The following is a 55,696-nucleotide window of genomic DNA, read 5'->3' as shown; positions in this document are numbered from 1 at the left end:
GTCGGTGAACTTCGTTCCGTCAACGGTCACGGTGATGCGCATACGGCCTCCCTGCCGGGTGGTGCTCAGCTCGGGTCACGTGAGCGGGCTCACAGCATGTGAGCCTGCCCCCGTGAGGGCGCCGGGACAAGTCCACGGACGCCAAAGTGGACCTGGGGGCAAAAACGCGCGGTGTGATCCTCGTTCAATTGTTCGAGTACGATCGTTCGCATGGCTTAGGATTTTGCGGTGTCCTCCCCTTCCGTCGCTGGTCAGCGCACTGAACAGGACGCCGAGCACCGCCGCGGCGTGGCCTTCGGCGTCACCGCGTACGGACTGTGGGGCCTCTTCCCGCTCTACTGGTCGCTGCTCGCGTCGGCGGGTGCGCTGGAGACGCTCGCGCACCGGATGATCTGGTCGCTGGTGGTCGTCGTCGGCGTGCTGGCGTGGACGCGGCGGTTCGGGTCGTTCCGCGCGGTGCTGCACGACCGGCGACAGTTCCTGCTGCTCGCCGCGGCGGCCGTGTTGATCTCCGCGAACTGGGGCGCCTACATCTGGGGCGTCACCAACGGGCACGTCGTGGAGACCGCGCTGGGGTACTTCATCGGCCCGCTCGTGTCGGTGCTGCTCGGCGTGGTGCTGCTCAAGGAGAAGCTGCGGAAGGCGCAGTGGACCGCGGTCGGGCTCGGCTTGGTGGCGGTCGTCGTGCTGGCCATCGGCTACGGCGAGGTGCCGTGGATCGCGCTGGTGCTCGCGTTCAGCTTCGCCACGTACGGCCTGGTCAAGAAGCTCGCAAACGTTGGCGCGGTCGAGTCGATGGCCGTCGAGACGAGCGTGACGCTGCTGCCCGCGCTGGCGTACGTGGTGTTCCTGGGGTACTCCGGGGGCGGCACGTTCACGTCGCTGGGCGTCGGCCACACGCTGCTGCTGGTCGGCGGCGGCTTCGTGACGATGGTGCCGCTGCTGGCGTTCGCCGCGGCGGCCGTGCGGATCCCGCTCTCGGTGATCGGCCTGCTGCAGTACATGACGCCGAGCATGCAGTTCGCGTTCGGCGTGCTCGTGTTCCACGAGTACATGCCGCTGGAGCGCTGGCTCGGCTTCGGGATCGTGTGGCTGGCGCTGGTCGTGCTGACCTTCGACGGGTTGCGCCGCCGCTCGCGCGCTATCGAGCCGGAGCCGGTGCCCTGAGCCCGTCCTCGATCTTCGCGGAGAGCGAGCCCAGTGCCGTCCTGCCGTGGCGGCCCCTCGGGAACCTGCGGGTGACCTCGCGGACCGTGGTGTCCGCGTGGCCGAGGGCCCAGCGGACCTCCTCGTCGGCGTCCTCACCTGCCAGCGCACGGGCCCGGGCCGCGTACAGCGGAGGGCCCACGATGTGCTTGACCTGGTGCGGGGTCGCGATCGGGTGGATGTACGGGATCGCGACCGCGGCGGCCGCGGCACGGGCGACGGCGTAGGCGACCGGGTCGTCGGTCTCCTTGGCGGCGGCGAGGGCGGCCCAGGCCAGTGGGCGCAGCGGGCCACGGTGCCGCTCGCCGTTCGCGAAGGCGCGGGTGCCGTCGAGCGCGGCCCGTGGGCGCGGGTCGTCCGGCACGCGCCGCTCGAACAGCGGGAGCACCCGCTGCGCGCAGTCGGCCGCCCAGGTGACGAGCGCGCGGCGGTCGTCGTCGGTCAGCGGCACCGAATCCATGAGTCTCAACCGTATCGTTGAACTACGCGGTTGAGACTTTCCCCGGAGTTGTCGCGCGAAGTCTCAACCAGCGTGGAGAACCGGGACGGGCAGGCGGACGTCCGCGTCGGTGATCACGCCCGCCACCGCGGTCCACGGCAGCACCTCGAACGGCGACGCCGCCCCGATCTTCTCCTCGCTGGCGAGCACGTACGTGTCCGCCGCGCGGCGGGACAGCAGGCGCTTCATGGCGGCCTCGTCCGCGTCGGCCGTGGTGAGGCCCGCCTCGGGGTGGACGCCGGTGACGCCGAGCAGGAACAGGTCGGCCTGCACGCGTTCCGCCGCCTCCGCGGCCGCCGCGCCGGACGTGACCGCCGAGTGCTTGAACAGGCGGCCGCCGATGAGGAACACCTCGACCGTCGGGTGCTCGACCAGCGCGGCGGCGACCGTCGGGCTGTGCGTGACGACGGTGGCGGCCAGGTCGGGAGGCAGCGCCCTGGTGACCGCGAGCGCGGTGGTGCCGCCGTCGAGGATCACGGTCGAGCCGGGCCGGACCAGCTCCGCCGCGCGCCGCGCCACCCGCGCCTTGCTGTCGAGGCTGACGGCCGTGCGGGTCGCGTAGTCGGCGACCGCGGGCGACACCGGCAGCGCGCCGCCGTACACCCGCTGGCACAACCCGGCCGCGGCCAGTTCGCGCAGGTCCCGCCGCACGCTGTCCTCGGAAAGGCCCAGCTCGGCGGCCAGTTCCTTCGCGATCACCTTGCCGTCCGTGCGGAGCCGGGCCAGCAGCAGGTCACGCCTCTCAGCGGCAAGCATGCACGTTCCTCCTTGTTCTTGCCGATTGTTGCACGTTATGGTCGGGTCATGCTCATTCTGATCGCAGGCCCCTACCGCTCCGGCACCGGTGACGACCCCGCCCTGATGGCGGCGAACCTCGCGAAGCTGGAGGCGGCTGCGTGGCCGTTGTTCCAGGCAGGGCACGTGCCGATGATCGGCGAGTGGGTGGCGCTGCCGGTCCTGCGCGGCGCGGGCGGCACGAGCGTCACCGACCCGGTGGCGGCGGAGATCATGTACCCGACCGCGGCACGCCTGCTCCGGCACTGCGACGCCGTGCTGCGGCTGCCCGGCGAGTCGACGGGCGCGGACCAGGACGTGGCGATCGCGCGGGAGCGGGGACTTCCGGTGTACCACCGGATCGAGGACGTGCCGGGCGCTACCGTGCCGGCATGAACGAGTTCGTTGGGAGCTGGGAACTGGTCGCGGCCGCCGAGGAGGAGTTCCCCGAGACCCAGTACGACGACGGAGACCTGGTCATCGGCGACGTCCGGCTGCCGCTCGACGAGTTCAACCGCCGCTGGCTCGCGGGCGAGGTGTTCACGCGGGAGCCGCCGCTCGCACCGCACACCGGCCTCACCCTGGCGATCGCGGAGGACGGCACGTTCACCGAGACCGGCGCCGCGGACATCTCGTGGTTCGACGACGAGGGTGTGCTGGAACCGTCGGCCCGCCCGTTCGACGGCACCCTCGCGACCTCGCCCGCGGGCACGTTCCTGCTGGGTGAGGAGGGTCTGCAGGCGGCGGTCTTCGCGGACGCGAAGGACCTGCGCCTGCGCATCGACGACGGCGACACCGGCATCACCGACCTGATCACCACCGGCGGCAACGGCCTGCTGCGAGTCATGTCGGTGATCACCGACGAGATGTCCCCGTGCCGCGTCCGCCTGGCGTACCGCCGCACCTGATCCTGTGGACAACTCGCCCGCGGCGAACCGGAACTGTCGGTGGTCGCGGGTGGCGTGGTTCGAGGGGGCCGGAGGCCGGCCGCCCGCGGTCGAACAGGCGTCACGGCTCCCGGTGGATGCGCCCCGACACCTCCGTCAGCCGCTTGCCCGCGCCGCCCCACCGCAGCGAGATGATCTCCGCCGCGATCGACACCGCGGTCTCCTCCGGGGTGCGGGCGCCCAGGTCGAGGCCGATCGGCGACGCCAGCCGCGCCAGCTCGTCCTCGGTCAGGCCCGCGTCCCGCAGTCGCTGCATGCGGTCGTCGTGGGTGCGGCGGGAGCCCATCGCGCCGATGTAGCCCGCCTCGCAACGCAGCGCGACCTCCAGCACCGGCACGTCGAACTTCGGGTCGTGGGTCAGCACCGCGACCACCGTGCGCTGGTCGATCCGCCCCGCCTCGACCTCCGCGGCCAGGTACCGGTGCGGCCAGTTCACGACCACCTCGTCGGCGTCCGGGAACCGGCTCTTCGTCGCGAAGATCGGCCGCGCGTCGCACACGGTCACGCGGTAGCCCAGGTACGAGCCGAGCCGCGCCATGGCGGTCGCGAAGTCGATGGCGCCGAACACCAGCATGCGCGGCGGCGGCTCGAACGAGCTGACGAACACCGACATGCCCTCACCGCGGCGCTGGCCCTCCGCGCCGTAGTGCAGCGTGCCGGTCCGGCCGGTGCCGAGCATGCCGCGCGCGTCGTCCGCGATGGCCGCCTCCGCCCGCGCCGACCCGAGGTCACCCGCGGTCCGGTTCGGCCACACGACCAGGTGACGCCCGATCCGGGACGGGTCCGGGTGCGCCACGATCGTCGCGAGCGCCACCGGCTCCTCGGTCTGGATCGACTTGGCGAGCTCCGCGAACTCCGGGAAGTCGGCGGCGGAGATCGACTCGACGTAGATGTCGATGATCCCGCCGCAGGTCAGGCCCACCGCGAACGCGTCGTCGTCGCTCACGCCGTAGCGCTGCAGCACCGGCGTGCCGTCCTCGAGCACCTGCGTGCCCAGCTCGTACACGGCGCCCTCGACGCACCCGCCGGACACGCTGCCCGACACCGTCCCGTCCTGCGCGACGAGCATCGCGGCGCCGGGCGCGCGGGGCGCCGAGGAGAACGTCGCGACGACGGTGCCGAGCGCGACCTTCTCCCCCGCCGAGTAGCGGCGCAACAGTTCGTCAAGCACGTCACGCACGGCGTACCTCCACAAGTAATTCCTCGAGCGTGGCAAGGCTGTGTCCGGCCAGCAGCCGGTCGAGGTGCGGCATGGCGACCGCGATGCCGGACTGGACGGGCGCGTACCCGTCCCGGCCGGCGTGCGGGTTGACCCACAGCACCTTGTGCGCGAGCCGCCGCAGGCGTGCGAGCTGCTCGCCGAGCAGGGCCGCGTCGCCGCGTTCCCAGCCGTCGGAGAACACCACGACCACCGCGCGCCGCGCGAGTCCCCGCTGCCCCCAGCGATCGAGAAACACCCGGACGGTCTCACCCAGCCGGGTACCGCCCGCGAAGTCCGGCACCGCCCGTGACGCCGCCGCGAGCGCCTCCCTCGGGTCCCGCTTGCGCAGCTGCCGCGACAACCGGGTCAGCCGCGTGCCGACCGTGAACACCTCGGTGGTCGTGGGCGCGGCCCGGACCACGGCGTGTGCGAACCGCATCAACGCGTCGGCGTAGGGGGTCATGGACCCGGAGATGTCGAGCAGGAGGACCACCCGGCGGGGCCGCCGGGTCCGGTCCTTGTAGGCCAGCCGGACGGTCTCCCCGCCCGCGGCGCGCATGGCGCGGAGGATGCGCGCGGAGTCGAGCCGCCCCCGGCGGTGGGGCCGCAGCCGCATGGACCGGCGCAGTGGCGGGGCGAGGTGGAGGGTGGCCATCAGCTCCCGCAGGTGCTCCCGCTCCACGGCGGTCAGCTCCGAGATGTCCCTGTGCCGCAACACTTCCGCGTCACTGGCGGCGACCTTCAGCTCCTCGGTCGCCCGCTCCTCCTCGCCGTTGGCGGAGGGAGCCTCGGTGAGCGCGGCCATGGTCACGACTTTCGGTTTCGGCGCTCCCCTGCGGCGGGCGCGAGGTTCGTCGGCGGTGAACCAGGCGGCGAAGGCCTCGTCGTAGCGCGGCAGGTCGTCCGGCTCGGCGCAGAGCGTCAACCGCCCGGCCCAGTACAGCTGCCCCGGATCCGCGATGTCGAGCTCGCCGACGGCCCCGAGGTAGGCCTGCACGCGCTGCGCGTCGGCGGGCAACCCGGCCACCCGGAGGGCGGCGGCGAAACCGACCAGTCCGGTGAGGGGGTCCGCGGTGTCCACACAGCCATTGTGTACCCGCGCGTCAGCGACGTGGCCGCATGATGAGCGCCGCCACATAGTACTCGCAGGTCAGGTCGCCGCGGTTGGCGTAGGAGTGGACCGCGTCGGCGGGGAAGTAGAGCGAGTCGCCCACGGCCAGCACGTACTCGCGCCCACCGGCTCCCAGGTGGAGGGTCCCCTCGGTGACGACGACGAACTCGTGCGACCCCGGCGCGTAGGCGGGGAAGTCCCCCGCGTCGGTGCGCGGCGGCAGCGTCGTGCGGATCCACTCGAAGTTCACCCCCGGCACGACCGGGGTGAGGATCGTCCGCCGCCAGCCGTCTTCGTCGACGGTGTCCTGCGCAGCGGCGCGCCGCAGGACGACCCGGTCGGTCTCCAGCTCGGACACCAGTGCCGACAGCCGGAGGTCGAGGCCCTCGGCGATCCGGTCGAGCACGACGACGGTAGGGGTCTTCTCGCCCCGTTCGACGGCCGACAACATGCTCACGCTGACGCCGGTGACCTGCGACAACTCCTGGAGGCTCAGCCCGGCCCCGGTCCGCTTGGCGTTGATCAGCCGGCCCAGCTGTTCCTCTATAATGCGCGCCATGTCCACTATAGTGCGCGACGCGGTCCCGGCGGACGCACCCGGGGTGGCCGCGGTGTTCGAGCCGTACGTGCGCGACTCGGTGGTCACGTTCGAGACGGACCCGCCGTCCGTCGCCGCCTGGGAATCCCGGCTCGCCGCGGACCTGCCGTTCGTGGTGCTGACGGTCGACGGGGTCGTCAAGGGCTACGCGTACGCGTCCCCGTGGCGCCCGAAACCGGCGTACCGGCACACGGTGGAGACCACGGTGTACCTGTCGGCGGACGCGACGGGCCAGGGCCACGGCCGCACGCTGATGGCGAGGTTGTTAAAGCGCTGCAAGGAAAACGGCTACCGGCAGGCGGTCGCGGTGGTGGTCGCGGCTCCGGACGAGTCGTCCCTGCGCCTGCACGAAGCCCTCGGCTACGAGGAGGCGGGCAGGCTGACGAAGGTCGGCTGGAAGCAGGGCCAGTGGCTGGACACCCTGCTGCTGCAACGAGAACTCTGACTCCACGCGGCGGCCGCACGCACCCGGCGGCGGTGCCGGCGTAGGTGCACGGCGGCCGGGCGGATGCGGCCGCCGCGTGGACTGCCTGGCGCCGACCGCGATACACGGGCGACGCCAGGGTGGGTCCCCCACCGCGACCGTGGCCAGGTAGCAGGCCGGGCGCGGGGAACCGGTGAGTGGTTTACGGGCGGCCGTCCACATCGGACTGTGGAGCCGGAGGGGACGGCCGCCACAGCCGCCGCGCGGGTGAACACCGCGACCGGTCCACCGCGCAGGCGACTGCTTGTCGGATCAGGCGACGCTACCGCTCGCTCCCCCTGCGTTCGGTACTCATCAGCCCTCCTCCGGTGTGGCATGCCGAGAACAACTATCGCCCAGGACAACGAGAAACGCGACCGAATATTCCGGCGGCGCGGTGTCCGGGACGACCGCTTTCGCGCGGTCACCCAGCCAAGATCGCTTCCAGCCCGACCGCGACCACCCGCTGCGTGTCCTCGCGGTACTTCAACACCGCCCCCAGGGTCGCGGCAGCGGAAGCGGCGTCCAGTTCCGACCGCCCCAACGCGGTCAACGCGGAAGCCCAGTCCAACGACTCCGCGACGCCGGGCGGCTTCAGCAACTCCATCTCCCGCAACCGCCGCACCGCCGAGGCCACCTGCGTGGCCAGCCGTTCCGGCAACTCCGGCAACCGCCGCCGCAGAATGGCGACCTCGCGCCCCAGGGACGGATGCTCCAGCCAGTGGTACAGACACCGCCGCTTCAGCGCGTCGTGGACTTCCCGGGTGCGGTTGGAAGTCAGGATCACCAGCGGCGGCACCGAAGCCCGCACCTCGCCGAGCTCGGGCACGGTCACCGCGTTCTCGCCGAGGATCTCGAGCAGGAAAGCCTCGAACTCGTCGTCGGCGCGGTCGACCTCGTCGACGAGCAGCACGCACGGCGACTCCTCCAGCGCACGCAGCAACGGCCGCGCGAGGAGGAAACGCCGTGAGTAGAGGGACTTCTCCGCCAGCTCGGAATCCAGCGCACCGCCCGAAGCGGCCTCCAGCGCCCGCAGGTGCAGCAGCTGCCGGGGAAAGTCCCAGTCGTACAGGGCCTGCGTGAAGTCGATCCCCTCGTGGCACTGCAGTTTGATCAACGGCACCGACAGCGCCTGCGACAGCGCCACCGCGAGCGAGGTCTTGCCGGTGCCGGGATCGCCCTCGCAGAACAGCGGGCGGCCGAGGCGCTGGGCGAGGAAGGCAGCGGTCGCGATGCCCTCGTCCGGCAGGTAGCCGACCGACTCGAGGGCCGCCGACAGCTCATCAGGGGAAGTCACCACGTCCCGAGCGTACTGCGCCGGTAGGCACCAATCCGGCCGCGAGCAGGCAGTCACCGCAGGTAGAACAGCCGCCATCGTCAGCCTGATTTCGGCCTCCCCGACAAAAGGCCAGGGTGCGATCAGGGTCGATCCCTGATGGCGGCGCCCGCCGGAGGCGCCACTGTGGAGTCATGAACACGACGACTGTGAAGCTCCGCCGCAGCCGCTCCGACCGCATGGTCGCCGGGGTGTGCGGGGGGATCGCCAAGATGTTCGGCATGGACGCGGCGCTGGTCCGGATCCTGCTGGTCGCCGCGACGCTGCTCGGGTTCGGCACCGGCGCGATCCTGTACCTGGTCGCCTGGGCGGTCGTGCCGGAGGAATAATCGGCGGGCGTGGACCAGAAGCGGACGTTCTCCCGGCCCGGCACCGCCCGGGCGCTCGTCCTGCTCGCCTCCGCGCTCGCTCTGGCCGGGGCCGTCCTCGTCTTCCTGCTCGCGCTCGCGTTCGGGTCCGCGCTGCGGGACCTGACCGGCGCCGTACTGGTCGCGACCGCCATTTTCGGCGGGTTCGTGCTGGTCAGCGCGGTTGTCGCCAACCTGCTCGCCATCCGCGCGAAGTCGACCCGGGGTATTGTCGGCGTCGGCTGCGGCACCTTGCTGGCCGGTGTGGTCATCGGGCTCGGGGTGTTGCTGTTAGTGATCTCGCAATCTGCTTGAACCACCCGAATGGTCGGTATCTACATCACGTACCGACGCTCTTGAACGTAAGACCCCACACGGGGTGACTTCGGGCAAGACGGATTGGCACCATAAGCGGGTGCCACGAGCAGAGCGACCCTCGAAGCGGGGTGGGAAGCGGTGACGGAACTGCAGACCGCAAGCATGGTCAAGCCTTGGGCTGAGCTCGAGGGCCGGGACCGGCACGCGGCATGCATGCTGGCAGCACGGGACGGTGACAAGGAGGCGTTCGACGCCCTGGTCGCCGACCTCGCGCCGTTGGTGTGGCACGTCGCCCGCGGCAGCGGTCTCGACCGCACGACCGCGGAGGACGTGGTGCAGACGGTGTGGCTCGCGTTGCTGCGGCACCTGCACCGGTTGACCGAACCCCGCGCGCTCGCGGGCTGGCTGATCACCACCACCCGCCGTGAGGCCAACCGGATACAACACCGCGCTGGCGGAACGGTGGAACTGTCCCAGGAGATGGCCGAGCGCACACCGACGACCGATCCGTCTCCCGAACACGAAGTGCTCCGCACGGAGCGCGACCACCAGCTGTGGTCCGCGTTCCACAAGCTTTCGCAGCGCTGCCAGGAGCTGCTGCGGCTGACCGTGATCGCGGGCCGGGCGGAGTACCGCGCGGTCGCGGAGGCCCTGCACATGCCGCACGGGAGTATCGGACCGACACGAGGGCGCTGCCTGAACAACCTGCGCTCGCTGTACGACGGGGACAGTGGATCATGAGAACGAACCACACTGACGACGACCTGATGGCCGAGGTGGCGCGGCTCGTGAACGAGCTGGACCCGCTACCGCCCGGCCTGGTCGAGAGAACCCAGTTCGCCGTGGCGCTCGACGACATCGACCGCCACGTCGAACTCGAGGTCGCACAGTGGGCCGACAACCGGCCGCTCGCCGGTGTCCGCGGCGGCATGCCCGGCACCATCACGTTCTTCGTCGGCGACCTGACCGTCATGGTCAACGTCACCCGAACCGGTGAACGGCAGCGCATCGACGGCTGGCTCGTGCCCGCCGGGGCCCACGGCGTCGAGGTCCGCGTCGCCGACCACGGCTCCGCCGTCACCACCGCGGACGAGGGCGGGCGCTTCGTGCTGACCGAGGTGCCGAGGGGCACCACCCAGCTACTTGTACGCATGAATGCCGAGCAGTCACGCACCGTGGTCACACCCACTGTCGATTTGTAACCCGAATAGCCCCCAACTCCCCCGAACGGCAGATATTCTGCTGTATCTCACTGTGAATGTTCGCCTCTTATGTAGGTGAATACGCAGCATTCCGACGAGAGGGGAGATCAGGAATGACGGAGACCACGATCACCAAGGATCCGACCAACCCGCAGCCGCCCTGTGCCGAGTGCGGCTCGACGGCCCACACCACCGGCCACCACGAGGGCAATGCGGAACCGATGGGCCACCACGAGGGCAACAGCATCCCGACGGGATCGCCGGCCTGACGATCAACTGCCCCGACATCGCGCACGGGGTGACACGTGTGGTGCCATTGGTGATGTGTCACAACGCCTGAGCAAGGGCGGGACCGCCGCGGACAGCACCACATCCGGCAACGGCGTCGCCGCCGCAGCCGACCTCAGGGGGAAAGCCGTCGAGGTCGCTGCGGCGGGACGACCCGCCGAAGCGGTCAAACTGCTGCAGCTCGCGCTGCAGGCGCTCCCGGTGGACGACACCGACGTCCACGCGGTCACGATGCGCATCCGCGTGCTCGTCAGCCTCGGCTACACGGAAGCGGAAGCCGGGTCGGTGCCGGGGGGCCTCGCGCACCTCGGCACCGCCAACGCACTCGCGAGCGGCCTGTCCGGCGGGCCGCGGCGCGCGGGCATGCTGGGGCTCGTCGACAGCCAGCGCGCGCTCGTGCTGCACCGCACCGGCCGCACCGCCGAGGCGCTGGAACTGTTCGACCGCGCGATCCCCCTGCTCGAGGGCGCGCTCACCGACTCCGACCTCGACCCCGAGGTACTGGCCCGCGTGATCATGAACCGCGGCCTCACCCACATCGCCGACGGCAAACCCGGCCCCGCCGAGGCCGACATGCACCGCGTGATCGCGCTCGCCGACGAGCACGGCCTGTCCCGCCTCCGCGCGAAGGCGCAGGGCAACCTCGGCGACATCGCCCAGCTCACCGGCGACGTCCCGGTGGCGCTCGACCACTACCAGAACGCGGAACGGGCGTTTCGCGACCTCGCGCCCGGCCTGGTGCCACGCACCCAGATCGACCTCGCCAGGGCGCTGCTCACCGCGGGGCTCGCCGAGGACGCGGCGCGGTACCTCGACGAGGCCCTGCCGAGCCTGCGGGAGCAGAAGGTCAGCCAGGACCTCGCAGAGGCGGAGATCGCCAGGGCGGCGGCCGCGCTGCTGGAGGGCGACCTGACGATGGCGAAGAAGCTCGCGGAGTCCGCGCGCAGGCGGTTCGTCAAGCGCGGCAGCGAGTCGTGGGCGGAGGTCGCCGCGCTCACGAAGGTGCGCGCCGAGGTCACCGCCGCGCTGTCGGACGGCTCCGGCAGGCCGGCCGCCGCGGCCCCCACCCGGCTCGCGGAACGGTTGTCGGCGGTCGGGCTGACCGACGAGGCCGCGCTGGCCAGGATGCTCGCGGTGCGGCTGTTGCTGCGCCGCGGCCAGGTCGACGCCGCCGCGCAGCTGCTCGACGAGGTGCCGCAGCCCAGCCGGATCGAGCCGATCGACCACAAGGTGATGCGCAGGCTCTGCCGTGCGGAGGTCGCGCTCGCCCACGGGCAGAAGCGGACCGCCCTCGCCCAGGCCAAGGCCGGGTTCGACGAGCTGGGCGCGGTCCGCGACCGGATGGGCGGGCTCGACCTGGTGTGCGGCACCGCCGTGCACGGCATCGAGCTGGGCAGGCTCGCGGTCGGCCTGGTGCTCGACGACGCCCGCTCGGACGCCGACGCCCGCCGGGTCCTCTCCTGGCAGGAACGCACCCGCGCGCAGGTGTACCGCTACGAACCGCTGCCCGCGATCGACGACCCCGAGCTGGCCAGCCGGGTCACCGAGCTGCGGACCGTACTGCGGACCGTGCAGCAGGCCCGCCTCGAACGCCGCGCGGTCACGCACCTCGAACGCCGCTCGGCCGCACTGCAGCGTGAGGTCAGCCGCCTCGGCTGGCACACCTCCCACTGGGGACGGCCGCGGCCCGTCGCCGCCCCGGCCGAGATCATCGAGCGGCTTGGCGACCGGGCGTTGATCAGCTTCGCGGGCCCCGACCGCGACCTGGCCGCCGTGATCGTCTCCGGTGGACGGACCAAGCTCGTCCGCCTCGGGCCGAAAGAGGCCGTGCTGGAGATCGCCCGCCAGCTGCACGCGGACCTCGACGCACTGGCGCCCGACGAGCTGATCGAGCCGCTCCGCCAGGCCGTGTCCCAGTCCGCGCTGCGGCGCATCACCACGCTCGACGACCTGTTGTTCGGCGAGCACGGGATCCCGGCGGACCTGCTCGGCGACCGGGAGCTGGTCGTCGTGCCGTTCGGGGGGCTGTACTCGGTGCCGTGGGAGTCGCTGCCCTCGCTGCGGGGGCGGGCAGTGTCGGTGGCGCCGTCGGCGACCGCGTGGATCAGCGCGGACGAGGTCGTGCCCGCCGACGGACCGGTCGTGCTGGTACGCGGGCCGGACCTGCCGACGTCGGCGACCGAGCTGGACCAGCTGCGGGAGGTGTACCCGGAGGCGATCGTCCTGGACGGCGCGGAGGCGACGACCGCCGCGGTGCTGTCCGCGATGGACGGTGCGAAGCTCGTCCACATCGCCGCGCACGGCACGCACGAGGCCGCCAACGCGATGTTCTCCCGCCTGGAGCTGCACGACGGCGGGCTGCTCGCGCACGAGGTGGCGCGGCTGCGGCGGCCGCCGGCGCACATCGTGCTCGGCGCGTGCGAGCTGGCGCTGTCGCACATCCGGCCGGGGGACGAGCCGCTCGGGTTCGCCGGCGCGATGCTCGCGAGCGGGTCGCGGACCGTGGTCGCGGCCGTGAACCGGGTCGGGCACCGGTCTGCCGCGCTGACGATGACCGACTACCACCGCCGCCTCACCAACCAGCCGGACCTCGCCGCCGACCTCGCGGACACCATGACCGACTACCACCGGCGGGTCGCGTCGGGCGTCAGCCCCGCCCGCGCGCTCGCGGAGGCGACCGCCGCCGACCCCCTCCGGCGGCCGTTTATCCTGCTGGGCGCGGGTTAGGCATTGCACGAAGATCGTTGACCACTGACCATGGGTCATCGGCTTGCGAGGGGGGCGAACGGTGATCCTGGCTATCGACTGGTCGGACTCGCGGTTCCTCACGCACCTGATCTCCGTGCCGCTGTTCACCGGCGTCATCGGGTACGTCACCAACTGGACCGGCGTGATCATGCTGTTCCAGCCGATGCGGTTCCACGGCATCCGGTGGCCGGGGCTGCGGTTCCTGTACCCCTACCTGCCGAGGCGCGTGCAGGTCATCCCCGCGATCACGCACGACGGCCGGTTCGGCTGGCAGGGCATCATCCCGTCGCGGGTGTCCAAGATGGCCTCGATCTCCGTCGACAAGGCACTGCTCAAAGTGGGCAGCATCGGCGACTTCTACCGCGAGTTCGAACCGGACAAGATCGCCGACCACATCGCGGCGACCGCGCGCGAGGAGATCCGCGGCGTGGTCGAACGGATCATGGAACGCGAGCACCCGCGGCTGTGGCACGACCTGCCGCCGGTGATCAAGTCGGCGGTGCACGCCAGGATCCAGCGGCGGCTGCCGGTGATCGTGCGCGGCCTCACCGACCAGCTCGGCGAGCACATCGAGCAGCTCATCGACGCGAAGCTGCTGGTGATCCGGCACTTCGAGGAGCACCCGGAGCTGATGAACGACATGCTCCGCGAGGTGGGCCGCAAGGAGCTGCGGTTCATGCAGAACTTCGGGTTCTACTTCGGTTTCCCGGCAGGCATCGGGCTGGTGTTCCTGCTGGAGGCGCTGCCGTACTGGTGGGTGCTGCCGCTCGGCGGCGCGGTGATCGGCTGGGTCGCCAACTGGATCGGCATCAAGATGATCTTCGAGCCGGTGTTCCCGAGACGCGTCGGCCCGTTCCGGTTCCACGGGCTGTTCCTGCGGCGGCAGCCGGAGGTGAGCGATGTGATGGCCAAGATCATCTCCGACGACGTCATCAACATGAAGAACATCGGCGACGAACTGCTGTTCGGCCCGCGCTCGGACCGCACGCGGCAGATGCTGGAGACCTCGCTGCGGCCCGCGGTGGACGACGCGATCGGGTTCGCGCGGTCGGCGGTGCGGGTCGGCATCGGCACCGAGCGGTACGACCGGATCCGCGACGCGGTGGCGCACGAGGCCGTGGAGTTCGCGTCGGTCTTCGGCGACACGGAGTTCGGCAGGCAGCAGGCGGGCAAGATCAGGGCGTTCGTCGCGCGGCAGATGCGGCAGCTGCGGTATGACGAGTTCAACGAACTGCTGCGGTCGGCCATCAAACAGGACGAGTGGCTGTTGTTCGTGCACGGCGGAGTGCTCGGCGTCGGCGCCGGGCTCATCCATCTGGCGATCTTCGGGGTGTGAGATGGCTTCTTCATGGGGACTGCTGCGGATAGCCGCGAACGCGGGACTGTCCACCGCGCAGTGGGTCGTGCAGACTTCCGTCCACACGGGACAGCGGGTGGTGCGCGGGCTGGCGGCCGGTGAGCCACCGGTGAAGATCGCACAGGACCTCGGCGCGGAGCTGCGTGCCGCGGCGCAGTCGGTGCTGGGCGTGCAGCCCGCGCCGGACGAACACGACGCCTCCACGGCCGAGTTGCGGGCGCGAGGGGCGGAGTTGCTGCGCCGGTCATCGGACGTGCACTTCGTGGAGGACACCCATCCCGCGTACGAACGAATCCTGGGCGAGCTCACCCCGGACGAGGCGCGCATGCTGCGCTTCCTCTTCCGCGAGGGCCCGCAGCCGATGGTCGACGTGCGGACCAACCGTCCACTGGGGATCGGCTCGGAACTGATCGAGGCCGGGTTGTCGATGGTCGGGCGGCTGGCCGGCGTTCGGCGCCTCGACCGGACGAACGCCTACTTGAACAACCTGTTCCGGTTGGGGTTGGTCTGGTATTCGCGGGAAGAGGTCGAACCGGAGCGGTACCAGGTGGTGGAGGTCCAGCCAGAGGTTCAGGAGGCCATCGCCCGGGCCGGTCGTGCCGGGAAGACCATTCGACGCAGCATTCACCTGACCCCGTTCGGTGAGGACTTCTGCCGCACCTGTCTGCCCATGGACTGAGCGTTCGTTTCTCGCCGGGTTGGGAAATGCCGAAGGGCCCTGAGCGCTTTCGCGCCCAGGGCCCTTCGGAACAGCTGGCTACCTACCGTGGCTGGATCAGAAGTCCATGCCGCCGGTGGGGTCGCCGCCGCCCGCGGGGGCCGCGGACTTCTCCGGCTTGTCCGCGACGACAGCCTCGGTCGTCAGGAACAGCGCGGCGATCGACGCGGCGTTCTGCAGCGCCGAGCGGGTGACCTTGGTCGGGTCCGGCACGCCGGCCGCGAGCAGGTCCTCGTACTCGCCCGTGGCGGCGTTCAGGCCGTGGCCCTGCGGCAGGCCCTTGACCTTCTCCACCACGACGCCACCCTCGTGGCCCGCGTTCACAGCGATCTGCTTCAGCGGGGCCTCGACGGCCACCTTGACGATGTTGGCACCGGTCGCCTCGTCGCCCGTGAGCTTGAGGCCCGCGAAGGCCTCCTCGGCGGCCTGGAGCAGCGCGACGCCGCCACCGGCGACGATGCCCTCCTCGACGGCAGCCTTGGCGTTGCGCACCGCGTCCTCGATGCGGTGCTTGCGCTCCTTCAGCTCGACCTCGGTCGCGGCGCCGGCCTTGATCACCGCAACACCGCCGGCCAGCTTGGCCAGGCGCTCCTGCAGCTTCTCGCGGTCGTAGTCCGAGTCCGAGTTCGCGATGTCGTTGCGGATCTGGTTGACGCGGCCCTGGATCTGCTCGGCGTCACCCGCACCCTCGACGATCGTGGTCTCGTCCTTGGTCACGACGACCTTGCGGGCACGGCCCAGCAGCGAGATGTCGGCGTTCTCCAGCTTGAGGCCCACGTCCTCGGAGATGACCTGGCCACCGGTCAGGGTGGCGATGTCCTGCAGGATCGCCTTGCGGCGGTCGCCGAAGCCCGGAGCCTTGACGGCGACGGACTTGAAGGTGCCGCGGATCTTGTTGACCACCAGGGTCGCCAGGGCCTCGCCCTCGACGTCCTCGGCGATGATCAGCAGCGGCTTCGACGCCTGCATGACCTTCTCCAGCACCGGGAGCAGGTCCTTGACGGCGGAGATCTTCGAGCCGAACAGCAGGATGTACGGGTCCTCGAGGGTCGCCTCCTGGCGCTCCGGGTCGGTCACGAAGTAACCGGCCAGGTAACCCTTGTCGAAGCGCATGCCCTCGGTGAGCTCCAGCTCCATACCGAGTGCGTTGCTCTCCTCGACGGTGACGACGCCTTCCTTGCCGACCTTGTCCAGCGCCTCGGCGATGAGCTCGCCGATCGTGGTGTCAGCGGCGGAGATCGACGCGGTCGCGGCGATCTGCTCCTTGGTCTCGACCTCGCGCGACATCTTGTGCAGCTGCTCGGTGATGGCCTCGACGGCCTGCTCGATGCCGCGCTTCAGCGACAGCGGGTCGGCGCCCGCCGCGACGTTGCGCAGGCCCTCGCGCACAAGCGCCTGGGCGAGCACGGTCGCGGTCGTGGTGCCGTCACCGGCGACGTCGTCGGTCTTCTTGGCGACCTCCTTGACGAGCTCGGCCCCGATCTTCTCCCACGGGTCCTCGAGCTCGATCTCCTTGGCGATGGAGACACCATCGTTGGTGATGGTGGGCGCGCCCCACTTCTTCTCGAGCACGACGTTGCGGCCACGGGGGCCGAGCGTCACCTTGACGGCGTCGGCGAGGATGTTCAGGCCCCGCTCGAGACCGCGGCGCGCCTCCTCGTCGAAAGCGATCAACTTGGCCATTGCGGTGTAAGTCCTCCGTTTGGAAGTTCACGTCCGTGGCCAGGCTCGGTGCCCGCGACGGACGACCGGAGACTCCCGGCCTCACCGTCCCGACCTCGTTTTGGCACTCGGAAGTACAGAGTGCCAACTCCGTGTTTAGCACTCTCCCCGCCCGAGTGCAAGAAGACCAGGTCAGCGACCGGACGTCTCGGCGGAGCCGGAGTCCTCGGATTCGGAGTCGCTGTCGGAGTCGTTCGAGGAGTCGCCGTCGCCCACCTTGATGGACGGGACGCTCTTCTTCGTGGTCGTGGTCTCCTGCTGGTCGCCGGGACCCGACGGCTGGTCGCCGGAGTTGAAGAAGAGGATGGCCGCCACGATCAGGCCGATCGCGACGATCCCGACGAGCACGGGCGCGATCCACCGGTTGCCGCCCGAGGAGTCCGACGACGTGAACGCCGTGCTCGCGGCGGCCGGTGCCGGCGGGCGCAGCCGCACCGGGTCGGCCGACGACATGGCAGGCCGCTGGTACCCGCCGGGCGGGGTGGTCTGTGGTTGCTGCGGCCGGTAGGGCGTGGTCTGCTGCGGGCGCTGCTGTTGCTGGGCAGGCGCGGGCCGCTGGCCGGGTCCCTGCCCGGGCCCCTGTCCCTGGCCGGGTCCCTGCCCGTGTCCCACCGGCACGGCGGGCGGGCGGCGCACCGGCTGCGACAGGGCCCGCCGGGCGGCGGCGATCAGCTCGCGGCAGGTGGCGTACCGGTCCGCCGGCCGCTTCGCCATGCCGCGGCGGATCACCTCGTCGATACCGGCGGGCAGCGACGGCACCACCTCGGTGAGCGACGGCGGTTCGCGGTTCAGGTGGCCCTGGATGACCTCGGGCACCGCGCCCTGGAACGGCGGCCGCCCGGACAGGCACGCGAACAGCACACAGGCCAGCGAGTAGGCGTCGGTGCGCGCGTCCACCGGCTCGCCGCGCAGGTGCTCCGGCGCGGCGTAGGTGGGTGAGCCGAGGAAGTCGCCGCCACGCGTGCGGTGGCCGGTGGCGCCGCGGCGGGTCAGGCCGAAGTCCGCGACGTAGATGTGCTCGGCGGCCGACTCGCGGCTCGTGACGAGCACGTTGGCGGGCTTGACGTCCAGGTGGACCAGACCACGCTCGTGCAGGTTGTCCAGCGCCTCGGCGACCTGCGACAGCAGCGCGACCGCGCGGTCCGGCTCGAGCCGCTCGTTCTTGATCAACGACGCGAGGTCGGACCCGTCGACGAGCCGCATGGCGATGTAGAGCAGGCCGTCGACCTCACCGAAGTCGTACAGCGGCACCACGTTCGCGTGGTCGATGGCCGAGGTGTTGCGTGCCTCGTCGACGAACCGCTCCCGGAACTCCGGGTCCTCGGTGAGGTGTTCCGCGATGACCTTGAGCGCGACCTTCCGGCCGAGGCGGATGTCCGTGGCGCGGTACATCACGCTCATGCCGCCCTTGCCGAGCACACCGTCGATCCGGTAGTGCCCCAGGCGACGCCCGGTGAGGTCCTCCGCCACCACTCATCCATTCATTCGTCGTCGGGTGGAAGCCTAACGTCCGGCGTGTGAGGCCCGCGCAGGGTTGGGCGTATCCGTCATCGACCGTTGCCGGGTGCCCCCAGCACCGCGCCCATCGCCCGCGGGTTGCGGGTCTGAATCAGCAACTGACCAGGCCCGGCGAAGTCCAGCAGCAGACCCTCCCCGGTCCGCACGGCCTGCGGCATCGACTGGCTCACCGCGCGCAGCCGCGACTGGGTCAGCTCGGAGTACGCGAGCAGGTAGGCGGGGTCGACCGTGATCAACTCGCCCTGGTCGAGGGTCACCACGTCGAGGGTGCCGCACGCCGACAGCACCAGCGCGCCGACGCCGGACACGTGCTCGACGAACCCCGTCTCCGCCCCGAACAGGTTGCGGAACCCGCTCCACTGCGGGTCGGTGCGCACGGTCGACGGCGCGGCGAGCCAGCAGCCGCGCGACACGCACCAGCCGTTCACGCCGTCCAGCTCGAGGGTGTACACGTCGCCGGGCAGCGCGGGCGCGACGTCCACCCAGCCGCCCTCGGCAGGCGCGGTGAACACGGCCCTCGCCGATCTGCTGCGCGACCCGCCCCGCGCCCGGACGTCCACGACGACGCCGTAGCTCGTCGCGATCATCGAGGCGTAGTCGGCCTGGACCGCCTCACCTGGCGCCAGCAACAGCCTGGCGACGCCGAACGCCGGGGTGTGCCGCGTGCGGACCTGCACCGTGCCCTCCGTGATCGTGAACCGGTCGGGGTGCAGTCTGGCACGCACGTTCTGTCAGCGGGCAGGATGCGGGGCGTGGCCAACACTCCGCTCTCCGCTCCGATCTCCGTGGCCGACTACCGCGCACGGGTCGCCGCGCTGATCCCGCCAACGCCGGTGACCCTGCGTCCCGTGCTGGACTGCGTCGGCCTGGTGCTCGCAGAGGACCTGCCGTCGCCGGTGTCGCTGCCGCCGTTCGACAACTCCGCCATGGACGGCTACGCGGTCCGCGCCGAGGACGTGGCGGACGCGGAGCGGCACGCCGCGGTCGCGCTGCCCGTACCGGTCGACATCCCGGCGGGCCGGACCGACATCGTGCCGCTGCTGCCGCACACCGCGCACCGGATCATGACCGGCGCGCCGGTCCCGCCCGGCGCGGACGCGGTGGTCAGGGTCGAGGACACCGACGGCGGCGAGCAGCGGGTGGCCGTGCGGGCACCCGTCGCGCCGGGCACGCACATCCGCCGGACCGGCGAGGACGTCACCGAGGGCGACACGGTCCTGCGCGCGGGCACGGTCCTCGGTGCGCCGCAGCTGGGGCTCGCGGCCGCGATCGGGCTGGCCGAGCTGCCGGTGCGCAGGCCGGTCCGCGTGCTGGTGCTGTCGACCGGTTCCGAGCTGGTCGCGCCGGGGAACCCGTTGCTGCACGGCCAGATCTACGAGTCGAACAGCCTGATGCTGGCCGCTGCCGTGCGGGAGATCGGCGGCGAGCCGATCGTGCTGCGGTTCGTGCCCGACGACGTCGAGGCGTTCCACGCGACCATCGCCGAGCACATCGACCACGTGGACCTGCTGATCACCTCCGGCGGGGTGAGCGCGGGCGCGTACGAGGTGGTCAAGGACGCGCTGACCGGCCAGGGCGTGGACTTCGTGCGGGTCGCCGTGCAGCCGGGCGGGCCGCAGGGGTCCGGGGTGTTCAAGGGCCTGCCGGTCGTGACGCTGCCCGGCAACCCCGTGAGTGCCGCCCTGTCGTTCGAGCTGTTCGTGCGGCCCGCGCTGCTCGCCGCGATGGGCCACGAGGTGATCCGCAGGCCGAGGGTCCGGGTGCGGTCGGCGGCCGAGCTGCGGTCGCCGTCGGCGCGGCGGCAGTACCGGCGCGGCCACGTCGAGGATGGCGTCGTTACTCCGGTCGGCGGACCCGGCTCTCATCTGCTCGCGTCGTTCGCCGCGTCGAACTGCCTCATCGAGGTGCCCGAGAACGCCGAGGTGATCGCGGAGGGTGACCTCGTGGACGTGCTGCTCCTCGGCGGCGCGACGTAGGCTCGGTCCCGTGGGGTTCATCGCGTGGATCGTGTTCGGGGCCATCGTCGGCTGGGTCGCCAACGTCGTCGTCGGCGGGAAGTACCGGCGGCCGCAGGGTTGCCTGGTCAGCATCATCGTCGGCGTCGTGGGAGCGGCGCTCGGCGGACTGCTCTACCGGGCGTTCACCGGCCAGGAGAAGACCTGGGACTTCGATCTTCCGAGCATGGGTGTGGCGGCCCTCGGCGCGATCGTGCTCCTGGCCGTGCTGCAGCTGGTCCAGGCGATCGCGCGCAGGTCATCCGGCAACCGTCCGTAACCGGAGACGCACTTTCGGCTATTGCTCACTTCGAGTGCCCGGGCATACACTGCCGGTGCGCTCATGAAAGCTTGGCCCAGCCGGCCGGCTCGTGCACGTCGTCGGGGGGTGCACGGTCGGCCGGTGCGGGTCTCCCCTGAGGTCACCCTCCGCGACCGGCGTAGCGTGGTGCGTACAGAACCGCACCCGTTTGCGAGGAATGTCCCGGTTGATGACCGAATCCAAAGAAGGCCCCGATTCGGGCCGACTCGCCCACCTCATGGCCCTGACCAGGAGTGTCGTACCACCGATGCACCCGGCAGGCCGCCCGTTCGCGCTCGGCGCCGCCGGTGCCGCGTTCCTGCTGCGCCGCCTGTCCCGGCGACTCGGCGTGGTCGGCTTCGTGCTGGCCGGCGCCGTCGCCTGGTTCTTCCGCGAGCCCAAGCGCGTCTCCCCCACCCGCCCCGGCCTGGTCGTGGCCGCCGCCGACGGTGCCGTGTCGCACGTCGTGCTGGCCGAGCCACCGCCCGAGCTGGACCTGCCCGCCGGTGAACGCCTGCGGATCTCGGTGTTCCTGTCCGTGTTCGACGTGCACGTCCAGCGCGCGCCGGTGTCCGGTGTCGTCACCCGCGCGGTGTACAAGCCGGGCAAGTTCCTCTCCGCCGACCTGGACAAGGCCAGCGAGGACAACGAGCGCAACTCGCTGCTGCTCACCACCGACCACGGCCCAGGAGGCACCGAGGTCGTGGTCGTGCAGATCGCCGGGCTGATCGCACGGCGGATCGTGTGCCAGGTCACGGAGGGTGAGAAGGTCACCGTCGGCGACACCTACGGGCTGATCCGCTTCGGCTCGCGGGTGGACATCTACGTCCCGGTCGACTCGAAGGTGCTGGTCGAGCCGGGCCAGCGCACCATCGGTGGCGAGACCGTCCTCGCCGAACTGCCGGAGGGCTGAGTGGCAGGCCGCGTCGTGGGCCGTGCGTCCGCGGGTGTTCGGGTGCTGCCGAACGCCATCACCGTGCTGGCCATGTGCGCGGGCCTCTCCGCGGTCCAGTTCGCGCTGGCCAAGCAGTTCCAGGCGGCGATCGCGGCCATCGCGGTCGCCGCGGTGCTCGACAGCCTCGACGGCCGCATCGCGCGCCTGCTCGACGCCACCAGCAAGATGGGCGCCGAGCTGGACTCGCTCGCCGACGCGATCTCGTTCGGCGTCGCGCCCGCGCTCGTGCTGTACGTGTGGCAGTTCCAGGGCAACAGAGTCGGCTGGGTCGTCACGCTGGTGTTCGCGGTGTGCATCATCCTTCGGCTCGCGCGGTTCAACACGCTGCTCGACGACACCGAACAACCGCCGTACGCCAGGGAGTTCTTCGTCGGCGTACCCGCGCCCGCCGGTGGTCTGTCGGCGCTGCTGCCGCTGATCCTGACGCTGCAGATCGGCCGCGACGGCTGGTGGAACACCGACGCCGTGGTGATGGTGTGGACGGTCGCGATCGCCGCGCTGCTGATCAGCCGCATCCCGACGCTGTCGCTCAAGACGATCAAGGTGCCCGCGAAGGCGGTCGCGCCGCTGCTGGTGCTCACCGGACTGCTCGCCGCGGCCGTGATCACCTACCCGATGCTGGCGCTGGCCGCGGCGCTGCTGGTGTACCTGCTGCACATCCCGTACGCGGTGCGCCGCAACCACTGGCTCGCCAACCACCCCGAGGCGTGGGAGGTGCCGCCGAAGGAACGGCGCGCCATCCGCCGCGCCCACGGTGCGGGACGGCGGCTCGGGCTGCGGCCGCCGATGCGGCGGGTCGCGGGCGCCGCCCGCGCGGCGTGGTCGCGCCGCGGCGGCGACAACAACGTGCGCTCGGTGGCGCTGCCCACCGACGCGACCCGCATGCGCCGCGGCGCGGTGCGCGGCCGCAACTGGCGGCGGATCGGCCTGCGGCGCAACCAGTCCAGGCCACCCACCAGCAGGCGCGACGACCAGTAGCGCCGTTCGCTCCCGCAAGCTCCGCTCAGCGGCACTGTTCGCTCCGCAAGCTCCGCTCAGCATCACTGTTCGCTCCGCAAGCTCCGCTCAGCGGCACTGTTCGCTCCGCAAGCTCCGCTCAGCGGCACTGTTCGCTCCGCAAGCTCCGCTCAGTAATGTCTGACCCATGCCAGAGATCACGCTCACCGTCCGGCTGTCCCCGTCGGCGCTCGACTCGCGGCGCGGGGTGGTGCGGCTGCACCCGGAGGTGCTGGACGCGCTGGGCCTCGAACCGTGGGCGGGTGTGCGGCTGACCGGCGCCCGGGTGAGCGCCGCGCTGGCCGCCGAGGGCGACGGCCCGCCCGGCGTGGTGCTGCTCGACGACATCACGATGTCGAACATCGGCGTGACCGAGGGCGGCGAGGTCGTCGTGGCCCCCGCCGAGGTGGCGCCCGCCCGGACCCTGACGCTGTCCGGGTCCCGTCTCGCGGCGGCGTCGCTGTCGCCGGAGACCGTGCGCCTCGCGCTGACCGGCAAGATCCTGACCGTCGGCGACGCGGTGTCCCTGCTGCCGCAGGACCTGGCGCCCGCGCCGGGCTCCGACGTGACCGCGGTGCGCGGCACCCTGTCCCGCGCGATCGGCATGACGTGGACGAACGAGCTGCTGACCGTCACCGCGAGCGAGCCATCGGGTGCGGTCGCCGTCCATCCGTCCACTGTGGTCGGCTGGCGCGACGGTGCCCGCACGGGTGAGCCCGCGGCCGCGGCGGCGCTGGCGGGCCCCGGTGGTTCGGTGGTGCTGCCGGAGCCGCAGCAGGTGGACGTGGATCCGGTCGTGGTGCCGTCGGCGGCCCCGCCGCCGGTGTGCGACCTCATCGGCGCGAAGGACGCGACGGACCGGCTGACGGAGTGGTTCGACCTGGCGTTCAAGCGGCCGGAGCTGCTGACCGCGCTCGGTACGACCGCGCAGCTCGGCGTGCTGCTGACCGGCCCGGAAGGGGTCGGCAAGGCGACGGTGGTGCGCTCGGTGGCGCACGCGGCGGAGGCCGAGGTCGTGGAGCTGGCGGCACCGACGCTGGCCGCGCTCGAACCGAACGCGGGCGCGGCGAGGCTGTCGGCGGCGATCGAGTCGGCGACGTCCCGCACCCCGGCGGTGCTGTTGCTCACCGACATCGACGCCCTGCTGCCCGCCACCAGTCCCCCGCCGATCGCGACGGTGGTGATCGAGACGCTGCGCGCGGCGGTGCGCAACCCGGGCTTCGCGGTGGTGGCGACCTCCGCGCACCCGGAGGCGGTCGACCCGCGCGTGCGGGGGGTGGACCTGCTGGACCGTTCGGTGTCGGTGCCGCTGCCGGACGCGCGCACCAGGGTGGACCTGCTGCGCGTACTGCTGCGCGACGTGCCGGTCGAGTCCGATGTGGACTTCGGGGTGTTGTCGGAACGCACCCCGGGCTTCGTGGCGGCGGACCTGATCGCCCTGCGCCGCGAGGCCGCGGTCCGGGCAGCGGTCCGGGCAGCGGCCGCGATCACCTTCGCGGACCTGACGGACGCCCTGTCCACGGTCCGCCCGACCTCGCTGTCCACTTCGGACAACCTGCAGACCGGTGGCCTGACGCTCGACCAGGTCGGCGACATGAAGGAGGTCAAGCAGTCGCTCGAGGAGACGGTGCTGTGGCCACTGCGGTACCCGGACTCGTTCGCGCGGTTGGGGGTGGAGCCGCCGAGGGGCGTGCTGCTGTACGGGCCGCCGGGGTGCGGCAAGACGTTCCTGGTGCGGGCGCTGGCGGGAACAGGTCAGCTGAACGTGATCGCGGTCAAGGGCGCCGAGCTGATGGACAAGTGGGTCGGCGAGTCCGAGCGTGCCGTGCGTGAGCTGTTCCGCCGGGCGGCGGAGGCGGCACCGGCGATGGTGTTCCTGGACGAGGTCGACGCGTTGGCGCCACGACGCGGCCAGTCGTCGGACTCCGGGGTGGCCGACCGAGTGGTGGCCGCGCTGCTGACCGAACTGGACGGCGTGGAACCCATGCGCGACGTGGTGGTCCTCGGCGCGACGAACCGCCCGGAGCTGATCGACCCGGCGCTGCTGCGGCCGGGCCGCCTGGAGCGCCTGGTGTACGTGCCACCGCCGGACGCGGACGCCCGCACGGACATCCTGAAGGCAGCGGCGCGCAACACACCGCTGGCGCCGGACGTGAACCTGGCGGAGCTGGCGGCATCCCTGGACGGCTACTCGGCGGCGGACTGCGCCGCGCTGGTCCGGGAGGCGGCGCTGACGGCGATGCGCGAGTCGCTGGAAGCGGCGGAGGTGACGGCGGCGCACGTGGCGAGGGCCCGCGACTCGGTGCGGGCAAGCCTGGATCCGGCACAGCTGGCGTCACTGGAGGCGTACGCGAAGTCCCGCTGACCCAGGACCTCGCGAGTCCGGCCCACAAGTCGCGCCGGTCGGACTCGCGGGTCAGCCTTCGTTCTTGCCGTCGCCGTCGTTGTCGGCGTAGTCGTTGGTCACCACGACGATCACGCTCGGCGGGAGGTCGGCCAGCGTGTCGATGCGGGGCTCGACCGCCAGGCCGAACGCCGACGCCAGCGCTCGCGCCGCGGCTTCCTCATCCGTGCCGGGGCGGTAGAACACCGTCGTCTCCGGCAGGTTGCTCGCCGAGTAGTTGCCGACCTCCACGACCTGCCAGCCGTTCGCCTTCAGGTCGTCGCCCGCGGTGGCGGCCAGACCCTTGATCTTGCTGTTGTTCAGCACCCGCACCGGGACCGACTTCTCGGGCTCACCGTTGCCGTCGCCCGGCGGGCGGGTCTGCGTCGTCGTGGTGGTGGTCGTGGGCGACGAGGATGATGTCGTCGGCGGCACGGACTTCGACGTCGACGCGGACGACGGCGGGTTGCCGGGCGGTACGGAGGAACTAGTCGTCGTCGTGGGCTCGGGCGGGCGTTCCTCGCCGCCGTCGGCGCGGCCGTCGCCGTTGCTGCCGAACATGGTGATCAGGCCGATGATCAGGGCGATCGTCGCCACGCCGAGCAGCGCGACGCCCGCGACCCGCAGTGGGCGCGTCGAACCGGATTCGGGCGAGGTCATTGCCGCTCGGCACCCAGCCTCGGCGCCATGCGTGCGCGCTGCCTGCCGGACCGCAGCCTGCGCAGCCGCTTGACCAGCATCGGGTCGGCCTCGAGCGCCTCGCTCTTGTCGATCAGCCGGTTGACCAGCTGGTAGTACCGCGTGGGCGACATGTCGAACAGCTCACGGATCGCCTGTTCCTTGGCGCCCGCGTACTTCCACCACTGGCGCTCGAACGCGAGGATCTCCCGCTCGCGTTGCGTCAGCTCACCGGCTGCGGGCAGGCCTCCAGCGGGCTCTGCCGGCAACTCCGCGGCGTCCATCTGGCTCCTCGCCACCAGGTCGGTCCTCAACGGAATCACACGCGTGTGATTTCCGGGTGCCATTACATCACGCTACCGCTGTCCCCGCCGGGACAACGCACCCGGTTTGGCTACAGTTCGGCCATGGCCGTTCACCCCATCCGGATCGCCGGCGACCCCGTGCTGCACCACCCCGTCCGCAAGATCGACAAGTTCGACGACGAGCTGCGCACGCTGGTCGACGACATGTTCGAGACCATGGCGGCAGCCCGCGGTGTCGGCCTCGCGGCCAACCAGATCGGCATCGACCTGCGCGTGTTCGTGTACGACTGCCCCGACGACGAGGGCGTGCGGCACCGCGGCGTGATCGTGAACCCCGTGCTCGACACCTCCGAGCGGCCCGAGACCATGCCCGACCCGGACAAGGACCTCGAGGGCTGCCTGTCCGTGCCGGGCGAGTCGTTCCCGACCGGCCGCGCGCAGTGGGCCAAGGTCACCGGGCAGGACCTCGACGGCGAACAGATCGAGGTCGAGGGCACCGGCTACTTCGCGCGCTGCCTGCAGCACGAGACCGACCACCTCGACGGCTTCCTGTACCTGAGCCGCCTCGTCGGCCGGTACGGCAGGGAGTCGAAACGCATGCTCAAGCGCAACGACTGGGGCAGGCCGGGCCTGTCCTGGAACCCGGCCGAGGAGGACGAGCCCGAGGTCTAGCGTCGGGGCCATGGACCTCGACGTCGACCGGATCGCCCGCGCCGCAACGGAAATCGACCCGCTCTTCCGGAACACCCCGCAGTACGTCGACGACCAGCTGAGCGCGCGGCTCGGCAAGCGCGTGCTGACGAAGGTCGAGACGCTGAACCCGCTGCGCAGCTTCAAGGGCCGCGGCGCCGACTTCGCGATCGCGGCGCTCCCCTCGGGTTCGACGGTCGTGTGCTCGTCGACCGGCGGGAACTTCGGGCAGGCCGTCGGCTACGTGGCCCGGCGCCGCGGGCTGCGCGCGGAGGTGTTCGTACCGGCCGCGACGTCCCCGGTGAAGCTCGCGCGGATGACCGCGACCGGCGCGGTCGTGCACCGGGTCGACGGTGACGCGAAGGCGGCCGCGGTGACGTACGCGGCGGACGATCCGAGCCGCCTGTACCTGAGCGACGGCGTCGACCCCGCGATCGCCGAGGGCGCGGGCACGGTCGGTGTCGAGCTGGCGGCGGAGTCGTTCGACACGGTCGTGGTCCAGGTCGGCGACGGCGCGCTGATCAGCGGAATCGCGTGCTGGCTCAAGGAAAAGCGGCCGGACGTGCGGGTCGTGGGCGTCGCCGCGGCGGCCGCGCCCGCGCTGGTGGAGAGCTGGCGCCGCGGCGAGGTGGTGGCGGTGCCGCAGGAGAACGCGTTCGCGGCCGGGATCACGATCAGCCGGCCGGAGCCCGTTGCGGTGACGCGGTTGCGCGCGCTGGTCGACGACATGGTGCTCGTGACCGACGACGAACTCCGCGCGGCCATGGCACTGGCCGCCGAAACCCTGGGCGTGCTGCTGGAACCGGCGGGCGCGGCGGGGCTGGCCGCGCTGTCGCACGTCGACGCCGGGTCGGTCGCGACGGTGCTCACCGGCGCGAACGCGGACGTCCGCTGAGGGCGAACGCGGAACAAACACGAACCGGCGCACAGTTCGTAGTACGTGCAACGGTGTAATTGGCGGTGAGTGCATGTCCGACGAGCTTGACCCCTACTCGCGCACGGTGAGCGAGGTGGCCAGGACCCTGACTCCCCACGTGGCGAGCGTGTCGCTGCCCCGCGGCGGCGGGTCGGCGGTGGTCGTCACGGAAGAGGGGCACCTGCTGACGAACGCCCACGTGGTCGGCGGCTCGTCGAGCGGGGAGGCGACCTACTCCGACGGCGAGGAGTCCCTGTTCGACGTGATCGGCTCGGACGCGCTGTCGGACCTCGCGGTGCTCCACGCACGCACGGCCCCGGCCCCGGCCGAGCTGGGCAACGCCGATGACCTGGTCGTCGGCCAGCTGGTCGTCGCGGTCGGTTCGCCGCTGGGCCTGTCGGGTTCGGTGACGGCGGGCGTGGTGAGCGCACTGGGCCGGTCGCTGCCGGTGCGGCAGGGGCAGGCGGCACGGGTGATCGAGGACGTCATCCAGACCGACGCCGCGCTGAACCCGGGCAACTCGGGTGGCGCGCTGGCGGACTCGCACGGCCGGGTCGTCGGGATCAACACGGCGGTCGCGGGTTTCGGCCTCGGCCTCGCGGTCCCGATCAACCCGACGACCAGGCGGATCATCGACACCCTGATGGTCGAGGGCCGGGTGCGGCGGGCGTACCTCGGCGTGGTCGGCATGCCCGCGCCACTGCCGGACGACGTCGCCGAGCGCACGGGCCAGCGCGCCGGTCTTCGGGTGATCGAGGTCGTGACGGGCGGGCCCGCGGACCGCGCCGGGCTGCGGAAGGGCGACCTGATCCTGACCGTGGCACGCGAGCAGATCCGTGACGCACAAGGCATCCAGCGCAAGCTGTTCGCCGAGGTCATCGGCACCGACCTGGCGGTCACGGTGCTGCGCAACGGCGCGATGGTCGACGTGTACGCCCGGCCGACGGAGCTGACGATCGGCTGACCGGAACGCCGGCAACAGCGCGACACACTCATGAAAGGCGACGCGCGCCGGAACGCACCCCCCACCCTGTCCCGGGGGCGTCCCGCCTTGCCAGTCTACCAGTTGGGGTTCAGATTTCAAGGCCCCTGGGGCGAACTGTGGACAACCCACCCTGCTGTGGACAACTCCCCCCAAATCGGTTGGCGGTGTCGGTGGGCGGGCGCACGATGTCGCCATGACCACCACCGGACTGCTCGCCTTCCTCCTCGCCTCGTTCCTGCTCGCGATCGTGCCGGGCGTCGGGACCGCCATGCTCGTCAAGCAGTCCGTGCGCGGTGGCCGGCGGGCCGCGTTCGTGACCGTCGCCGGGCTCGAGACCGGGGTCGCCTTCTGGGCGCTCGCCGCCGGGCTCGGGCTGTCGGTGCTGCTCGTCGCGTCCGAGGTCGCCTACCAGGTACTCCGGGTCGCCGGGGTCGTCGTCCTCCTGTGGTTCGGGGCCAGAGCCCTGTTCGGGAAGCACCGCGAGACCGACACCCCGGCAACCGGCGGCTTCCGCGCGGGCCTGCTGGTCAACCTCGCCAACCCGAAGCTCGCCGTGTTCGCGATCTCGTTCCTGCCGCAGTTCGTCTCTCCCGGTGCCGGGCGGTGGGCACTGATCACGCTCGCCGTGCTCTGGGTCGTGATCGACACGCTCTGGTACCTCGTGATCGCCACCGTGATCACCGCCGCGGTCGGGTGGCTGCAACGGCATCGGGCCGCGATCGAGCGGTTATCCGGTGCCGTGCTGATCGGGCTCGGGGTGAAGCTCGCCCTGGACCGTTGAGCGACGCCACGGCAGCAGCGGCACCTCCAGCGGCAACGTCTCCAGCCCCGCCAGTTCCGCATACCTGCCCGCCAGCACCTGTGTTCTGACCTCGCGCAACTCGGCGACCGATGGCACCGCGCCCGCCACCACGAACGGCAACAGGAGCCGCCATGTCGACACCACCGCCTGCCGGTGCCACGTCGGTGCCCGCAGCGCCACCACCGCCGTGCGCAGTACGTGCTCGTGCGGGGTCGACGTCGCCAGCTCCCAGCGGGCTGACGACGCCGCAGCGCAGCCGACGCAGTCCGGAGCGCCCGCGGCCAGCTCACCGCCGCAGCCCTGGCAGCGCAGCTTCCGAAGTGCCCAGTCGACGCATGTCCACGGGTAGTCACCAGAGGGCGCGTCGGCCACCTGTTCGGGGTCCGGGTCCGGCAACAGGGTCCACGCGGACAGCCACGGGCCGTCGACGGCGCTCGCGCAACCCGGGCATGACGGGTAGCAGCGGCCCGTCAGGTCTCCGCAGGTCGCGCAGGGTTTTGCCGGCGCCGGGTGCGCGTACACGCCTGCACGTTATCGCCGTCGCGCGGATCTCGCCCTTGGCAGTGCCCCGAACAGCTGGTTATGGTCGTGCTCAGAGTCACCACAATTCAATCAACGCGGGAGCTCGCGCCTTGGCGGGCTGAGAGGGCAGATGGTGTCCAGTCACGGACCCGGTTCTGCCGACCGCCTGAACCTGACCGGGTAATGCCGGCGTAGGGAGATCCACTGATGACCGCACTTGACGACCGTTCCGTGCGCCCCAGCGTGACCACCGGCCCCATCACGGGTTCCCGCAAGGTCTACCGCGACATCGACGGGACAGCCGGCATCCGGGTGCCGTTCCGCCGCGTGGACCTGACCAACGGGGAGCACATCGAGCTGTACGACACGTCCGGCCCGTACACCGACGACAACGCCACCATCGACGTCCACAGTGGACTTGCCCCGCTCCGCGCGAGCTGGATCGCCGGGCGGGAACCCGTCAACGGCGCCGTTTCCCAGCTGGCGTACGCGAAAGCGGGGATCATCACCGAGGAGATGCGGTACGTCGCCGCGCGCGAGGGCGTCGACGCGGAGTTCGTGCGGAACGAGGTCGCCATCGGGCGGGCCGTGATCCCGGTGAACCGCAGGCATCCCGAGGTCGAGCCGGCGATCATCGGCAAGAAGTTCCTCGTCAAGATCAACGCCAACATCGGCAACTCGGCCGTCTCGTCGTCCATCGAGGACGAGGTGGACAAGCTGGTGTGGGCGACCCGCTGGGGCGCCGACACGGTCATGGACCTGTCGACGGGCAAGCGCATCCACGAGACCCGCGAGTGGATCGTCCGCAACTCCCCGGTGCCGATCGGCACCGTGCCGATCTACCAGGCCCTCGAGAAGGTCAACGGCGACCCCGCCGCCCTCACGTGGGAGATCTACCGCGACACCGTGATCGAGCAGTGCGAGCAGGGCGTCGACTACATGACCGTGCACGCGGGAGTGTTGCTGCGGTACGTGCCGCTCACGGCCAAGCGGGTCACCGGGATCGTGTCGCGCGGCGGGTCGATCATGGCCGCCTGGTGCCTCGCGCACCACCGGGAGTCCTTCCTGTACACCAACTTCGTCGAGCTGTGCGAGATCCTCCGCGAATACGACGTGACGTTCTCGCTCGGTGACGGGCTGCGGCCGGGAAGCATCGCCGACGCCAACGACGCGGCCCAGTTCGCGGAGCTGCGCACACTCGGCGAGCTGACGCACATCGCGCGCGAGCACGACGTGCAGGTGATGATCGAAGGCCCCGGCCACGTGCCCATGCACAAGATCGCGGAGAACGTGCGCCTCGAGGAGGAGCTGTGCGGAGAGGCGCCGTTCTACACGCTCGGTCCACTCGCGACGGACATCGCGCCTGCCTACGACCACATCACGTCCGCGATCGGCGCCGCGCAGATCGGCTGGCTCGGCACCGCGATGCTCTGCTACGTCACGCCGAAGGAGCACCTCGGCCTGCCCAACCGCGACGACGTGAAGACCGGCGTGATCACCTACAAGATCGCCGCGCACTCCGCGGACCTCGCCAAGGGGCACCCGCGCGCGCAGGAGCGGGACGACGCGCTTTCCAAGGCCCGCTTCGAGTTCCGGTGGACCGACCAGTTCAACCTGTCGCTCGACCCGGACACGGCACGGTCGTTCCACGACGAGACCCTGCCCGCGGAACCCGCCAAGACCGCGCACTTCTGCTCCATGTGCGGGCCGAAGTTCTGCTCGATGCGCATCACGCAGGACGTCCGCAAGTACGCCGAGGAGCACGGGCTCACCGACATGGCGGCCATCGACGCGGGCATGGAGGAGATGTCCGACCGCTTCCACGAGCACGGCCGCCAGGTCTACCTGCCGGTGGTGGACTCATGAGCGGAGCTCGCGAAGCGCACGGATGACATGAGCGGAGCTTGCGGAGCGCACCGATGACACAGAACGCCACCCCACCCCGCGTCCTCACCATCGCCGGTTCCGACTCCGGCGGTGGTGCGGGGTTGCAGGCCGACCTCCGCACGTTCTTCGCGTGCGGAGTGCACGGCATGACCGCGGTCACCGCGGTCACCGTGCAGAACTCGCTCGGGGTCACCGGTGTCTCGGTGATCCCGCCCGAGGTCGTCGCGGCCCAGATCGAGACGGTCGCCGACGACATCGGCGTGCTGGCGGCGAAGACCGGGATGCTCGCCACCGCCGAGATCATCGCGGCGGTGGCGAAGGCGTGCGACCGGGTCCACATCGGACGGGACGGCCGGATCCCGTTCGTCGTGGACCCGGTGGCGGCGTCGATGCACGGCGACCCGCTGCTACGCGACGACGCGATGTCCGCGCTGCGCACCGAACTCTTCCCCCGTGCGACGCTCGTCACACCCAACCTCGACGAGGTGCGGCTGCTGATCGGCCACGACGTCCGCACGCACGCCGACGCCCGCGAGGCGGCGAAGGCGCTGCACGCGCTCGGTCCACAGTGGGCACTCGTCAAGGGCGGCCACATGCACGACGACCCGGAGTGCGTGGACGTGCTGTATGACGGCGAGACGTTCCTCGAACTGCCCGCGACCAGGATCGACACGATCCACACGCACGGCGGCGGCGACACGATGGCGTCGTCGATCGCCTCCGCGCTCGCCCGCGGCATGGCGGTGCCGGACGCGGTGCGGTTCGGCAAGTGGTTCGTGACCAACGCGGTGAAGCACGCGTATCCACTGGGTAGCGGTGTGGGTCCAGTGTCGGCGTTCTGGCGACTGCCCGACGACGGGGCGTTTAGTCTCTCTTGACGTGAATCCCCGGGACCGCGTACGCGCTCTTGTCGAGCACAAACGCTTCCAGCAGTTCATCATCTGGGTGATCGTCGTGAACGCGGTCACACTCGGCCTGGAGACCTCGCGGTCGGTGATGTCCGGGTTCGGCGGCCTGCTGCACGCCGTCGACCACGTGATCCTCGGCATCTTCGTGCTGGAACTGGTGCTGCGGCTCTACGCGCACGGCTGGCGGTTCTTCCGCGACCCGTGGAACGTGTTCGACTTCGTGATCGTCGCGATCTCGGTGATCCCCACGTCCGGGCCGTTCTCGGTGCTGCGGGCGCTGCGGATCCTGCGCGCGCTGCGGCTGATCTCCGCGGTGCCCGCGATGCGGCGCGTGGTGTCGGGCCTGCTCGCCGCGGTGCCGGGGATGGCGTCGATCGGCGCGCTGCTCGGGCTGATCATCTACGTGGCCGCGGTGATGGCCACGAAGCTGTTCGGCGCGATCTCGCCGCAGTACTTCGGCGACCTGGGCACCACGCTGTTCACCCTGTTCCAGACGATGACCGGCGAGGCGTGGCCGGACATCGCACGCGAGGTGATGGCGGCGGCGCCGTTCGCGTGGATCTTCTTCGTGATCTACATCCTGATCTCCAGCTTCGCGGTGCTGAACCTGTTCATCGCGGTGATCGTGAGCGGGATGGAGAAGACGGTGACGAACGACCTCGTCGAGGCGGAGGAGCAGCACGCGGCCGACCAGGCGGCGTCGGACGCGCTGATCCTGGAGGAGGTCAGGGCGTTGCGGCGGGAGATCGCGGAGCTGCGGGAGCAGCAGCGGGAGCGGACATGAGGGCACGCGCGAGGACTCTGGTCGAGCACAAGGGCTTCCAGCGGCTGGTGATCGTGCGTGGAGCATCTTCGACCTGCTGGAGGTCGGCGTCGCGCTGATCCCGGCGGTGGGTCCGCTGTCGGTGTTGCGCGCACTGCGGCTGGTGTCGGCGGTCCCGTCGATGCGGCAGGTGGTGAACTCGCTGTTCAGCGCCCTGTCCGGGATCGTGTCCATCCTCCTGCTGCTGATGCTGGTGCTGTACACGTCGTCGATCGCGGCGGTACAGATGTTCGGCGCGATCGCACCGGACGAGTTCGGGCACCTTGGCTCGTCGTCACCGACGATGTTCAAGGTGATGACGCAGGGCTGGCCGGAGGTCGCGGACCGGATCATCGCGGTCCGGCCGCTGGGCTGGCTGTTCTTCGTTGGCTACATCGTGCTGACCGGCTTCATCGTGCTGAACCTGCTGATCGCGGTGATCGTCAACGCGGCGGAACGCCAGATGGTGGAAGCCCAGGCAGCGAAGGAAGAACGCACGGACAAGGCGGTGCTGACGGAACTGACCGCGCTACGCGCCCAACTGACCCGCCTGGAAGACGAACTGCGCACCCGACGTTGCCGTCCGGGCCGCTGACCGGCCGGAACGCACACCTCAGCGCGGTGGGCTCGATGCCTGTGCCCAGAACCGTTGCGGTACCCGGCCCGCGCCGTGTGCCAGCCGTCCCGCCGTCACGCCGTGCCGCATCGCCGACGCCATGGCTTCCGGGTCCGTCGCGCGGGTGACCGCCGTTGCCAGCATCACGCCCGAGCAGCCGAGTTCCATCGCCAGGGCCGCGTCCGACGCGGTGCCGATGCCCGCGTCCAGGATCACCGGCACGCCTGCCCGCTTCACGATCAGCTCGATGTTGTGCGGGTTGCGGATCCCCAGGCCCGTGCCGATCGGCGAGCCGAGCGGCATCACCGCCGCGCAGCCGAGTTCCTCCAGCCGCAGCGCCAGCACCGGGTCGTCGTTCGTGTACGGCAGGACGGTGAAACCGTCGTCCACCAGCGTTGCCGCCGCTTCGAGGAGTTCGACCGGGTCGGGCAGCAGCGTGCGGTCGTCCGCGACGACCTCCAGCTTCACCCACGACGTGCCCAGTGCCTCGCGGGCCAGGCGCGCGGTGAGCACCGCCTCCCCCGCCGTGCGGCAGCCCGCCGTGTTCGGCAGCGGGTCGATTCCCAGGCGCTCCAGCACTTCCAGCACCCCGGTGCCGCCCTGGGTGTCCACGCGGCGGATGGACACCGTCGTCAGCTCGGTGCCCGACGCCGTCAGCGCACGCTCCAGCACCGCCAGGTTCGCGGCACCACCGGTGCCCATGATCAGGCGCGACGAGTACTGCCGGTCTCCGATGACCAGTGGGTCGTCCATGTCAGCCTCCCTGCACCGCGGTCAGGACCTCGACGTCGGCGTCGTCGGGCACCACCTTCGTGTCGTGCTCGGTCCGCACGACCACCTGGCCGTCGACCGCGACGGCCACGCCTTTGGCCGCAACCCCCAGTGCCGCGAGGAGTTCGGTCACCGTCGCGCCGTCGGGCACCTCGCGTTCCGTGCCGTTGACCCGTACGTTCATCTGCTCACCTCTCCAGTCGGGCGGGGTCCGCGGCCTTGATCTCCGCGGGCGGCTCCGCGCCCGCGGCCATGGCGCGGATCGCGTCCGCCGTGATCGGGGCCAGCAGCAGGCCGTTGCGGTGGTGTCCCGCCGCGACCAGCACCCCCGGTTCGAGCCTGCCGACCAGCGGGAGGTTGTCCCTGCTGCCGGCACGCAGTCCCGCCGCGGTCTCCGTCAGCTCGTACTCTGCGATGGCGGGCAGCACGCGTTCCCCGTAGACGAGCAGGTCACGCACTCCGCCCGCGGTGACCGCGGTGTCGAAGCCCGCCTCGTACTGCGTCGCGCCGAGCACGAGTTCGCCGTCCGCCCTCGGCACCAGGTAGATGGGCCTGGACTCGACGAACGCGCGCACGGTGTGCCGGGGTGGTGGCAGCGTGCCCGCCCGTGCGCGCAGGCGCAGGATCTCGCCCTTGACCGGCCGCACCGCCGACGCGAGCGCCGGGTGCAACCCGCTGCTCCACGCGCCCGCGGCGATGACCGCGGTGTCGCAGCGCAGCGTCGACCCGGCGAGTTCGACCGCACCGGACCGCACCGCCCGCACCGGTTCACGGAGGAACTCCACCCCGGCCTCGGCCGCGCTGGAAGTCAGGCGCCGCAACAGTTCCCGGTTGTCGACGGCGAGGTCACCCGGCACGCGGAGTCCGCTTCGGACACTGGGGCCGATGGTCGGCTCGACGCGGCGCAGCTCGCGGCCGGTGAGCCGGTCGACGGTTCTGCCCTGTCGCGCGAGGTAGTCGGCGACGATGTCGAGCTGCGCGGCGTCGGCGGCGTCGAACCCGGCGACGACCGTGCCCTCGGTGTACAGGTCGATGCCCAGGTCGGCGGCGAACCCCGGCCACGCCGCGAGGGAGGCGGCGCCGATGTCGAGCAGTTCCTCCTCACCGGGCCACGCCTCGGTGACCGGCGCGAGCATGCCGCCCGCGACCCACGACGCGCCGCGGGCGGGTGTGGGGTCGACGACCGTCACGTCGTGTCCGGACGCCAGCCGCCACGCGATGGACAGACCGATGACGCCACCGCCCACGACGACCACATTGTGACTCACAGCACACTCACGCTCCCTGCGCCGGCATGATCCGGATCAGGTTCGACGGTCGGGATCGGCAGATCCCCTCTCAGCCCAGTCCTCTGGACTCCCGTGCGGACCACCTCCACCGTATAGCGTGAACGGGTGCCTGGACTAGACGGAGACGCGATTCGGCGTCGGCTGGCGGACGCACGGCTGTACCTGTGCACCGGGAACCGCCCGGACCTGGCGGAGTTCGCGGACGCGGCGCTTGCCGGCGGCGTGGACGTGATCCAGCTGCGGGAGAAGGGCCTGGAGGCGCGCGAGGAGCTCGCGGCGCTCGAGGTGCTGGCGGCGGCGTGCGCGCGGCACGGGGCGCTGCTGTCGGTGAACGACCGCGCGGACGTCGCGCTCGGGGCGGGCGCGGACGTGCTGCACCTCGGGCAGGACGACCTGCCGGTCCCGTTGGCCCGCAGGATCATCGGCGAGGACGTGGTGATCGGCCGCTCCACGCACGACGAGGCCCAGGCGAAGGCGGCCGCCGACGAGGCGGGCGTGGACTACTTCTGCACGGGCCCGTGCTGGCCGACCCCGACGAAGCCCGGACGACCCGCGCCGGGCCTGGACCTGGTGCGCACGACGGCCGCGACGGGGACGGGCAGGCCGTGGTTCGCGATCGGCGGTATCGACGAGGCACGGCTGCCGGAGGTGCTGGCCGCCGGTGCGACGCGGGTGGTGGTGGTCCGCGCGATCACGGAGGCGGCGGACCCGCGAGCGGCGGCGTCCCGGTTGGCGGCGGCCCTGCGGGCGGCGACGTCTGGTTGACGCGGCTGATGCCCTGCAAGTCGCTTTCAGGACGCTCAATGCCCCGAAAGCGTGTTTCGGGGCATTGGCCGGTCGTGCACGAGGACAACCGGAGAGAACCAGCGGACGGGCCGGCAGGGTTCGGCCCGTCCGCTGGCGTGCACGGTCAGCCTGTGACGAGCGACAGGCCGTACGCGCTGAGTGCTTCGTTGATCTTCTGGTAGTACGTCGTTCCGCCGGTACGGCAGTTGCCGGAACCACCCGAGGTCAGGCCCTGGGCCTGGACTGTCGAGCCGGACGGGCTGCTCACCAGCGAACCGCCGGAGTCGCCCGGCTCCGCACACACGTTGGTGCGGAACGTCTGGTAGACGCAGCCCTGCTGGTAGCACACCGTCGCGTTGGTGGACGAGACGGAGCCGCAGTGCCAGCCGGTGGTGGAGCCGGAACGGCACACCGCCGCGCCGGTGCCCACGGCGCTCGAACCGGTGACGCGCACGTCACTGCCCGAGCTGTAGCGGTCGACCAGGCCCGTCTGCACCGCGGCGCTGGAGCTCACGGTGATGCGGCCGTAGTCGTTGGTGGGGAACGACGAACCGGACACACCGCCGATGGTGCCGCCGGAGCCGGACCACGTGCCACCGAGGTTGGTGCAGTGACCGGCGGTGATGACGTACCGGGCACTGCTGCTGCGGGCGTTGAAGCCCAGCGAGCAGCGCGAGCCGCTGCTGGTCCGGATCGCCTGGCCGCCGATCAGGTTCCAGAACGTCTGCGGCCGTTCGGTGACGTGCTCGAAGCTGACGTCCGCGCCGAGGCCCTTCGCCCAGCTCGTGGCCGCGGCGTCGTTGCCGTAGACGGAGACGACGACGGCGTTGGACGCCCCGTCGACTCGCCAGCCGGTGACCGACTTCGGCACGGCGGCACTGCCCTGTGCCAGCTTCGTCGCGACGGCGTTCAGTTCCGCCTCGCTGTGCTCGACCACGCGGGCCAGCGCACCGGAGGCCTTGACCTCGGCGACACGGCTCGCGTCGGCGACGTCCACCACCAGCTTGCCCGACTTGGCGTCGAACCGGCTGCCCGCGTAGTCGCTGCCCAGGGCGATTCGCAGGGTCTTGTCCTTCGACCAGGCCACGTTTTCCTGCTGGGACCGGACTTCGGCCTGTTGCGGGGTCAGGCCGAGGTCCCGTTGCAGCGCCGCCTGGATCTCACTCATGTCCGATGTGACCGGCACACTGTTGGCGGGCGTGGCGAAGGTCAGCGCCAGGCCCAGTGTGAGTAGTGCGGTGCTGCCCATGCGCACAAGGGTCGTGCGTTTCATCAGGGTTGCTCCCTCGTTTTCTTGCAGGGGAACCCGGGAGCGAGCAGGGGGTTGAAGCGTGCTCCCGGGGCGTTCAACAGAGGGGTCTCACCATCCGGGAATGGATGGCCTTCCTGAAACTATTTGCTTACGCAGGGTCCGGCGATCGGCCGTTCGGGGACAACAGTTGCCATTGTGAGCGACCGATTTGCTACACAGGGTCAGTTTGTCGGGATAATGCTGCCGCCCGGCGGCTCCACCTCGGTCGTTGTCGTGACCGGCGGTGGCGTGGTGGTGGTCAGCGTGGTCTCTGGAGTGCTCGAACCACTCGGCGGCGTCGTGGTCGTACTGGTCGGACCTGTGGTCGTGGACGTCGGCGGGGTCGAGTCGCTCGCGGGCGCGGTCGGCGTGGTCGTGGACGTCGTCGGGTCGGGCGCCTGCCGCTCCCGCTGGTCCTCGCTGTCGCGGTGCGGTTCGACGATGCTGCCGAACGTCGTCCCGGTACCGCCGGACAGGGACTCGCCACGCAGCCACTCGAGGCCGGTCACGGCCAGCATGCCCAGTGCGAACGCCGCCAGGCTGCCGACGACCACCATCGGCCACCGCAGCTTGCGGCGTGCCACGGGCGGCCGGTCTGCCTGCTCGTCGCCCCCTGCCTCGCCCCCTGCCTCGCCCCCTGCCTCGTCGCCCCCTGCCCCGGCGTCCCTTGTCGCTGCCTCGACCTCCTCACCCGTCGCGGGCGGCTCCTCGCCGGGGTCCTGGTCGGCGACCAGCACGGTCGCGCCACCCGACTTGCCGACGACCTTGGCGCGGACCGTCCGCACGCTGTCCGTGGTCCGCTCGATCGACCGCAGGTACAGGGCGCCGCCCAGCGTCGAGACGATGCTCGCGACCCCGGCCCCCACGATCGTGCCCGCGACCCCCATGGTGGAGCCGATCAGCGCCGCGGTCACCGCCGCGAGCGCACCGGCCAGCACCTGGCTGATCCGTACTCTGTCCTTCTCTTCCTTGTCGCTCATGATCCTTCGTCTGTTTATGAGTACTCCATTTCGCCAACGACTGGGACGGTCGCGCCACTCCCCCGGTTGGCCGATGGTGAGCACCACCACAGTCCATTGTGGACAGTGCATACTTGTGTGGTGCAACTGATCACCATCGATGACATCGAGGCGGCCGCCGCGCGCATCGGCGACCGGATCGTGCGAACTCCTTTGCTGCCTTGCCTTTGGGCCTCCTACGACGTCGGCGCCGACCGTCCCCTGTGGCTCAAACCGGAGCAGCTGCAACCCATCGGCGCGTTCAAGATCCGCGGCGCGGCCAACGCCATCGGGCGGCTGCCCGACGAGGTGCGTACCCGCGGTGTGGTCGCTTATTCGAGCGGGAACCACGCGCAGGCCGTGGCGTACGTCGCCAGGACCTACGGCATCCCGGCGACGATCGTGGTGACCACGAACACGCCGGGGGTCAAGGTCGACGCGACCCGCCGCCACGGCGCGGAAGTGCTGATCGTACCGCCCGAGGACCGCGAGTCGGCGGCCGAGGAGGTCGTAGCGAAAGGCGGCGGCACGCTGATCCCGCCGTTCGACCACCCGGACGTCATCGCGGGCCAGGGCACCATCGGGCTGGAGATCGCCGCCGACCTGCCGGACGTCGAGGTGGTGCTCGTGCCGGTGAGCGGCGCGGGCCTGATCTCCGGCGTGGCCGCCGCGATCAAGGCGAAGGCACCGCACGCGAAGGTCATCGGCGTCGAACCGGAGCTGGCCGGCGACACCGCGGAGGGCTTCCGCACCGGTCAGCGTCCGGACTGGTCGACCGAAGACCGCGCGCGGACCATCGCCGACGGGCTGCGCTCCACGCCGTCGGAGCTGACGTTCGCGCACGTCCGCAAGTTCGTCGACGACGTGGTCACCGTGACCGAGGACCAGATCAGGGACGCGATCGGCCTGCTGGCCACCAGGTCACAGGTGATCGCCGAGCCGAGCGGCGCGGTGACCACCGCCGCCTACCTGCACGCGGACCTGCCCAAGGGCAAGACCGTGGCGGTCCTGTCCGGCGGCAACATCGACCCGGCTCTGCTCGCGGAGATCCTCATGCCCTGAAAGACGCTTTCAGGGCATTGCGCGGGCCGGGTCAGTGGGTCCGCATGTGCGTCGGCGGGCTCGTCACCCCGCAGCTGAAGCACTCCCCCGGCTCCGGCAGCTCGGCTACGGGCTCCGGAGCCGGGGCGAGCACGTCGTTGCGCACCCACAGCGCCAGCACGCCGCCGACCGCGCACAGCCCGGCGCACAGCCACATCGCCATCTGCCAGCCCGCCGTCATCGCGTCCGGGTCGGCGTACGACTCGCCGGTCAGCCCCGCGGCGGCGGGCAGGATCGCCACCGCCAGCAGGCCGCCGGTCCGCGCGATCGCGTTGTTCACCCCCGACGCCACCCCGGCGTGCCGGTCCTCGGCCGAGGCCAGCACGGTGGCGGTCACCGGCGCGACCACCGCGGTCAGCCCGAGCCCGAACACGACCACCGCGGGCAGCACCGTGAGCAGGTACGACGCGCCCGGCGTGACCCGGGTGTACATGACCATGGCCAGCGCGATCACGATCGGCCCGGCCACCAGGAACGGCCGTGGCCCGTACCGCTGCGCGAGCTTCCCGGACCGCGCCGACAGCACGAGCATGATCACCGAGATGGGCACGCTGGCTAGGCCGGCGAAGGTCGGCGAGTAGCCGAGTGAGACCTGCAGCTGCAGGACGAACAGCATCATCACGCCGCCGAGCGCCGCGTACACCACGAACGTCAGCAGGTTCGCGACGACGAACGTCCGGTTCGCGAAGATGTCCGGCGGCACGAGCGGGTTCCGCTGCCGCATCTGCAGCACCACGAACGCCACCAGCCCGGCCACGCCGACCACCGCGCCGACGGCCACGAGCGGGTCGGCCAGCCCCCGCCCCGGCCCCTCCACCAGCGCCGTCGTGACCCCGGCGAGGCCGAGCGCGCCGAGCACGGAGCCCCACACGTCGGGGTGCCCGGTCATCGAGGTGTCCCCGGACTCGGGCACGTACTTCCTGGTCAGCCAGATCACGGCCAGCCCGAGCGGCAGGTTGATCAGGAACGCGAGCCGCCACGACCACGCCTGCACGAGCAGCCCGCCGACCAGCGGACCGACCGCGCCCGCGATGCCACCGAGCCCGGACCACGCGCCGATCGCCCGCGCCCGGTCCTCCCGGTGGAACGCCGACTGGATGATCGCGAGCGCGCCCGGCGTGAGCAGCGCGCCGCCGATGCCCTGCAGGATCCGCGCGGCGACCAGCATCTCCGTGTTGAACGCCACCCCGCAGAGCAGCGACGACACGGCGAACCACGCGACGCCGACGAGGTAGACGCGGCGGCGGCCGTACCGGTCACCCAGCGAGCCGGCCACCAGGATCAGCGCGGCGAGCGTCAGCAGGTAACCGTTGATGATCCACTGCAGGCCCGCGACACCCGCGCCGAACTCGGTGCCGATGTGGGGCAGCGCGATGTTGACGACCGTGCCGTCGAGGAACGCCATGCCCGAGCCGAGGATCGTCGCGGCGAGGATCCCTCTGGCGCCCGGACTCCCCCAGCGGACCTCACCAAGCGTCATGAGGGCCGGTTCAGCTCGGCGACGAACTTGTACCGGTCGCCTCGGTAGACCGAGCGCACCCACTCCACGGGCCGCTCCGCGGTGTCGAACGAGTGGCGGGACAGCAGCAGCATCGGCATGCCGACGTCGGCGCCGAGCAGCTCCGCCTCGTGCGGGCCTGCGAGCGCGGTCTCTATCGTCTCCTCCGCGTGGCCCATCTCGACGTCGAACCGGTCGCGCAGCACCTGGTAGAGCGAGCCGCCCGGGGTCAGGTACTTGCGCAGGCCGCGGAACCTGCCGAGCGGCAGGTGCGTGGTCTCGAGCGCCATCGGCTCACCGTCGGCGAGGCGCAGGCGCTGCATGCGCAGGACCTTCGCGCCGGAGCGGACGCCGAGCAATGTGGTCAGCTCGTTTTCCGCGGGGATCTCCGAGATGTCTATCAGCTGCGACGACGGCTCACGGCCCTGTGCCCGCATGTCCTCTGTGTACGAAGACAGCTGCAACCGCTGTGCCACCTTGGGTTCCGCCGCGAACGTGCCCTTGCCCTGCACGCGCAGTAGTCGCCCTTCCACTGTCAGGTCAGCAAGAGCCTGGCGCACAGTGGTGCGCGACACATCGAACTCGGCGGCGAGCGAACGCTCGGTGGGGATCGGCGATCCCGGCGGCAGGGAGGCGAGCAGGTCGAGCAGGTGCCTTTTCAGACCCCAGTACTTCGGTTCGCGCATCGCGCGGGTACCGGCGTCGGGCTCCTGCGCGGCCGACGTTTCGAGCATGGCTCCTCCTCCAACGACTTCCCTGCTACAGCATGCCTTCCCCAGGCCGCCGACGCGATCACGCCGCACCGCGCTTTTTCACGAACACCGTCAGGAATACCGTGACACCCGTGGCGAACGCACACCCTACAGCGCTACCATCATTGGTCTAGACCTTAATGGCTCTGTTGACAGTCTGGAGGGGCGATGGCGGCAGCAGGTGCCCGGATGGCCGAGGAGGTCGCCGAGCAACCGGCGGTGTTCGACTCGCTGGTGGCGCGGCGTTCGGACGTGGCGGCGGTGGCTCGGTTGATCGCCGGGAGAAGGCCGCGGTTCGCGCTGCTGGCCGCGCGCGGGTCGAGCGACCACGCCGCGCTGTACGCGAAGTACCTGATCGAGGTGCTGCTCCAGCTGCCCGCCGGCCTGGTGTCGCCGTCGACCACCACGCTGTACGGCGCGCGCCCGGACTTCACCGACGTCCTGTACCTGTCGGTGAGCCAGAGCGGCGGTTCACCCGATCTGGTGGCGGCGACCGAAGCGGCCCGCGCCCAGGGCGCCCTCACGGTCGCCGTGACGAACACCCCGTCGTCGCCGCTGTCGGACGCGGCGGAACTCTCGGTCGACATCAAGGCGGGCGAGGAACTCGCCGTCGCGGCCACGAAGACGTACACGGCGACCCTGCTGTCGCTCTACCTGCTCGTGGACGCGGTCCGAGGGGGCTCGGGGGAGGCGGTCGCGGGCATCGGAGAGCTGTCCGCGACCGCCCTCGCGGCCCCGATCGAGGACGCGGTGGCGCGGTTCCGCGACATCGACCGGGTGGTCACGACCGGTCGCGGTTACTCCTCGGCCACGGCGGCGGAGGCAGCGCTGAAGCTGGCGGAGACCAGCTACCTCGGCGCCCGTTCCTACAGCGGCGCGGACCTGCTGCACGGCCCGGTCGCCGCCATCGACGACCGCACCGGCGTGGTGGCCGTGACCAGCACGGGCCACGGCGGCGCGGCCATGCGGGACGTGGTGTCGACGGTGCACGGGCGCGGCGCTTCGGTCCTCGCGGTGGGCTCGGCAGCCGCGGACGTGTCCGCTGACCTGCGCATCCAGGTCCCGGAGACGGCCGAGGAGGTCGCCCCGATCCTGGAGATCCTGCCCTTGCAGCGCCTGGCGCTGGCCCTGGCGCTGGCGCGCGGCGGGGACCCCGACAACCCTCGCGGGCTGAACAAGGTCACTCGCACTCTGTAGTCCTCGCCCGTCGGACCCCTAGACTTCTCCCGTGCGAAGGACGTCGTTCGCCCGCTGGCCGTGTTCCATCGCAAGAACCATGGACCTGCTGGGGGATCAGTGGACACTGCTGGTGTTGCGTGAGGCGTTCAACGGCGTGCGGAGGTTCGACCGGTTCCAGGCCGAACTGGGCATCGCGCGGAACACGCTGACCGAGCGGCTGGACCGGCTCACCGGCGCCGGGCTGCTCGACCGCGTCCGCTACCAGGAGCGGCCCGCCAGGTACGAGTACCCGCTGACCGAGATGGGCGCGGACTTCTTCCCCGTGCTGGCGGCGATGATCCGCTGGGGCGACCAGTGGCTGGCCGACCCGGTGGGCCCGCCGACGCTGCTGCGCCACCACGACTGCGACACGGCGAGCACCGCGGCGGTGAGCTGCGCGAAGTGCGGCGGCGAGATGTCGGCGGACAGGGTGACCATGGAACCGGGACCGGGGCGGGTGGCGCTGTGACGGACGTGGCGGTCGGTGTTGACATCGGTGGCACGTCGAGCCGGGCGCTCGCGGTGCACGCCGACGGGCGGCTCGCCGGGCGTGGCTCGTCCGGTGGCGGCAACCCGAACTCGCACCCGCCCGCCCACGCGGCGAAGCGGGTCGCCGAGGCGGTGGCCGCCGCGGTGCCGGACGGCGCGGTCGTCGTGGGCTGCATGCTGGGGCTGGCGGGTGAGAGCAAGTTCACCGACAAGACGGTGGTGGCGGTGTTCGAGACCGCGCTGCGGCAGGTGGGCGTCGGGTGCCGGATCGACGTGGTGTCGGACGCGGAGGTGGCGTTCGCGTCGGCCACGTCGTCGCTGGACGGGACCGTGGTCATCGGCGGGACCGGCTCGGTGGCGGCCCGGATCGTGGCGCGCCGCAAGGAATCCTGGCGCGGCGGCTGGGGCTGGCTGCTCGGTGACGAGGGTTCGGCGTACTGGATCGGCCGCGCGGCGGTGCGGTCCACACTGTCCGTGCTGCAGAGCACCGAGGCGATCGGCCCGCTGGCGACGGCGGTGCTGACCGAGGCGATCGGAAGTTTCGCCGACGACGCGCCGGGGCGCCGGCTCGCGCTGAGCAAGCTGATCACGGCGGCGAACTCGGAGGCCCCGATCCGGCTGGCGCGGTTCGCGTCGCTGGTGAGCTCGTCAGCGCCGACCGACCCGGTGGCGGCGGCCATCGTGGCGGAGGCGGCCGGGTTGCTCGCCGAGCAGGCGCACCTGGCGCGACGGTCCGGCGAGACGACGCCGGTGGTGCTGGCGGGGAGCGTGATCGGGCCGGCGAGCCCGGTGGGGGCGGCGTTGCGGGAACGGCTGACGGGCGAGGTGTTGTTCGCGCCTGACGGTGCGGTGGGCGCCGCGTGGCTGGCCGCCCTGGAAGCGTGGGGACCGGAGGCGCCTCGCCCGATCGTGTGAGCGGCGTGGCCGCCGGCCCCCTCGAACCACGCTACGGCACGGCACCGACAGTTCCGGGCACTCGCGAGGCGGTTGTCCACAGGCCGGCCACTTGTCCACAGCCCCGGGCTACGACGCCCCGGTTTGTCGGGGGTCGGCCGTAGGCTGGTGATCGGGGGCCGGAGGCCGGCCCGCCATGCGCGGATGGCGCAGCCCAGGGTGTCCTTCCGGCAGTGACCTGCGCAGCACCACGGCACTCACCGCCAGCGTCGCCGCCACCAGTGGCCAGCTCAGCACCACCCGCGCCACGCCCAGTGCCACCACCCAGCCCGACCACCACAGCACGCCGAACACCACCACGCGCACCGTGTACTGGCCGAGCACCCACACCCAGCTCGCGTTGCCGTACGCGCGCACCAGGTCAGGGTCGCGCCGCCACCGTGTCTTCTGCCCGAGCACGAGGCCGACCACCACGCCCAGCAGCGGCCAGCGGATCAGAATGCTCAGGGCCCACGCCAGCGCGCTCGCCACGTTCGACAGCAGCTGGATCAGGAAGAAGTCCTCCGCGCGCCCGGTCTGCAGCGCCACGAACGCCGCCAGCGACACCGCCGCCACGCTCGCCACCGACGCCGTCACCCGCCTGCCGCGCGCCAGGCGCCAGATGCCGACCCCGACGCCCGCCGTGATCGCCGCCGCTGCGCCCCAGCCGATGGACCGGCCGCTCACCAGCCAGGCGACGACGAACACCGCGGGCGGGATGCTCGCGTCCAGCGCTCCCCGGCGCCCGCCCAGCAGCTCGCGCAGCGGCAGCTCGCGGGTGTCGGTCGGCTGGTCGGTCACACGTCAAGCCTGCCTCATCGCCGATCGCCAAGGCAGCCTAACCTCACTTGACAGCACGTTTTAGAATTACGTGGCATCACAACGCGGCACGGAAACAAAGATGGCCAACGTCGACGAGAACCACACCTGCCTCAACTGCGGGCGAGAACTCCCGAAACAACAAGGGAGAGGTCGCCGCAAGCGGTACTGCGACGCCACCTGCCGCAGCGCCGCCCGACGACACCGCGTCAAACCGACCTTGACGTCCACCGCGCGTCAAGGTTACGTTGACGACGGGCTCACGGCAGTCGCCGAGGCCCGGGAAAAGGCACGCGACGCCGACGAGGCGTTGCGGCGCGCCGTCGACGGGGCACGGGCGCGGGGCCACACCTGGCAGGAGATCGGTGACGTGCTCGGCACGTCCCGCCAGGCGGCCTTCCAGCGTTTCGGCCGCCCGGTCGACCCGCGGACGGGAGAGGACATGGACCGGCACACCGACCTGCTGCCGGGCGCGGCCGAGCGGGCGGTCGCCCTGCTCGCCGACCTGGTGGCCGGCCGGTGGGCCGACGTCCGGCGCGACTTCGACGCGCGGATGGCGGCCGAGCTGACCACCGACCAGATCGTCGAGGTGTGGACGCAGGTCGTCGGCATGATCGGCGCGTACGAGCGGATGGGCGCGCCGATCGCGTTGCGGCTCGGCGAGTACACGGTGGTCAACGTGCCGCTGTACTGCGAGGCCGGCGAGCTGACCGGTCGCGTGTCGTTCGGCGACGACGGCTCGGTCGGCGGTCTGTTCCTCCTCCCGGCCTGACCGACCCGACCGGGAGGAACACGTGCGCAGGCTCCTGATTGTTTTCGTGCTGCTCGCACTCGTCACGCCGACGGCCAATGCGGCCGCGGACACGAGGCCGGCGGAGCGCGAACTGGCCTGGTTGTTGGCGATCTCACAGCGGCTGCCCGCGGCGGAGGCCGAGCTGCGCCAGCACATCGCCGCACCGATGCTCGACGCCATCGGCGGGGCGCCCGGGTTCAACGAGACCCTCGCCGGCGTCGCGCCGATGACCGGGTCCCGCACGGTGGAGAGCACGGCGAACGCCGTGACCGCGGTGGTGGACGAGCGGCTCCTCGTCGAGGTGCACACCGACGCCACCGGCCTCATCGACGGGCTCTGGTTGCGCCCGTACGCGCCCTCGCCGGCCGACTGGTCCGAACTGGACAGTCGGCTCAGGGCCCTCGCGCCGCGGGTGTCGTACGCGTCCTCGTTGGTGGACAACGGATGCACGCCGGTGCACGAGGTCGACGCCGACCGGAGGAACCCGCTCGGCTCCGCCTTCAAGCTCTACGTCCTCGGCGCGCTGGAACGCACGACGACCGACTGGAGCACGAACCTGCCGATCCGCGAGGAGTGGAAGAGCCTCCCGACCGGCGTGCTGCAGGACCGTCCCGCGGGCACGGACGTCACGCTGCGGCAGCACGCCGACCTGATGATCTCGATTAGCGACAACACGGCCACCGACCACCTGGTCCACCACGTCGGCCGCGACGCGGTGCGCAGGCAGATGGCGGCGACCGGCAACCGCGACCCGCGCAACGACGCGCTCCTCACCACGCGGGAACTGTTCGTCCTCAAGGGTTTCCGGTACCCGAAGCTCGCGAACACCTACCTGTCGCTCCCCCGCCCGTTGCGTCCCGCGCTGCGGCCTGCGCTCGCGGCCGTGCCCCGCACCGCCATCCAGCCGTGGACCGAACCGAGGAACCTCGATTCGATCGAGTGGTTCGGCTCCGCGAACGACATGTGCCGCGTGCTGGCGAGCCTCGACGCGGCACACAGCCCGCGCATCGACGAGGCGATGTCGATTGAGGACGCCGGTATCGGGCTGGACCGAACGGAGTACCCGGAGATCTGGTTCAAAGGCGGGTCCGAACCGGGTCTTCTGGTGTTGAATCACCTGGCACGCACCGACGACGGCCGCACGGTCGTCGCCACCGTGATGCTGTCCGACCCGGACAAAGCGCTCGCCCCGGCGGCCGCGGTCGAGGCGCTCGCGCTGGTACGCGGCGGCATCGAACTGGCAACCCCCTGATCACGCTGTGCAGCCGGTGGCGAACACGGCAAACCGACGGTGGCGGAAGTCGGGAATTAGGCGGCATCCTGGCGGATTAGGAGATATAAACGGGGGCGCGCACTAGGGAGGGGTGGTCGCCGTGCGGACATGGAACAGCTGGGTTGCCGTTGGGGACAGCTTTACCGAAGGTTTGAGTGACGAGGCACCGGACGGCAGCTACGTGGGGTGGGCCGACCGCCTGGCCGCGACGCTCGCCGAGCGCAACCCGGGTTTCCGCTACGCGAACCTGGCACTTCGGGGGAAGATGCTGAGGGAGATCATCGAGGAGCAGGTGCCGATCGCGGTCGAGGTGAAGCCCGACCTGGTGACGATCTGCGGAGGCGGCAACGACCTGATCGTGCCCGGCTGCGACGTCGACGCGCTGGCGGAGGAGTACGAGCAGGCCGTGAAGGCCTTGCGTGCCGCCGGCTGCGAGGTCGTCATGTTCACCGGTCCCGACCCGCGCGACCAGCCGGTGGTGCGGCGGGTGCGGCCCAAGGTCGCGATCTACAACGCGAACCTGCGGGGCATCGCCGACCGGCACGGCGCCATGCTCGTCGACCTGTGGGCCATGAAGCCCCTCGTGGACGTCCGCGCCTGGAGCGACGACCGGCTGCACTTCTCCCCGGAGGGCCACCGCCGCATCGCGCTGCGTACCGCCGAGGTGCTCGACGTGCCGGTGACCGAGGAGTGGCGGGAGCCGTGGCCGCCGGTCGAACCGACGCCGTGGCTGCGGTCCCGCCAGGCCGACCTCGCGTGGACCCGCACGCACCTGCTGCCGTGGGTGCGCAGGCACCTGCGCGGTGAGTCCATGGGAGACGGGCTCGTGCCCAAGCGCCCGGAACTGTCGCCGCTCGCCCTGCCCGCTCGCGGCAAGGGCGGCGCCCGCGTCTAGGGCGCGCCCTTGATCCTTGCGCGAAAGTCTGGGGCTGATCAGCAGTTACCTCAGGGGAACGTGACGGCACCCAGCCACCAACCACGTGCGGCCCCGCAGGAGAAGCCGGGTCGGGACCAACACTTTTAAATACCGGGAAGGCGGAACAGTCCGGCCGGCACTGTCCCCCAACAGCGCCGGCCGGATCGCTTGGGCGAGCACACCCCCACGTTGGTAGTGCCGCCCGAGTGCTCATGTCAGGCTCCGGGACGTCGAGCACTCGGCGGGCAGCCTGCCACTTGATCACCCGAATTGACTAACTGTTCGCTAAACGCGGGTGGAACCTAGACGACCAGACGGACCAACCGGCTCAGCGCCGCGGGCCCGAGAGCCCGCGTACCCTCGGAAAACTCCGCCGCGAGCCGCGCGAGCGCGACGACCTCCTCGTCCGTTTCGTTATCGGAGTCGGCACCGGTCTCGACCACCGCGAGCAGGTTCGCCCACTCCTGGTCGATCCAGTCGACGGCGTCCTCAGCCGTGGCCATCGGCGGGCCCGCGGTTTCCGTGCGCACCACGCCGTCGGTCCGCAGCAGTGCGCGGGCGGTCCGCGCGCCGGCCAGGTAGTACCGCAGCAGCCGCCGCTGTCCGAGCGTTCTGTCCACATCGGACATCTCGGCTTCCGCCAGTGCGAACGCGTGCAAACGCACCAGGTCGTGCATGAGGAAAACGTCCCGGCTGGTCTCGGTGACGACGAACGAGGCGGCGAGCGCGCGGAGCCTGCGCCTGCACTCGTCGACGTCGCCACCGGTCAGCGCGGCGACCGGGTGCGGGCCGATCCGCGTGCCGGGGAACAGCCCGAGGTGGCGGACGGTCTCGGCCAGCTCCGGCCGCAGACTGCGGTAGGTGACGTCGAGTGCGGCACGCACGCTCGTGTCCGCGTCCGCCAGGTCGAGCGCGCCGAGCCGGGACCGCTCGTCGGCCAGCTCGGCCACCAGGTCCGCGACTGTCCACTGTGGATTACCGGCGAGCCGGGCGGCCGCGATGCGCAGCGCGAGCGGCAGGTGCCCGCACAGCCGCGCGAGCTTGCGGCGCTGCTCGCGGTCCTTGCTGTGCGCGGGCGTGCCCGCCATGTGCTCGATCAGCCGCTCGGCAGCGTCGACCCCGAGCGTGCCGAGCGACAGCAGCTTCGCGCCGGTCCGCGCGACCAGCCCGTCGAGCCGGATCCGGCTCGTCACCAGCACGAACGACGACGACGCGGCAGGCAGCAGCGGGTGGATCTGCTCGGCGTCGCGGGCGTCGTCGAGCACCACCAGCACGCGCCGGTCCGCGAGGATCGACCGGTACAGCGCGGCCCGGTCGTCCAGTTCGAACGGCACGTCGTCCACCCCGACGCCGAGCGCGAGCAGGAACTGGGTGAGCACGTCCGCGGCCCGCACCGGCGCGTGCTGCGGGTCGAAGCCGCGCATGCTCGCGAACAGCTGCCCGTCCGGGAACGCCTGCGCGACGCGGTGCGCCCACAGCACGGCGAGCGCGGTCTTGCCGACGCCAGCCGGCCCGGCCAGCACGCCGATCGCCGCGGTCTCACCCGGCGGCAGGAGCCCGGACAGCCAGTCCAGCTCGTCCTCGCGACCGGCGAAACCGGACGGCGCCCTCGGCAGCTGCGCTGGCACCAGCACGCCGACCTTCGGTGTGATCACCGGGTCGGGCGAGGGTTCGAGCAGGCCGGAGTCGTCGCGCAGCACCCGTGCGTGCAGCTCACGCAGCTGCGGGCCGGGGTCCATGCCCAGCTCCTGGGCTGCTCTGTGCGCGAAGCGCTGGTACACGTCGAGCGCGGTGGCGCGGCGGTTCGCCCGGTACAGGGCCAGCATCAACTGGGCAACCAGCCGCTCGCGGAACGGCTGCGCATCGATCAGCTGCGTCAGCTCGCCGATCACCTCGCGGTGGCGGCCCAGCTCCAGCTGCGCGTCGTACAGCGCCTCGAGGATCGCGAGGCGCAGCTCGGTGAGCTCCGGCGCGGTGAGCCTGCCGCCGAGGTCGGCGAGCGCGGGCCCGCGCCACAGCGCGTTCGCCGCGCGCAGCAGCTCGGCGCGGCGCGCGGCGGGTTGCTCGCGGGCCTTGGCGAGCAGCGACCGCGCGACGGTCACATCGATCATGGACTCGTCGACGACCATCCGGTAGCCCGGCGGCGTGGTGACGATCAGGGCGCCCGCGTCGACTTCCGCGATCCGCTGCCGCAGGCGCGACACGTAGCCCTGGACCATCGTCCGCGCGCTCGGCGGCGGTTCGTGGGCCCACAGGACGTCCACCATCCGGTCCAGCGCCACCACCTGGTTGGGTTCGAGCAGCAGCATGGCGAGCACGCCACGCATACCGGCGCCGCCCAGCGGCACGGCCCTCTCCCCGACCACCAGCTGCACGGGTCCGAGCAGGCAGAACCGTGCGGCGGACGGATGCTCCGCTGCCATCGGACCACCCCCAGTTGTCCCCCGGCGCAGGAAGCCGGGAGTACTGCACAAGGTACGACGCCCGGGGTGACGAGCACGACCTCCCCGTCGCGCTCGTCACCCGGGTGGACTAGCGGCGCAGTGCCTCACAGTCACGGTTCGCCAGGTACGGCGGTCTCGGCTGCCCACCGGCGAACGGCGCGAACAGCAGGTTCTCCACGCTGGAGAACACGACGTGGATGTTGGTCTGCGGGAACGGGGTGATGTTGTCGGCCGAGCCCTGCATGGTGTTCGCGTCGAACACCAGCACCGAGCCCGCCGCGTCGGTGAACCGCTCGATGCCGTACGCGGCCCCGAGCGAGCGCAGGTGCTCCTTGTCCGGCACCCCGCCGGAGCCGAGCGTCGTGGGGACGAACGTGCGGTGGCTGCCCGGCATCGCCATCAGCTCACCGGTCAGCTCCTGCTGCCCCGACAACGGGATCGACACGCTGACCGCCCTCGGCGCAGGCATGCCGTCCTCGGCGTGCCAGGTCTCGAACGGCGAGTGCCAGTAGGTGCCCTTGCCTCGGAAGCCCGGCAGGTAGTCGATGCGGGACTGGTGGATGTACACGTCGGAGCCGAGGATCTGGCGCGCCCGGTCCAGCACCCTCGGGTCCCGGACCAGCTCGGCGACCAGCTCGCTGACCGCGTGCACCTCGTAGATCATCCGGACCTCACCGTCGTCGGTGAGGACCGCGCGCTCGTCTTCCGCGAGCCCCGGGTCGGTGGCGAGCCTGGCCAGCTCGTCGCGGCACGCGGCCACCTCTGCCGGGCTCAGCAGGTCGTGGTGGACCGAGAACCCCTTCGTGTGGTGCCCGGCCATGGTGGCGCGGTCGATCGGGCCGGCGCCGGTGAAGTCCCACACGCTGGGGTCGGTCCGGTCGATGAGCTCCGGGTCGCCGTCGATCCTCGTGGGATATCGGTCGACGACCGCGGTGGCGGTGAGCGTCATGCGCTCTTCTCCTCCACGATCAGGGGGTAGACACCGTGTTCGTCGTGCACCTCGCGCCCGGTCACCGGCGGGTTGAACACGCAGACCGTGCGCATGTCCGTCCTGGGGCGCAGCTGGTGGTGGTCGTGGTCGTTGAGCAGGTAGAGGCTGCCGGGCCGCAGCTGGTGGGTCTCACCGGTGCCCTTGTCCAGCAGCTCGCCCTCGCCCTCGACGACGAACACCGCCTCGATGTGGTTGGCGTACCAGAAGTCGTTGACCGTGCCCGCGTACAGCGTGGTCTCGTGCACGGAGAAGCCGACGCCCTCCTTCGCGAGCACGACGCGTTTGCTTCTCCAGTTCGGCGTCTTGATGTCCCGGTCTGTGTCGTCCAGGTCCCCGACGTTCCTGACGATCATGGTTCTTCCTCCCCTACGAGCACACCGCGTGCACGGCGTCGGACAGCAGGTCGAGTCCCTTGGCCAGCTCGTCGTCGGTGATCGTGAGCGGCGGCATGGCCTTCGCGACCTCGCCGTCCGGGCCGGAGGTCTCCATCAGCAGGCCGCGCTCGAACGCGGCGCGGCAGACCTTGCCCGCGATGTCACCGGAGTCGAACGCCAGGCCGCGCGCGAGGCCGCGGCCCTTGGCCCGCATCGGCGTGCCGGGGTGCTGCTCGGCCAGCTCGTTCATGACGCGGCCGATCTGCTCGCCCTTCGCGAGGGTGCTCTTCTCGAGCTTGTCGTCGGTCCAGTAGGTGCGGATCGCCTCGGAGGCGGCGATGAACGCGGGGCTGATGCCGCGGAACGTGCCGTTGTGCTCGCCCGGCTCCCACACGTCCAGCTCCGGCTTGAGGAGCGTCATGGCGAGCGGCAGCCCGAACGCGCCGATCGACTTGGACAGGCACACGATGTCCGGCTCGAAGCCGGCCGACTCGAAGCTGAAGAACGGGCCGGTGCGGCCGCAGCCCATCTGCACGTCGTCGACGATCAGCAGTATCTTGTGGCGCTTGCACAGGTCGGCGAGACCGCGGAGCCACTCGTCGCGGGCCGCGTTGATGCCGCCCTCGCCCTGCACGGTCTCGACGATCACCGCGGCGGGCTCGTTGAGGCCCGAACCCGGGTCGTCGAGCAGCCGCTCGAACCACAGGAAGTCCTCGACCTGGCCGTCGAGGTAGTTGTCGTACGGCATCGGGGTGGCGTGGACCAGCGGGATGCCCGCGCCGCCGCGCTTCATGGAGTTGCCGGTGACCGAGAGGGCACCGAGCGTCATGCCGTGGAAGGCGTTGGTGAAGTTGATGATCGACTCGCGGCCGGTCACCTTGCGGGCCAGCTTGAGCGCGGCCTCGACGGCGTTCGCACCGGCCGGGCCGGGGAACATGATCTTGTAGTCGAGCTCTCTCGGCTTCATGATCACGTCGGTGAAGGTCTCGAGGAACTCCCGCTTGGCGACGGTCTGCATGTCCAGCGCGTGGACGACGCCGTCGCGCTGGAGGTAGTCGATGACGGCCTTCTTGAGGACCGGGTTGTTGTGCCCGTAGTTCAGCGCCCCCGCGCCTGCGAAGAAGTCGAGGTAGGCGTTGCCGTCCTCGTCGTGCAGCCACGCTCCGGTGGCACGGTCGAACACGACCGGCCAGCCGCGGCAGTAGCTGCGCACCTCGGACTCGACGGTCTCGAATACGTTCACTGTGCTCTGAACCTGCTTCCCCGGTTTATGTGTCTTTTCGTTACAGTCAGGCTGCGCGCGCGTCCCGAAACGGCCCGATCCGATAGAGGACTTCGGTTTCGTGGTCATCCGGGAACTCGTGCGCCGCGAACTCGCCCGTCACGCTCATCTCGGCACCCCACCGGTCCGCGAGTGAACGGAACAACGCGTTCGACGCGTCGTTGTCGGTTGTGATCGTGGTCTCCATGCGACGCGCGCCGGTTCTGCGCACGAGCGCGTCGAGCAGGGCGGCCGCGGTGCCTCTGCCCCGCTGACCGGCGTCGACCGCGACCTGCCAGACCACAACGGTGTCCGGGGCCTGCGGACGCAGGTAGCCGATGACGAAGCCCACCACGTCGTCGCCGACCCGTGCCACCGCCGAGGTGTCCGCGAAGTCGTGACACCACAACAGATACGCATAGGACGAGTTAAGATCGAGCTTTCCGGAATCACGTGCTATTCGCCAGATTGCCGCTCCGTCCTTTTTGGACGGACTGTCGATGACTCGTTCCGACATACTCAAGGAACGTAACAGAGAATTTTCTCCGCTTCAGATGAACGAATGCAATGCTTGTTGCTCACCTGCGGAATCAAGATTTTTACTGTGAGAAGGTCCACGGTAATGTTGCGATCATGGCGATTTATCTGATATATAGCGCCTGGTGAGTGGAGCTTGCGGAACGAACCATCGGACACAGGGCGACCACGAGCGGCCGTTCGAAGCCTGTGAGGACCGGTCGTGACCATCAGGATCTTCTTGGTCGACGACCACGAGATCGTCCGCCGGGGCGTTGCCGACCTCTTCGAGGACGAGCCGGACCTGGAGATCGTCGGCGAGGCCGCCACGGTGTCCGACGCCCTGCGCCGCATCCCGACGCACCAGGTGGACGTGGCGGTACTCGACGTGCGCATGCCGGACGGCAACGGCGTCGAGCTGTGCCGGGACCTTCGCTCACAGTTACCGGAGCTCCACTGCCTGATCCTGACGTCCTACTCGGACGATGAGGCCCTCCTGAACGCGATCATGGCCGGCGCGTCGGGTTTCGTGCTGAAGCAGGTGGTCGGCAACGACCTGATCAGCGCGGTCCGCAAGGTGGGCGCCGGCGAGTCCCTTCTGGACGCCAAGACCACGGAGGCGCTGATGAAGCGCATCCGCCAGGGCGAGACGGACGGGCCGCTCGCCGGGTTGACCGACCAGGAGCGGGCGGTGTTCGACCTGGTCGGCGAGGGCCTGACGAACCGCCAGATCGCGGCGAGGCTGTTCCTGGCGGAGAAGACGGTCAAGAACTACGTGTCCCACATCCTGGCGAAGCTGGGCATGCAGCGGCGCACGCAGGCGGCGGTGCTGGCGGCTGAGCTGAAGTCGCGCAAGCCCGACCTGTGAACTGTGGACAACTCGACGCCGGGCGACGCGGCATGTCGGTACCGGCTGGGACAATGGTGACCGGGGGCCGGAGGCCGCCCCACGGGGCGGCCTGACCGCGACTGTGGGCTTCGCCACGCGCGACTGCCCACGCTGCCGAAGCCGAGTGCGCAGCACGAGCCCTTCGAGCCGGGCCCGCGCTCGCACGGGGAGGCCAGGCCGGGGCAGGCACCGGGAGCCCAC

General features: G+C 71.1%; 60 protein-coding genes and 1 riboswitch (1 of these 61 cut by a window edge). Of the genes, 34 read left to right on the top strand and 26 right to left on the bottom strand.

All coding sequences use genetic code 11. The features are described 5' to 3' along the window. Positions 1–42, bottom strand: partial view of a (2Fe-2S)-binding protein gene (locus FHR82_RS17675; RefSeq protein ID WP_184811450.1) — the beginning only. It extends 483 nt beyond the left edge of the window; only the first 42 of its 525 coding nucleotides appear in the window; its start codon is at positions 40–42; its stop codon lies off the left edge, out of view. 186 nt (positions 43–228) lie between these two features. Here FHR82_RS17675 and rarD point away from each other — a divergent pair, with 186 nt between their 5' ends. Next, positions 229–1,167 carry an EamA family transporter RarD gene (gene rarD / locus FHR82_RS17670; RefSeq protein ID WP_311771131.1) on the top strand — a complete coding sequence of 313 codons (939 nt, stop codon included), beginning with the start codon at positions 229–231 and terminating at the stop codon, positions 1,165–1,167. Here the strand turns inward: rarD and FHR82_RS17665 are convergent. Continuing rightward, positions 1,142–1,666 (bottom strand): putative immunity protein, encoded by a 525-nt coding sequence (locus FHR82_RS17665; protein ID WP_184811449.1) that lies wholly within the window; start codon positions 1,664–1,666, stop codon positions 1,142–1,144. The two genes, rarD and FHR82_RS17665, sit on opposite strands and share 26 nt — an antisense overlap. Before the next feature lie 63 nt (positions 1,667–1,729). Beyond that, positions 1,730–2,461: a DeoR/GlpR family DNA-binding transcription regulator gene (locus FHR82_RS17660; RefSeq protein WP_184811448.1), complete on the bottom strand. Its 732-nt coding sequence runs from the start codon at positions 2,459–2,461 to the stop codon at positions 1,730–1,732. Between the two features lie 48 nt (positions 2,462–2,509). On the opposite strand from FHR82_RS17660, the gene FHR82_RS17655 reads away from it, so the two are divergent. Both FHR82_RS17655 and FHR82_RS17650 read left to right on the top strand, forming a co-directional pair. Then, positions 2,510–2,875: a DUF4406 domain-containing protein gene (locus FHR82_RS17655; protein WP_184811447.1), complete on the top strand. Its 366-nt coding sequence runs from the start codon at positions 2,510–2,512 to the stop codon at positions 2,873–2,875. Continuing rightward, complete coding sequence (locus FHR82_RS17650; protein ID WP_184811446.1) at positions 2,872–3,387, top strand: hypothetical protein; 516 nt, start codon at positions 2,872–2,874, stop codon at positions 3,385–3,387. The genes FHR82_RS17655 and FHR82_RS17650 overlap by 4 nt, the downstream gene beginning before the upstream one ends. Before the next feature lie 100 nt (positions 3,388–3,487). Here the strand turns inward: FHR82_RS17650 and FHR82_RS17645 are convergent, their stop codons facing one another. From FHR82_RS17645 to FHR82_RS17635, 3 genes are read right to left on the bottom strand one after another with little or no spacing between them, the layout of a single operon-like run. Next, positions 3,488–4,606, bottom strand: coding sequence for an XdhC family protein (locus FHR82_RS17645; protein WP_184811445.1), 1,119 nt, complete (start codon positions 4,604–4,606; stop codon positions 3,488–3,490). After that, on the bottom strand, positions 4,599–5,708 hold the full coding sequence (locus FHR82_RS17640; RefSeq protein ID WP_311771130.1) for a vWA domain-containing protein: 1,110 nt from the start codon (positions 5,706–5,708) through the stop codon (positions 4,599–4,601). The genes FHR82_RS17645 and FHR82_RS17640 overlap by 8 nt, the downstream gene beginning before the upstream one ends. A gap of 22 nt (positions 5,709–5,730) precedes the next feature. Further along, positions 5,731–6,297, bottom strand: coding sequence for a helix-turn-helix domain-containing protein (locus tag FHR82_RS17635; RefSeq protein WP_184811443.1), 567 nt, complete (start codon positions 6,295–6,297; stop codon positions 5,731–5,733). On the opposite strand from FHR82_RS17635, the gene FHR82_RS17630 reads away from it, so the two are divergent. Beyond that, positions 6,296–6,781 (top strand): GNAT family N-acetyltransferase, encoded by a 486-nt coding sequence (locus FHR82_RS17630; protein ID WP_184811442.1) that lies wholly within the window; start codon positions 6,296–6,298, stop codon positions 6,779–6,781. The two genes, FHR82_RS17635 and FHR82_RS17630, sit on opposite strands and share 2 nt — an antisense overlap. A 442-nt stretch (positions 6,782–7,223) precedes the next feature. On the opposite strand, the gene FHR82_RS17625 is transcribed toward FHR82_RS17630, so the two are convergent. Further along, a complete protein-coding gene (locus FHR82_RS17625) occupies positions 7,224–8,099 on the bottom strand; it encodes an AAA family ATPase (protein ID WP_311771129.1) in 876 nt (291 codons plus the stop codon). Between the two features lie 170 nt (positions 8,100–8,269). Between FHR82_RS17625 and FHR82_RS17620 the strand changes: the two genes are divergently transcribed. The 8 genes from FHR82_RS17620 to FHR82_RS17585 all read left to right on the top strand — a co-directional run bounded on the left by FHR82_RS17620 (position 8,270) and on the right by FHR82_RS17585 (position 15,074). Then, positions 8,270–8,464 (top strand): PspC domain-containing protein, encoded by a 195-nt coding sequence (locus tag FHR82_RS17620; protein ID WP_184811440.1) that lies wholly within the window; start codon positions 8,270–8,272, stop codon positions 8,462–8,464. Positions 8,465–8,473: 9 nt separating this feature from the next. Next, positions 8,474–8,797 carry a hypothetical protein gene (locus tag FHR82_RS17615; RefSeq protein WP_184811439.1) on the top strand — a complete coding sequence of 108 codons (324 nt, stop codon included), beginning with the start codon at positions 8,474–8,476 and terminating at the stop codon, positions 8,795–8,797. 141 nt (positions 8,798–8,938) lie between these two features. Further along, entirely contained in the window at positions 8,939–9,541 is a 603-nt protein-coding gene (locus tag FHR82_RS17610) for an RNA polymerase sigma factor (RefSeq protein ID WP_184811438.1), read from the top strand. Continuing rightward, a complete protein-coding gene (locus FHR82_RS17605) occupies positions 9,538–10,002 on the top strand; it encodes a carboxypeptidase regulatory-like domain-containing protein (protein WP_184811437.1) in 465 nt (154 codons plus the stop codon). Before FHR82_RS17610 ends, FHR82_RS17605 begins: the two co-directional genes overlap by 4 nt. A gap of 113 nt (positions 10,003–10,115) precedes the next feature. Beyond that, complete coding sequence (locus tag FHR82_RS17600; protein WP_184811593.1) at positions 10,116–10,271, top strand: hypothetical protein; 156 nt, start codon at positions 10,116–10,118, stop codon at positions 10,269–10,271. Between the two features lie 55 nt (positions 10,272–10,326). Next, a complete protein-coding gene (locus FHR82_RS17595) occupies positions 10,327–13,017 on the top strand; it encodes a CHAT domain-containing protein (protein ID WP_311771128.1) in 2,691 nt (896 codons plus the stop codon). Between the two features lie 61 nt (positions 13,018–13,078). After that, positions 13,079–14,374 carry a DUF445 domain-containing protein gene (locus tag FHR82_RS17590; RefSeq protein ID WP_311771127.1) on the top strand — a complete coding sequence of 432 codons (1,296 nt, stop codon included), beginning with the start codon at positions 13,079–13,081 and terminating at the stop codon, positions 14,372–14,374. 1 nt (position 14,375) lies between these two features. Continuing rightward, entirely contained in the window at positions 14,376–15,074 is a 699-nt protein-coding gene (locus tag FHR82_RS17585) for an Abi-alpha family protein (RefSeq protein ID WP_184811435.1), read from the top strand. 96 nt (positions 15,075–15,170) lie between these two features. Here the strand turns inward: FHR82_RS17585 and groL are convergent, their stop codons facing one another. The 3 genes from groL to FHR82_RS17570 form a co-directional block, all read right to left on the bottom strand. Continuing rightward, entirely contained in the window at positions 15,171–16,796 is a 1,626-nt protein-coding gene (gene groL / locus FHR82_RS17580; RefSeq protein WP_184811434.1) for a chaperonin GroEL, read from the bottom strand. Positions 16,797–16,967: 171 nt separating this feature from the next. Further along, positions 16,968–18,305, bottom strand: a complete 1,338-nt coding sequence (locus FHR82_RS17575; protein ID WP_184811433.1) for a serine/threonine-protein kinase — start codon at positions 18,303–18,305, stop codon at positions 16,968–16,970. A 77-nt stretch (positions 18,306–18,382) separates the two neighbouring features. Next, positions 18,383–19,030: an AIM24 family protein gene (locus FHR82_RS17570; protein WP_184811588.1), complete on the bottom strand. Its 648-nt coding sequence runs from the start codon at positions 19,028–19,030 to the stop codon at positions 18,383–18,385. Positions 19,031–19,096: 66 nt separating this feature from the next. Between FHR82_RS17570 and moeA the strand changes: the two genes are divergently transcribed. The 5 genes from moeA (at position 19,097) to FHR82_RS17545 (ending at position 24,964) form a co-directional block, all read left to right on the top strand. After that, positions 19,097–20,329: a molybdopterin molybdotransferase MoeA gene (gene moeA, locus FHR82_RS17565; RefSeq protein WP_184811432.1), complete on the top strand. Its 1,233-nt coding sequence runs from the start codon at positions 19,097–19,099 to the stop codon at positions 20,327–20,329. A 10-nt stretch (positions 20,330–20,339) separates the two neighbouring features. Beyond that, positions 20,340–20,627 (top strand): GlsB/YeaQ/YmgE family stress response membrane protein, encoded by a 288-nt coding sequence (locus tag FHR82_RS17560; RefSeq protein WP_184811431.1) that lies wholly within the window; start codon positions 20,340–20,342, stop codon positions 20,625–20,627. Between the two features lie 211 nt (positions 20,628–20,838). Then, positions 20,839–21,561 (top strand): phosphatidylserine decarboxylase, encoded by a 723-nt coding sequence (locus FHR82_RS17555; RefSeq protein ID WP_184811430.1) that lies wholly within the window; start codon positions 20,839–20,841, stop codon positions 21,559–21,561. Positions 21,562–21,633: 72 nt separating this feature from the next. Beyond that, the gene (gene pssA / locus FHR82_RS17550; protein WP_221463975.1) at positions 21,634–22,581 is read left to right on the top strand and encodes a CDP-diacylglycerol--serine O-phosphatidyltransferase; all 948 of its coding nucleotides are present in this window, start codon (positions 21,634–21,636) and stop codon (positions 22,579–22,581) included. Positions 22,582–22,747: 166 nt separating this feature from the next. Next, a complete protein-coding gene (locus FHR82_RS17545; protein WP_184811429.1) occupies positions 22,748–24,964 on the top strand; it encodes an AAA family ATPase in 2,217 nt (738 codons plus the stop codon). Positions 24,965–25,015: 51 nt separating this feature from the next. On the opposite strand, the gene FHR82_RS17540 is transcribed toward FHR82_RS17545, so the two are convergent. Both FHR82_RS17540 and FHR82_RS17535 read right to left on the bottom strand, forming a co-directional pair. Further along, the gene (locus FHR82_RS17540; protein ID WP_184811428.1) at positions 25,016–25,642 is read right to left on the bottom strand and encodes a LytR C-terminal domain-containing protein; all 627 of its coding nucleotides are present in this window, start codon (positions 25,640–25,642) and stop codon (positions 25,016–25,018) included. Next, positions 25,639–25,944, bottom strand: coding sequence for a DUF3263 domain-containing protein (locus FHR82_RS17535; protein ID WP_184811427.1), 306 nt, complete (start codon positions 25,942–25,944; stop codon positions 25,639–25,641). The genes FHR82_RS17540 and FHR82_RS17535 overlap by 4 nt, the downstream gene beginning before the upstream one ends. Positions 25,945–26,067: 123 nt before the next feature. Between FHR82_RS17535 and FHR82_RS17530 the strand changes: the two genes are divergently transcribed. The 4 genes from FHR82_RS17530 (at position 26,068) to FHR82_RS17515 (ending at position 29,337) form a co-directional block, all read left to right on the top strand. After that, positions 26,068–26,637: a peptide deformylase gene (locus tag FHR82_RS17530; protein ID WP_184811426.1), complete on the top strand. Its 570-nt coding sequence runs from the start codon at positions 26,068–26,070 to the stop codon at positions 26,635–26,637. A gap of 10 nt (positions 26,638–26,647) precedes the next feature. Then, positions 26,648–27,550 (top strand): threonine ammonia-lyase, encoded by a 903-nt coding sequence (locus FHR82_RS17525; RefSeq protein WP_184811425.1) that lies wholly within the window; start codon positions 26,648–26,650, stop codon positions 27,548–27,550. Between the two features lie 73 nt (positions 27,551–27,623). Then, a complete protein-coding gene (locus FHR82_RS17520) occupies positions 27,624–28,535 on the top strand; it encodes a S1C family serine protease (RefSeq protein WP_184811424.1) in 912 nt (303 codons plus the stop codon). 214 nt (positions 28,536–28,749) lie between these two features. Beyond that, positions 28,750–29,337 (top strand): LysE family translocator, encoded by a 588-nt coding sequence (locus tag FHR82_RS17515; RefSeq protein WP_184811423.1) that lies wholly within the window; start codon positions 28,750–28,752, stop codon positions 29,335–29,337. Here FHR82_RS17515 and FHR82_RS17510 read toward each other — a convergent pair. Beyond that, the gene (locus tag FHR82_RS17510; RefSeq protein ID WP_184811422.1) at positions 29,284–29,880 is read right to left on the bottom strand and encodes a hypothetical protein; all 597 of its coding nucleotides are present in this window, start codon (positions 29,878–29,880) and stop codon (positions 29,284–29,286) included. The two genes, FHR82_RS17515 and FHR82_RS17510, sit on opposite strands and share 54 nt — an antisense overlap. Positions 29,881–30,087: 207 nt before the next feature. Between FHR82_RS17510 and thiC the strand changes: the two genes are divergently transcribed. From thiC to FHR82_RS17490, 4 genes are all read left to right on the top strand, one after another. Next, on the top strand, positions 30,088–31,746 hold the full coding sequence (thiC, locus tag FHR82_RS17505; protein ID WP_184811421.1) for a phosphomethylpyrimidine synthase ThiC: 1,659 nt from the start codon (positions 30,088–30,090) through the stop codon (positions 31,744–31,746). A 53-nt stretch (positions 31,747–31,799) separates the two neighbouring features. Continuing rightward, the gene (thiD, locus tag FHR82_RS17500) at positions 31,800–32,645 is read left to right on the top strand and encodes a bifunctional hydroxymethylpyrimidine kinase/phosphomethylpyrimidine kinase (RefSeq protein WP_184811420.1); all 846 of its coding nucleotides are present in this window, start codon (positions 31,800–31,802) and stop codon (positions 32,643–32,645) included. Position 32,646: 1 nt separating this feature from the next. After that, on the top strand, positions 32,647–33,459 hold the full coding sequence (locus FHR82_RS17495) for an ion transporter (protein WP_184811419.1): 813 nt from the start codon (positions 32,647–32,649) through the stop codon (positions 33,457–33,459). 64 nt (positions 33,460–33,523) lie between these two features. Further along, entirely contained in the window at positions 33,524–34,072 is a 549-nt protein-coding gene (locus tag FHR82_RS17490; RefSeq protein ID WP_512698863.1) for an ion transporter, read from the top strand. Between the two features lie 18 nt (positions 34,073–34,090). Here the strand turns inward: FHR82_RS17490 and FHR82_RS17485 are convergent, their stop codons facing one another. From FHR82_RS17485 to thiO, 3 genes are all read right to left on the bottom strand, one after another. Beyond that, positions 34,091–34,846 carry a thiazole synthase gene (locus tag FHR82_RS17485; protein WP_184811417.1) on the bottom strand — a complete coding sequence of 252 codons (756 nt, stop codon included), beginning with the start codon at positions 34,844–34,846 and terminating at the stop codon, positions 34,091–34,093. A gap of 1 nt (position 34,847) precedes the next feature. Continuing rightward, the gene (thiS, locus tag FHR82_RS17480) at positions 34,848–35,048 is read right to left on the bottom strand and encodes a sulfur carrier protein ThiS (RefSeq protein ID WP_184811416.1); all 201 of its coding nucleotides are present in this window, start codon (positions 35,046–35,048) and stop codon (positions 34,848–34,850) included. A gap of 4 nt (positions 35,049–35,052) precedes the next feature. After that, on the bottom strand, positions 35,053–36,132 hold the full coding sequence (gene thiO, locus FHR82_RS17475) for a glycine oxidase ThiO (RefSeq protein ID WP_184811415.1): 1,080 nt from the start codon (positions 36,130–36,132) through the stop codon (positions 35,053–35,055). After that, positions 36,129–36,237: riboswitch (TPP riboswitch) on the bottom strand. (Overlaps the previous gene by 4 nt.) 21 nt (positions 36,238–36,258) lie before the next feature. On the opposite strand from thiO, the gene thiE reads away from it, so the two are divergent. Beyond that, positions 36,259–36,918, top strand: coding sequence for a thiamine phosphate synthase (thiE, locus tag FHR82_RS17470; protein WP_184811414.1), 660 nt, complete (start codon positions 36,259–36,261; stop codon positions 36,916–36,918). 145 nt (positions 36,919–37,063) lie between these two features. Here thiE and FHR82_RS17465 read toward each other — a convergent pair whose 3' ends face one another. Both FHR82_RS17465 and FHR82_RS46155 read right to left on the bottom strand, forming a co-directional pair. Next, a complete protein-coding gene (locus FHR82_RS17465) occupies positions 37,064–38,212 on the bottom strand; it encodes a S1 family peptidase (protein ID WP_184811413.1) in 1,149 nt (382 codons plus the stop codon). A 200-nt stretch (positions 38,213–38,412) separates the two neighbouring features. Then, entirely contained in the window at positions 38,413–39,210 is a 798-nt protein-coding gene (locus FHR82_RS46155) for a hypothetical protein (protein WP_184811412.1), read from the bottom strand. A 120-nt stretch (positions 39,211–39,330) separates the two neighbouring features. Between FHR82_RS46155 and FHR82_RS46150 the strand changes: the two genes are divergently transcribed. Then, positions 39,331–40,290: a threonine ammonia-lyase gene (locus FHR82_RS46150; RefSeq protein ID WP_184811411.1), complete on the top strand. Its 960-nt coding sequence runs from the start codon at positions 39,331–39,333 to the stop codon at positions 40,288–40,290. Between the two features lie 31 nt (positions 40,291–40,321). Here the strand turns inward: FHR82_RS46150 and FHR82_RS17450 are convergent, their stop codons facing one another. After that, a complete protein-coding gene (locus tag FHR82_RS17450; RefSeq protein WP_184811410.1) occupies positions 40,322–41,809 on the bottom strand; it encodes an MFS transporter in 1,488 nt (495 codons plus the stop codon). Continuing rightward, positions 41,806–42,561: a GntR family transcriptional regulator gene (locus FHR82_RS17445; protein WP_184811409.1), complete on the bottom strand. Its 756-nt coding sequence runs from the start codon at positions 42,559–42,561 to the stop codon at positions 41,806–41,808. Before FHR82_RS17445 ends, FHR82_RS17450 begins: the two co-directional genes overlap by 4 nt. Positions 42,562–42,747: 186 nt before the next feature. Between FHR82_RS17445 and FHR82_RS17440 the strand changes: the two genes are divergently transcribed. The 3 genes from FHR82_RS17440 to FHR82_RS17430 are packed head-to-tail and all read left to right on the top strand — an operon-like array spanning position 42,748 to position 45,201. Further along, positions 42,748–43,776 carry an SIS domain-containing protein gene (locus FHR82_RS17440; RefSeq protein ID WP_225944043.1) on the top strand — a complete coding sequence of 343 codons (1,029 nt, stop codon included), beginning with the start codon at positions 42,748–42,750 and terminating at the stop codon, positions 43,774–43,776. Between the two features lie 31 nt (positions 43,777–43,807). Then, complete coding sequence (locus FHR82_RS17435) at positions 43,808–44,266, top strand: winged helix-turn-helix transcriptional regulator (protein WP_184811408.1); 459 nt, start codon at positions 43,808–43,810, stop codon at positions 44,264–44,266. Further along, complete coding sequence (locus tag FHR82_RS17430) at positions 44,263–45,201, top strand: N-acetylglucosamine kinase (RefSeq protein WP_184811407.1); 939 nt, start codon at positions 44,263–44,265, stop codon at positions 45,199–45,201. Before FHR82_RS17435 ends, FHR82_RS17430 begins: the two co-directional genes overlap by 4 nt. Positions 45,202–45,309: 108 nt before the next feature. On the opposite strand, the gene FHR82_RS17425 is transcribed toward FHR82_RS17430, so the two are convergent. Beyond that, complete coding sequence (locus FHR82_RS17425) at positions 45,310–46,020, bottom strand: DUF3159 domain-containing protein (protein ID WP_184811406.1); 711 nt, start codon at positions 46,018–46,020, stop codon at positions 45,310–45,312. A 238-nt stretch (positions 46,021–46,258) separates the two neighbouring features. Between FHR82_RS17425 and FHR82_RS17420 the strand changes: the two genes are divergently transcribed. The 3 genes from FHR82_RS17420 (at position 46,259) to FHR82_RS17410 (ending at position 48,999) form a co-directional block, all read left to right on the top strand. Continuing rightward, the gene (locus FHR82_RS17420; protein WP_184811405.1) at positions 46,259–46,810 is read left to right on the top strand and encodes a DUF3887 domain-containing protein; all 552 of its coding nucleotides are present in this window, start codon (positions 46,259–46,261) and stop codon (positions 46,808–46,810) included. A 22-nt stretch (positions 46,811–46,832) separates the two neighbouring features. Next, on the top strand, positions 46,833–48,083 hold the full coding sequence (locus tag FHR82_RS17415) for a serine hydrolase (protein ID WP_184811404.1): 1,251 nt from the start codon (positions 46,833–46,835) through the stop codon (positions 48,081–48,083). Between the two features lie 121 nt (positions 48,084–48,204). Next, positions 48,205–48,999 (top strand): SGNH/GDSL hydrolase family protein, encoded by a 795-nt coding sequence (locus tag FHR82_RS17410; protein ID WP_184811403.1) that lies wholly within the window; start codon positions 48,205–48,207, stop codon positions 48,997–48,999. Positions 49,000–49,322: 323 nt separating this feature from the next. On the opposite strand, the gene FHR82_RS17405 is transcribed toward FHR82_RS17410, so the two are convergent. The 5 genes from FHR82_RS17405 to ectA form a co-directional block, all read right to left on the bottom strand. Then, entirely contained in the window at positions 49,323–51,443 is a 2,121-nt protein-coding gene (locus FHR82_RS17405; protein WP_184811402.1) for an AfsR/SARP family transcriptional regulator, read from the bottom strand. Positions 51,444–51,552: 109 nt separating this feature from the next. Beyond that, positions 51,553–52,413, bottom strand: coding sequence for a phytanoyl-CoA dioxygenase family protein (locus tag FHR82_RS17400; protein ID WP_184811401.1), 861 nt, complete (start codon positions 52,411–52,413; stop codon positions 51,553–51,555). Next, positions 52,410–52,808 carry an ectoine synthase gene (locus tag FHR82_RS17395; RefSeq protein WP_184811400.1) on the bottom strand — a complete coding sequence of 133 codons (399 nt, stop codon included), beginning with the start codon at positions 52,806–52,808 and terminating at the stop codon, positions 52,410–52,412. The genes FHR82_RS17400 and FHR82_RS17395 overlap by 4 nt, the downstream gene beginning before the upstream one ends. A gap of 13 nt (positions 52,809–52,821) precedes the next feature. Beyond that, positions 52,822–54,072, bottom strand: a complete 1,251-nt coding sequence (ectB, locus tag FHR82_RS17390) for a diaminobutyrate--2-oxoglutarate transaminase (RefSeq protein ID WP_184811399.1) — start codon at positions 54,070–54,072, stop codon at positions 52,822–52,824. A 46-nt stretch (positions 54,073–54,118) separates the two neighbouring features. Beyond that, positions 54,119–54,607 (bottom strand): diaminobutyrate acetyltransferase, encoded by a 489-nt coding sequence (ectA, locus tag FHR82_RS17385; protein WP_184811398.1) that lies wholly within the window; start codon positions 54,605–54,607, stop codon positions 54,119–54,121. 222 nt (positions 54,608–54,829) lie between these two features. Here ectA and FHR82_RS17380 point away from each other — a divergent pair, with 222 nt between their 5' ends. Further along, entirely contained in the window at positions 54,830–55,474 is a 645-nt protein-coding gene (locus tag FHR82_RS17380; protein ID WP_184811397.1) for a response regulator, read from the top strand. Positions 55,475–55,696 lie beyond the last annotated feature (222 nt).

Origin of the sequence: Actinophytocola algeriensis (assembly GCF_014203735.1) — a bacterium.
Lineage (GTDB): Bacteria > Actinomycetota > Actinomycetes > Mycobacteriales > Pseudonocardiaceae > Actinophytocola > Actinophytocola algeriensis.
This window is presented reverse-complemented; position numbering and strand designations above follow the sequence as displayed.

Coding starts and splice junctions, on each gene's coding strand:
- FHR82_RS17650 (WP_184811446.1), top strand. CDS start 2,872: ATGAACGAGTTCGTTGGGAGCTGGGAACTGGTCGCGGCCGCCGAGGAG.
- FHR82_RS17525 (WP_184811425.1), top strand. CDS start 26,648: ATGGACCTCGACGTCGACCGGATCGCCCGCGCCGCAACGGAAATCGAC.
- FHR82_RS17635 (WP_184811443.1), bottom strand. CDS start 6,297: ATGGCGCGCATTATAGAGGAACAGCTGGGCCGGCTGATCAACGCCAAG.
- moeA (WP_184811432.1), top strand. CDS start 19,097: ATGCGGGGCGTGGCCAACACTCCGCTCTCCGCTCCGATCTCCGTGGCC.
- FHR82_RS17450 (WP_184811410.1), bottom strand. CDS start 41,809: ATGACGCTTGGTGAGGTCCGCTGGGGGAGTCCGGGCGCCAGAGGGATC.
- thiS (WP_184811416.1), bottom strand. CDS start 35,048: ATGAACGTACGGGTCAACGGCACGGAACGCGAGGTGCCCGACGGCGCG.
- FHR82_RS17660 (WP_184811448.1), bottom strand. CDS start 2,461: ATGCTTGCCGCTGAGAGGCGTGACCTGCTGCTGGCCCGGCTCCGCACG.
- FHR82_RS17395 (WP_184811400.1), bottom strand. CDS start 52,808: ATGATCGTCAGGAACGTCGGGGACCTGGACGACACAGACCGGGACATC.
- FHR82_RS17620 (WP_184811440.1), top strand. CDS start 8,270: ATGAACACGACGACTGTGAAGCTCCGCCGCAGCCGCTCCGACCGCATG.
- FHR82_RS17600 (WP_184811593.1), top strand. CDS start 10,116: ATGACGGAGACCACGATCACCAAGGATCCGACCAACCCGCAGCCGCCC.
- FHR82_RS17445 (WP_184811409.1), bottom strand. CDS start 42,561: ATGCTCGAAACGTCGGCCGCGCAGGAGCCCGACGCCGGTACCCGCGCG.
- FHR82_RS17515 (WP_184811423.1), top strand. CDS start 28,750: ATGACCACCACCGGACTGCTCGCCTTCCTCCTCGCCTCGTTCCTGCTC.
- FHR82_RS17400 (WP_184811401.1), bottom strand. CDS start 52,413: ATGACGCTCACCGCCACCGCGGTCGTCGACCGATATCCCACGAGGATC.
- FHR82_RS46155 (WP_184811412.1), bottom strand. CDS start 39,210: ATGAGCGACAAGGAAGAGAAGGACAGAGTACGGATCAGCCAGGTGCTG.
- FHR82_RS17440 (WP_225944043.1), top strand. CDS start 42,748: ATGGCGGCAGCAGGTGCCCGGATGGCCGAGGAGGTCGCCGAGCAACCG.
- groL (WP_184811434.1), bottom strand. CDS start 16,796: ATGGCCAAGTTGATCGCTTTCGACGAGGAGGCGCGCCGCGGTCTCGAG.
- FHR82_RS17665 (WP_184811449.1), bottom strand. CDS start 1,666: ATGGATTCGGTGCCGCTGACCGACGACGACCGCCGCGCGCTCGTCACC.
- FHR82_RS17405 (WP_184811402.1), bottom strand. CDS start 51,443: ATGGCAGCGGAGCATCCGTCCGCCGCACGGTTCTGCCTGCTCGGACCC.
- FHR82_RS17555 (WP_184811430.1), top strand. CDS start 20,839: ATGACCGAATCCAAAGAAGGCCCCGATTCGGGCCGACTCGCCCACCTC.
- FHR82_RS17535 (WP_184811427.1), bottom strand. CDS start 25,944: ATGGACGCCGCGGAGTTGCCGGCAGAGCCCGCTGGAGGCCTGCCCGCA.
- FHR82_RS17530 (WP_184811426.1), top strand. CDS start 26,068: ATGGCCGTTCACCCCATCCGGATCGCCGGCGACCCCGTGCTGCACCAC.
- FHR82_RS17630 (WP_184811442.1), top strand. CDS start 6,296: ATGTCCACTATAGTGCGCGACGCGGTCCCGGCGGACGCACCCGGGGTG.
- FHR82_RS17585 (WP_184811435.1), top strand. CDS start 14,376: ATGGCTTCTTCATGGGGACTGCTGCGGATAGCCGCGAACGCGGGACTG.
- thiD (WP_184811420.1), top strand. CDS start 31,800: ATGACACAGAACGCCACCCCACCCCGCGTCCTCACCATCGCCGGTTCC.
- FHR82_RS17485 (WP_184811417.1), bottom strand. CDS start 34,846: ATGGACGACCCACTGGTCATCGGAGACCGGCAGTACTCGTCGCGCCTG.
- FHR82_RS17540 (WP_184811428.1), bottom strand. CDS start 25,642: ATGACCTCGCCCGAATCCGGTTCGACGCGCCCACTGCGGGTCGCGGGC.
- FHR82_RS17520 (WP_184811424.1), top strand. CDS start 27,624: ATGTCCGACGAGCTTGACCCCTACTCGCGCACGGTGAGCGAGGTGGCC.
- pssA (WP_221463975.1), top strand. CDS start 21,634: ATGTGCGCGGGCCTCTCCGCGGTCCAGTTCGCGCTGGCCAAGCAGTTC.
- FHR82_RS17605 (WP_184811437.1), top strand. CDS start 9,538: ATGAGAACGAACCACACTGACGACGACCTGATGGCCGAGGTGGCGCGG.
- thiC (WP_184811421.1), top strand. CDS start 30,088: ATGACCGCACTTGACGACCGTTCCGTGCGCCCCAGCGTGACCACCGGC.
- FHR82_RS17655 (WP_184811447.1), top strand. CDS start 2,510: ATGCTCATTCTGATCGCAGGCCCCTACCGCTCCGGCACCGGTGACGAC.
- ectA (WP_184811398.1), bottom strand. CDS start 54,607: ATGTCGGAACGAGTCATCGACAGTCCGTCCAAAAAGGACGGAGCGGCA.
- FHR82_RS17545 (WP_184811429.1), top strand. CDS start 22,748: ATGCCAGAGATCACGCTCACCGTCCGGCTGTCCCCGTCGGCGCTCGAC.
- FHR82_RS17465 (WP_184811413.1), bottom strand. CDS start 38,212: ATGAAACGCACGACCCTTGTGCGCATGGGCAGCACCGCACTACTCACA.